Source organism: Pseudomonas sp. CCI1.1, from assembly GCF_034348165.1.
Lineage (GTDB): Bacteria > Pseudomonadota > Gammaproteobacteria > Pseudomonadales > Pseudomonadaceae > Aquipseudomonas > Aquipseudomonas paracarnis.
The window spans coordinates 6,686,365-6,742,661 of the sequence record NZ_CP133780.1 but is presented as its reverse complement, the minus strand read 5'-3'; the positions used below and the strand labels follow the sequence as shown (position 1 = coordinate 6,742,661).

General features: G+C 59.3%; 53 protein-coding genes (1 of these 53 running past the window's edge). 20 read left to right on the top strand and 33 right to left on the bottom strand.

The window, feature by feature from the left end:
* Positions 1 to 134: 134 nt before the first annotated feature.
* Positions 135 to 554, top strand: coding sequence for an organic hydroperoxide resistance protein (locus RHM69_RS30840; RefSeq protein WP_014717668.1), 420 nt, complete (start codon positions 135 to 137; stop codon positions 552 to 554).
* Between the two features lie 65 nt (positions 555 to 619).
* Here the strand turns inward: RHM69_RS30840 and RHM69_RS30835 are convergent, their stop codons facing one another.
* Together RHM69_RS30835 and earP are read right to left on the bottom strand one after the other, a co-directional pair.
* Entirely contained in the window at positions 620 to 1,192 is a 573-nt protein-coding gene (locus RHM69_RS30835) for an elongation factor P (RefSeq protein ID WP_003172723.1), read from the bottom strand.
* A gap of 49 nt (positions 1,193 to 1,241) precedes the next feature.
* A complete protein-coding gene (gene earP, locus RHM69_RS30830) occupies positions 1,242 to 2,375 on the bottom strand; it encodes an elongation factor P maturation arginine rhamnosyltransferase EarP (RefSeq protein WP_019820338.1) in 1,134 nt (377 codons plus the stop codon).
* Between the two features lie 132 nt (positions 2,376 to 2,507).
* Here earP and RHM69_RS30825 point away from each other — a divergent pair, with 132 nt between their 5' ends.
* A complete protein-coding gene (locus RHM69_RS30825; protein WP_019820337.1) occupies positions 2,508 to 2,876 on the top strand; it encodes a hypothetical protein in 369 nt (122 codons plus the stop codon).
* 14 nt (positions 2,877 to 2,890) lie between these two features.
* Positions 2,891 to 3,373 (top strand): GreA/GreB family elongation factor, encoded by a 483-nt coding sequence (locus tag RHM69_RS30820; RefSeq protein WP_019820335.1) that lies wholly within the window; start codon positions 2,891 to 2,893, stop codon positions 3,371 to 3,373.
* 50 nt (positions 3,374 to 3,423) lie between these two features.
* Here RHM69_RS30820 and cysB read toward each other — a convergent pair whose 3' ends face one another.
* From cysB to RHM69_RS30795, 5 genes are all read right to left on the bottom strand, one after another.
* The gene (gene cysB / locus RHM69_RS30815) at positions 3,424 to 4,398 is read right to left on the bottom strand and encodes an HTH-type transcriptional regulator CysB (RefSeq protein ID WP_003189876.1); all 975 of its coding nucleotides are present in this window, start codon (positions 4,396 to 4,398) and stop codon (positions 3,424 to 3,426) included.
* 103 nt (positions 4,399 to 4,501) lie between these two features.
* Positions 4,502 to 5,002 (bottom strand): universal stress protein, encoded by a 501-nt coding sequence (locus RHM69_RS30810; RefSeq protein ID WP_014717664.1) that lies wholly within the window; start codon positions 5,000 to 5,002, stop codon positions 4,502 to 4,504.
* Between the two features lie 48 nt (positions 5,003 to 5,050).
* Positions 5,051 to 5,968 (bottom strand): 5'-nucleotidase, encoded by a 918-nt coding sequence (locus tag RHM69_RS30805; protein WP_102666497.1) that lies wholly within the window; start codon positions 5,966 to 5,968, stop codon positions 5,051 to 5,053.
* 15 nt (positions 5,969 to 5,983) lie between these two features.
* On the bottom strand, positions 5,984 to 6,946 hold the full coding sequence (locus RHM69_RS30800) for a putative 2-dehydropantoate 2-reductase (protein ID WP_014717662.1): 963 nt from the start codon (positions 6,944 to 6,946) through the stop codon (positions 5,984 to 5,986).
* Entirely contained in the window at positions 6,943 to 7,329 is a 387-nt protein-coding gene (locus RHM69_RS30795) for a hypothetical protein (RefSeq protein WP_014717661.1), read from the bottom strand. The genes RHM69_RS30800 and RHM69_RS30795 overlap by 4 nt, the downstream gene beginning before the upstream one ends.
* On the opposite strand from RHM69_RS30795, the gene RHM69_RS30790 reads away from it, so the two are divergent.
* Both RHM69_RS30790 and RHM69_RS30785 read left to right on the top strand, forming a co-directional pair.
* Positions 7,328 to 7,762: a pilus assembly protein PilZ gene (locus tag RHM69_RS30790; protein WP_014717660.1), complete on the top strand. Its 435-nt coding sequence runs from the start codon at positions 7,328 to 7,330 to the stop codon at positions 7,760 to 7,762. The two genes, RHM69_RS30795 and RHM69_RS30790, sit on opposite strands and share 2 nt — an antisense overlap.
* A gap of 130 nt (positions 7,763 to 7,892) precedes the next feature.
* Positions 7,893 to 8,969, top strand: coding sequence for a 3-deoxy-7-phosphoheptulonate synthase (locus tag RHM69_RS30785; RefSeq protein WP_003189871.1), 1,077 nt, complete (start codon positions 7,893 to 7,895; stop codon positions 8,967 to 8,969).
* 69 nt (positions 8,970 to 9,038) lie between these two features.
* Here RHM69_RS30785 and RHM69_RS30780 read toward each other — a convergent pair whose 3' ends face one another.
* Positions 9,039 to 9,320 (bottom strand): GNAT family N-acetyltransferase, encoded by a 282-nt coding sequence (locus RHM69_RS30780; RefSeq protein ID WP_003189869.1) that lies wholly within the window; start codon positions 9,318 to 9,320, stop codon positions 9,039 to 9,041.
* A gap of 612 nt (positions 9,321 to 9,932) precedes the next feature.
* Here RHM69_RS30780 and oprI point away from each other — a divergent pair.
* Positions 9,933 to 10,184, top strand: a complete 252-nt coding sequence (gene oprI / locus RHM69_RS30775) for an outer membrane lipoprotei OprI (protein ID WP_003172710.1) — start codon at positions 9,933 to 9,935, stop codon at positions 10,182 to 10,184.
* A 481-nt stretch (positions 10,185 to 10,665) separates the two neighbouring features.
* Positions 10,666 to 12,087: a group II intron reverse transcriptase/maturase gene (ltrA, locus tag RHM69_RS30770; RefSeq protein WP_011805433.1), complete on the top strand. Its 1,422-nt coding sequence runs from the start codon at positions 10,666 to 10,668 to the stop codon at positions 12,085 to 12,087.
* Positions 12,088 to 12,282: 195 nt separating this feature from the next.
* Here the strand turns inward: ltrA (RHM69_RS30770) and RHM69_RS30765 are convergent, their stop codons facing one another.
* The 3 genes from RHM69_RS30765 to RHM69_RS30755 all read right to left on the bottom strand — a co-directional run bounded on the left by RHM69_RS30765 (position 12,283) and on the right by RHM69_RS30755 (position 14,284).
* Positions 12,283 to 13,248, bottom strand: a complete 966-nt coding sequence (locus RHM69_RS30765) for a L,D-transpeptidase family protein (protein ID WP_019820319.1) — start codon at positions 13,246 to 13,248, stop codon at positions 12,283 to 12,285.
* Between the two features lie 78 nt (positions 13,249 to 13,326).
* Complete coding sequence (locus tag RHM69_RS30760) at positions 13,327 to 13,620, bottom strand: hypothetical protein (RefSeq protein WP_003189866.1); 294 nt, start codon at positions 13,618 to 13,620, stop codon at positions 13,327 to 13,329.
* A 58-nt stretch (positions 13,621 to 13,678) separates the two neighbouring features.
* Entirely contained in the window at positions 13,679 to 14,284 is a 606-nt protein-coding gene (locus RHM69_RS30755) for an arylesterase (RefSeq protein ID WP_014717658.1), read from the bottom strand.
* Positions 14,285 to 14,294: 10 nt separating this feature from the next.
* On the opposite strand from RHM69_RS30755, the gene RHM69_RS30750 reads away from it, so the two are divergent.
* Together RHM69_RS30750 and RHM69_RS30745 are read left to right on the top strand one after the other, a co-directional pair.
* Positions 14,295 to 14,978: an ABC transporter ATP-binding protein gene (locus RHM69_RS30750; RefSeq protein ID WP_003189864.1), complete on the top strand. Its 684-nt coding sequence runs from the start codon at positions 14,295 to 14,297 to the stop codon at positions 14,976 to 14,978.
* Positions 14,978 to 17,488, top strand: a complete 2,511-nt coding sequence (locus tag RHM69_RS30745; protein ID WP_069868351.1) for an ABC transporter permease — start codon at positions 14,978 to 14,980, stop codon at positions 17,486 to 17,488. Before RHM69_RS30750 ends, RHM69_RS30745 begins: the two co-directional genes overlap by 1 nt.
* Before the next feature lie 38 nt (positions 17,489 to 17,526).
* Here the strand turns inward: RHM69_RS30745 and greB are convergent, their stop codons facing one another.
* The 3 genes from greB to RHM69_RS30730 form a co-directional block, all read right to left on the bottom strand.
* Positions 17,527 to 18,006 (bottom strand): transcription elongation factor GreB, encoded by a 480-nt coding sequence (gene greB, locus RHM69_RS30740; RefSeq protein WP_014717656.1) that lies wholly within the window; start codon positions 18,004 to 18,006, stop codon positions 17,527 to 17,529.
* A 124-nt stretch (positions 18,007 to 18,130) separates the two neighbouring features.
* Positions 18,131 to 19,183: a hypothetical protein gene (locus RHM69_RS30735; protein WP_014717655.1), complete on the bottom strand. Its 1,053-nt coding sequence runs from the start codon at positions 19,181 to 19,183 to the stop codon at positions 18,131 to 18,133.
* A gap of 52 nt (positions 19,184 to 19,235) precedes the next feature.
* A complete protein-coding gene (locus RHM69_RS30730) occupies positions 19,236 to 20,198 on the bottom strand; it encodes an IS30-like element ISPpu17 family transposase (RefSeq protein ID WP_004577240.1) in 963 nt (320 codons plus the stop codon).
* Positions 20,199 to 20,492: 294 nt separating this feature from the next.
* On the opposite strand from RHM69_RS30730, the gene RHM69_RS30725 reads away from it, so the two are divergent.
* Genes RHM69_RS30725 through RHM69_RS30715 form a run of 3 tightly spaced genes read left to right on the top strand, consistent with a single transcriptional unit; the run spans position 20,493 to position 23,898 of the window.
* Positions 20,493 to 21,419 carry an ABC transporter ATP-binding protein gene (locus RHM69_RS30725; RefSeq protein WP_102667035.1) on the top strand — a complete coding sequence of 309 codons (927 nt, stop codon included), beginning with the start codon at positions 20,493 to 20,495 and terminating at the stop codon, positions 21,417 to 21,419.
* Positions 21,416 to 22,141 (top strand): ABC transporter permease, encoded by a 726-nt coding sequence (locus RHM69_RS30720; protein ID WP_014717653.1) that lies wholly within the window; start codon positions 21,416 to 21,418, stop codon positions 22,139 to 22,141. Before RHM69_RS30725 ends, RHM69_RS30720 begins: the two co-directional genes overlap by 4 nt.
* Before the next feature lie 17 nt (positions 22,142 to 22,158).
* On the top strand, positions 22,159 to 23,898 hold the full coding sequence (locus RHM69_RS30715; RefSeq protein ID WP_102667034.1) for a Gldg family protein: 1,740 nt from the start codon (positions 22,159 to 22,161) through the stop codon (positions 23,896 to 23,898).
* A gap of 4 nt (positions 23,899 to 23,902) precedes the next feature.
* Here RHM69_RS30715 and RHM69_RS30710 read toward each other — a convergent pair whose 3' ends face one another.
* The 4 genes from RHM69_RS30710 to RHM69_RS30695 form a co-directional block, all read right to left on the bottom strand.
* The gene (locus RHM69_RS30710; protein WP_003189853.1) at positions 23,903 to 24,211 is read right to left on the bottom strand and encodes a hypothetical protein; all 309 of its coding nucleotides are present in this window, start codon (positions 24,209 to 24,211) and stop codon (positions 23,903 to 23,905) included.
* 281 nt (positions 24,212 to 24,492) lie between these two features.
* The gene (gene ltrA, locus RHM69_RS30705; RefSeq protein WP_011805433.1) at positions 24,493 to 25,914 is read right to left on the bottom strand and encodes a group II intron reverse transcriptase/maturase; all 1,422 of its coding nucleotides are present in this window, start codon (positions 25,912 to 25,914) and stop codon (positions 24,493 to 24,495) included.
* 477 nt (positions 25,915 to 26,391) lie between these two features.
* Complete coding sequence (locus RHM69_RS30700) at positions 26,392 to 26,826, bottom strand: DoxX family protein (RefSeq protein ID WP_003189852.1); 435 nt, start codon at positions 26,824 to 26,826, stop codon at positions 26,392 to 26,394.
* 104 nt (positions 26,827 to 26,930) lie between these two features.
* Positions 26,931 to 28,352, bottom strand: coding sequence for a transglycosylase SLT domain-containing protein (locus RHM69_RS30695; protein ID WP_032904985.1), 1,422 nt, complete (start codon positions 28,350 to 28,352; stop codon positions 26,931 to 26,933).
* 236 nt (positions 28,353 to 28,588) lie between these two features.
* On the opposite strand from RHM69_RS30695, the gene RHM69_RS30690 reads away from it, so the two are divergent.
* From RHM69_RS30690 to RHM69_RS30670, 5 genes are all read left to right on the top strand, one after another.
* Positions 28,589 to 29,395 (top strand): TatD family hydrolase, encoded by an 807-nt coding sequence (locus RHM69_RS30690; protein ID WP_103451857.1) that lies wholly within the window; start codon positions 28,589 to 28,591, stop codon positions 29,393 to 29,395.
* Positions 29,396 to 29,491: 96 nt separating this feature from the next.
* Positions 29,492 to 30,961: a methyl-accepting chemotaxis protein gene (locus RHM69_RS30685; RefSeq protein ID WP_102667032.1), complete on the top strand. Its 1,470-nt coding sequence runs from the start codon at positions 29,492 to 29,494 to the stop codon at positions 30,959 to 30,961.
* 198 nt (positions 30,962 to 31,159) lie between these two features.
* Positions 31,160 to 35,875 (top strand): RHS repeat-associated core domain-containing protein, encoded by a 4,716-nt coding sequence (locus tag RHM69_RS30680; protein WP_322255442.1) that lies wholly within the window; start codon positions 31,160 to 31,162, stop codon positions 35,873 to 35,875.
* Positions 35,872 to 36,297, top strand: a complete 426-nt coding sequence (locus tag RHM69_RS30675; RefSeq protein ID WP_102666968.1) for an Imm50 family immunity protein — start codon at positions 35,872 to 35,874, stop codon at positions 36,295 to 36,297. The genes RHM69_RS30680 and RHM69_RS30675 overlap by 4 nt, the downstream gene beginning before the upstream one ends.
* 123 nt (positions 36,298 to 36,420) lie before the next feature.
* A complete protein-coding gene (locus RHM69_RS30670; protein ID WP_003189844.1) occupies positions 36,421 to 36,783 on the top strand; it encodes an Mpo1-like protein in 363 nt (120 codons plus the stop codon).
* A 9-nt stretch (positions 36,784 to 36,792) separates the two neighbouring features.
* On the opposite strand, the gene RHM69_RS30665 is transcribed toward RHM69_RS30670, so the two are convergent.
* From RHM69_RS30665 to RHM69_RS30655, 3 genes are all read right to left on the bottom strand, one after another.
* Complete coding sequence (locus RHM69_RS30665) at positions 36,793 to 37,590, bottom strand: acyl-CoA thioesterase (RefSeq protein WP_102666967.1); 798 nt, start codon at positions 37,588 to 37,590, stop codon at positions 36,793 to 36,795.
* 89 nt (positions 37,591 to 37,679) lie between these two features.
* A complete protein-coding gene (locus RHM69_RS30660) occupies positions 37,680 to 38,441 on the bottom strand; it encodes a CHAD domain-containing protein (protein WP_102666966.1) in 762 nt (253 codons plus the stop codon).
* Between the two features lie 42 nt (positions 38,442 to 38,483).
* The gene (locus tag RHM69_RS30655) at positions 38,484 to 38,762 is read right to left on the bottom strand and encodes a hypothetical protein (RefSeq protein WP_003189839.1); all 279 of its coding nucleotides are present in this window, start codon (positions 38,760 to 38,762) and stop codon (positions 38,484 to 38,486) included.
* Positions 38,763 to 38,978: 216 nt separating this feature from the next.
* Between RHM69_RS30655 and RHM69_RS30650 the strand changes: the two genes are divergently transcribed.
* Positions 38,979 to 40,016, top strand: a complete 1,038-nt coding sequence (locus RHM69_RS30650; RefSeq protein WP_003189836.1) for a patatin-like phospholipase family protein — start codon at positions 38,979 to 38,981, stop codon at positions 40,014 to 40,016.
* Between the two features lie 115 nt (positions 40,017 to 40,131).
* Here the strand turns inward: RHM69_RS30650 and RHM69_RS30645 are convergent, their stop codons facing one another.
* The 6 genes from RHM69_RS30645 to kdpF form a co-directional block, all read right to left on the bottom strand.
* Positions 40,132 to 40,821 (bottom strand): response regulator, encoded by a 690-nt coding sequence (locus RHM69_RS30645; RefSeq protein ID WP_014717644.1) that lies wholly within the window; start codon positions 40,819 to 40,821, stop codon positions 40,132 to 40,134.
* Positions 40,822 to 40,952: 131 nt separating this feature from the next.
* Positions 40,953 to 43,604, bottom strand: coding sequence for a sensor histidine kinase (locus RHM69_RS30640; RefSeq protein WP_102666965.1), 2,652 nt, complete (start codon positions 43,602 to 43,604; stop codon positions 40,953 to 40,955).
* A gap of 127 nt (positions 43,605 to 43,731) precedes the next feature.
* Positions 43,732 to 44,277: a potassium-transporting ATPase subunit KdpC gene (gene kdpC / locus RHM69_RS30635; protein ID WP_014717642.1), complete on the bottom strand. Its 546-nt coding sequence runs from the start codon at positions 44,275 to 44,277 to the stop codon at positions 43,732 to 43,734.
* Positions 44,278 to 44,369: 92 nt separating this feature from the next.
* Positions 44,370 to 46,427 (bottom strand): potassium-transporting ATPase subunit KdpB, encoded by a 2,058-nt coding sequence (kdpB, locus tag RHM69_RS30630; RefSeq protein ID WP_014717641.1) that lies wholly within the window; start codon positions 46,425 to 46,427, stop codon positions 44,370 to 44,372.
* 15 nt (positions 46,428 to 46,442) lie between these two features.
* Positions 46,443 to 48,137 (bottom strand): potassium-transporting ATPase subunit KdpA, encoded by a 1,695-nt coding sequence (gene kdpA, locus RHM69_RS30625; protein ID WP_069868335.1) that lies wholly within the window; start codon positions 48,135 to 48,137, stop codon positions 46,443 to 46,445.
* Between the two features lie 8 nt (positions 48,138 to 48,145).
* The gene (gene kdpF / locus RHM69_RS30620; protein ID WP_003218754.1) at positions 48,146 to 48,235 is read right to left on the bottom strand and encodes a K(+)-transporting ATPase subunit F; all 90 of its coding nucleotides are present in this window, start codon (positions 48,233 to 48,235) and stop codon (positions 48,146 to 48,148) included.
* Positions 48,236 to 48,648: 413 nt separating this feature from the next.
* On the opposite strand from kdpF, the gene eat reads away from it, so the two are divergent.
* Complete coding sequence (gene eat, locus RHM69_RS30615) at positions 48,649 to 50,013, top strand: ethanolamine permease (RefSeq protein WP_014717639.1); 1,365 nt, start codon at positions 48,649 to 48,651, stop codon at positions 50,011 to 50,013.
* Positions 50,014 to 50,124: 111 nt separating this feature from the next.
* Positions 50,125 to 50,292 (top strand): DUF2897 family protein, encoded by a 168-nt coding sequence (locus RHM69_RS30610; RefSeq protein ID WP_003172675.1) that lies wholly within the window; start codon positions 50,125 to 50,127, stop codon positions 50,290 to 50,292.
* 8 nt (positions 50,293 to 50,300) lie between these two features.
* On the opposite strand, the gene RHM69_RS30605 is transcribed toward RHM69_RS30610, so the two are convergent.
* The 6 genes from RHM69_RS30605 to RHM69_RS30580 all read right to left on the bottom strand — a co-directional run.
* On the bottom strand, positions 50,301 to 51,149 hold the full coding sequence (locus tag RHM69_RS30605) for an urea carboxylase-associated family protein (protein ID WP_014717638.1): 849 nt from the start codon (positions 51,147 to 51,149) through the stop codon (positions 50,301 to 50,303).
* Positions 51,150 to 51,163: 14 nt separating this feature from the next.
* Positions 51,164 to 51,808, bottom strand: a complete 645-nt coding sequence (locus RHM69_RS30600) for a GntR family transcriptional regulator (protein WP_102666964.1) — start codon at positions 51,806 to 51,808, stop codon at positions 51,164 to 51,166.
* Positions 51,809 to 51,951: 143 nt separating this feature from the next.
* Positions 51,952 to 52,284 (bottom strand): ComEA family DNA-binding protein, encoded by a 333-nt coding sequence (locus tag RHM69_RS30595; RefSeq protein WP_102666963.1) that lies wholly within the window; start codon positions 52,282 to 52,284, stop codon positions 51,952 to 51,954.
* Positions 52,285 to 52,394: 110 nt separating this feature from the next.
* Positions 52,395 to 54,389, bottom strand: coding sequence for a polysaccharide biosynthesis protein (locus RHM69_RS30590; RefSeq protein WP_057710918.1), 1,995 nt, complete (start codon positions 54,387 to 54,389; stop codon positions 52,395 to 52,397).
* Positions 54,390 to 54,486: 97 nt separating this feature from the next.
* Complete coding sequence (locus tag RHM69_RS30585) at positions 54,487 to 55,509, bottom strand: MraY family glycosyltransferase (RefSeq protein WP_057710887.1); 1,023 nt, start codon at positions 55,507 to 55,509, stop codon at positions 54,487 to 54,489.
* A gap of 37 nt (positions 55,510 to 55,546) precedes the next feature.
* Positions 55,547 to 56,297, bottom strand: the 3' portion of a protein-coding gene (locus RHM69_RS30580) for a UDP-glucose 4-epimerase family protein (protein ID WP_102666962.1). The gene runs 221 nt beyond the window's last position; only the last 751 of its 972 coding nucleotides appear in the window; the start codon falls outside the window, past its right edge; its stop codon occupies positions 55,547 to 55,549.

The window sequence follows — 56,297 nt, the reverse complement described above, 5'->3', positions numbered from 1 at the left end:
TTTTGTTCTGCGACACCCTTAAATTCTTCAACGCTGAAAAATTAACTTGCGCACTAAACATTAGCGCTATACATTCACCTCACCAACTACTTAGCGCACAAATGTTTAGCGCTAACCACACAGAGGAACGCCCCATGCAAACGCTCTATACCGCAGTAGCCACCGCCACTGGCGGCCGTGATGGTCGCGCCGTTTCCAGCGACAATATTCTCGACGTCAAACTGTCGACTCCAAAGGAGTTGGGCGGCGCCGGTGGCCAGGCCACTAACCCAGAGCAATTGTTTGCTGCCGGCTACTCCGCTTGCTTTATCGGCGCACTGAAGTTCGTGGCCAGCCAGACCAAACGCAAAATCCCGGATGACGCCTCGATCACCGCCCACGTGGGCATCGGCCAGATCCCGGGCGGCTTCGGCCTGGATATCGACCTGCATATCAGCCTGCCGGGCCTGGCCCAAGATGAGGCGCAAAGCCTGGTCGACGCTGCGCACCAAGTGTGCCCGTACTCCAATGCCACCCGTGGCAACGTTGAGGTGCGCTTGCATGTAACGGTCTGAAAAACAGACGCCCATGAAAAAGCCCGACTCAAGGTCGGGCTTTTTTCGTATAGCCGGGGCCAGAATTACTTCTTGGCGCGGCCTTTGTACGAACCACCTTCACGGGTGTCGATCTCGATCAGGTCGTCGATTTCGATGAAATCGGCCACTTGCAGTTCGGTACCGTTGCTCAGTTTGGCAGGCTTCATCACCTTGCCGGAAGTGTCGCCGCGAGCGGAGCCTTCGGTGTAAGCAACCTTACGCACGATGGTCGTCGGCAGCTCTACGGAAACCAGGCGCTCTTCGAAGAAGATAGCTTCGCAGACGTCTTCCATGCCTTCTTCAATGAACGGCAGAACGGCTTCGATATCTTCAGCGTTCAGCTCGTACATGGTGTAGTCAGTGGTGTCCATGAACGTGTAGGTGTCGCCGCTGATGAAGGACAGGGTCGCTTCTTTGCGGTCGAGGATCACGTCGTCCAGTTTGTCATCGGCGCTGTAGACGATTTCGGTCTTGTAACCGGTCAGCAGGTTCTTCAGCTTGGTCTTCATGATTGCGCTGTTACGACCAGACTTGGTGAACTCAGCTTTCTGAACCAGCCAAGGGTCGTTTTCGAGACGGATCACTGTACCGGGTTTCAGTTCTTTACCAGTTTTCATTGCGTATATCCGAAATTTGGATGGGATTGACAAAAATCAAGGTGGCGTATCATATCCAACTTTCATAAAACTGTACCAGCGCCGTCGCAAGATCGGCCTGCAAGCCTTGTTCCAGACACCAGTTCTGCGCGTGCTGGCTGACCTCGGGCCAATGTTCCAGCAGCATTTTCCAGGACTGTGCCATATCGCCATCAGCGTTCCAGGCTTGCCAGAGCGTGACGACGGCAGCTTTGGCGGCCGGTGAAAGTGCGGCTGTGTACAGTTCCAGGAAGGCATCGAGCTTGTCCAGGTGGATGTCTTCGTCCTGGCGGTAGATGTGCCACAGCAATGGCCTCCCTGCCCACTGGGCACGCACGAACGAGTCTTCGCCACGTACGGCGTTAAATTCGCAGCACCATAGCAATCGGTCATATTGCTCCTGACGTACGAATGCAATGACCTGTACGGTCAGCGCACCACGTACTTGGATGTCTCCCGCCGACAAGCTGTTCACCCCCAGCCAGCTTTGCACGTCCCCCAGAATGCGCCCTTCCGGCACCAGCAAGTGCGTCCCCCGTCCATCGGCCGCCAATACGTCCAGCCAGCCGGCCAACCCGTCATTCTCATAGGCAAACAGCGACATCAAACGCGCGCCGGCCGTCGGAGCAACGCCCAGGCTTTGCAGGAACCGTTGTTGCGCGGCCGCGTCCTGCTGAAACGCCCGGCGTCGCTCCAACAAGCCGGCTTCGCGCAACAGGCCGCCAGTACCAGGGCGAAACCCGGGGAAGAAAAAGTACTTCTGCACGCCCTTGTACTTCACCGAAGGCAAGCGATGGCAGCCCACCACCCAGTCTTCAGCGCTGAGGTAATCCAGGTTCATCCACAACGGCGCACGTTCACACTCGGCCATGCGGTCCATGTACTCGGGCGGTAGCTGGCACGCGAACGCAGCAATCACCACATCCGCCGGGTGTGCGCCTGGCCATTCGGCCGGCCAGTGGCGCACTTGGACGCCCTCTTGCCATTGCTGGCCCACCTGCACATCAATGTCCGGGCACATGCGTTCGAAGGCGCGCAGGTCATCGACCCACAAGCGCACGTCACAGCCATGCTCCACCACCAACTGCCGGGCCAGGCGCCAGGTCACGCCGATGTCGCCGTAGTTGTCGACGACACTGCAAAAAATATCCCAGCGGGCTTTCATTCCGGGCTCCATCGATCAAAGGTTCGATTGTCCGCATAAATGCGTGGATGCAGAAGGCTTGATCGCGATTATTCTGCACGGAGGCTGTGCGACAATCACCGTCATGCCGTCAATGCCTGCCAGGAGGCCCTTATGTCTGACCGTCCGTTATCGCTGTTCAAGCTCTGCATCGCGATTGCCGCCGGCGTGTGGCTAGGGTTTATCGCCATTGCGCTGACCGCCTGGCTGGCGTCTCGCTACCTGTTCCCCCAGAGCCTGGCGCCGGTGGCACAGGCGGTTGAGCAATTGGGCAAACCGGCCATGGTTGAGCCGCAGCCACCGAACCGTCTGTTCGAACAGTACCAACAGAACCTGCAAAAACAGGAACAACAACAGGCCCTGGACCAGGCCCGAAGCAACGCGCGTAACCTGTCCAACCCCAAATGCCAGTTCTGGCTGCAACAAGACCAGAACGCCCCCAATGAAAAGACGCGGGCCAATGTCCTGCAATTCTGCGATTGATGCCAGATACCGCCATGAATAAACACGCCGTGCTCCAGCTGATCCTGGAAAAGCTCACCGTCGACATCGACGTCGTCCAACGCGCCGCGCAGACCGCCTACGAAACCGCGACCCACGAAGAAAACATTGCCGAAAACAAATACGACACCCTCGGCCTGGAGGCTTCGTACCTGGCCACCGGGCAGGCCCGACGAGTGGAGGAGATCAAGCAATCGCTGATGCTGTGCCAGCAACTGCAGCTACGTGCGTACGATGATCAACGCGGGATAGAGATAGGCACGCTGGTGGGCCTGGAAGACGAGGACGGTCGCCAGCAATGGCTGTTCCTGGCGCCGGATGCGGCGGGTTTGAAAGTGGATGTGGTGGGGCAACCGGTGACGGTCATCACGCCACGCTCGCCCTTGGGCAAAGGCCTGCTGGGCAAGCGTATCGATGAAGAGGTAGAGATTCTGGTGGCCGGCGCTCGGCAGCACTTTACGGTGACCGAGGCCCGATAACCTACACCCCTGTAGGAGCGAGCTTGCTCGCTCCTACAGGGTAATCGCGGTCAGTGGACGGGCAATTCAACGCCGTCAAACAACTCTTCCAGCTCTTGCTTGTTGTGGCACTGGATCGCCTTGGCCATCACTTCACGGGTCAGGTGCGGTGCGAACTTCTCGATGAAGTCGCACATGAAGCCGCGCAGGAAGGTACCGCGACGGAAACCGATCTTGGTCACGCTGGACTCGAACAATTCGCTGGCATCCAGCACCACCAGGTCTTTGTCGAGGTTGGTGTCGACCGCCATCTTGGCGACGATCCCGACGCCCAGGCCTAGGCGCACGTAGGTCTTGATCACGTCGGCATCGGCAGCAGTGAACACCACCTTGGGCGTGAGGCCGCGATGGCTGAACGCTTCGTCGAGCTTGGAACGGCCGGTAAAGCCGAACACGTAGGTCACGATCGGGTATTCAGCCAAGGCTTCCAGGGTGAGCTTCGGCAGCTTGGCCAAAGGGTGCCCCTGGGGCACAACCACGCAGCGGTTCCAACGGTAGCAGGGCATCATTACCAGGTCGCCGAACAATTCCAGGGCCTCGGTGGCGATGGCAAAATCGACGGTGCCGTCAGCGGCCATCTCGGCAATCTGCATCGGCGAACCCTGGTGCATGTGCAGGGCTACGTCCGGGTATTGCTTGATGAAATCACGGATCACCGGCGGCAATGCATAGCGCGCCTGGGTGTGAGTGGTGGCGATCGACAAGGTGCCTTTCTTCTCGTTGGAGAATTCCTGGGCGATCTGCTTGATGCTTTCGACTTTACGCAGGATCTCGCCGGCGGTGGTGATGATGCGCTCGCCAGCTGGAGTGACGCGGGTCAGGTGTTTGCCACTGCGTGCGAAGACTTCGACGCCCAACTCGTCTTCGAGCAGGCGGATCTGCTTGCTGATACCAGGTTGCGAGGTATAGAGGCTTTGAGCGGTAGCGGAAACGTTGAGGTCGTGGTGCGCCACTTCCCAGATGTAGCGCAGTTGTTGAAGCTTCATATGAATCCCTCAAAGCAGATAGACGCCACGGGTATCAGCGACGGTATATAACTATATTAAAGGTTTGACGGATAAATCTAGAACTTTTTATCGTTTTTGCCGATCAACTATCGTCACTGCGCCGACGCTGCAGCGACGGCACCAGGTAAACCGGCACCGGGGACAACTGCAACACCCGTGCGGCGGTACGTCCAAGGGGGACGGCCACACCGGTTGCCTGGCTATGACTCCCGACGATCAGCAAGTCGACAGACAGTTTTCGCAACTGGTCGAGAATCACCTCGCAAGGATCCCCCTGGATCACCTTGACCGAGCGAATCCATTGCAGGTCCTGCTCCCCTTCCCCCCACTCCTCGCGGAAGCTGTCCAGCACGCGTTGTTCAATCGTCGCCATCACCGTGCTCAACCCCTTGCTTTGCCATTCGCTCAGGGCGGTTTCATCAAGGTAGCTCTGCAACACCGATTCGGCGAACAAGCCAATGGGCTCGACCACGTGGATCACATACAGGTCAGCCTTGAACGTTCGCGCCAGCGCCAGCGCATGTTGCATCACGTAGGGCGCATACAGACCGAGGTCCGTGGCAAACAGCATCGAACGAATCATAAAACCTCCTGGGCTGCCAGGATGGCGGGAATTGAATGAGCTTAGCAGCTAGCGCTCGGTCTGGATTCTCAACTCATTGCTGATGCCATGGGGCACGTGCCCGGTGGCCACTACCTCCCTGGCTTTCTCGCAATGGCCGGCCTGGTCATCGAAAAACACATCGGCGGCAAAGGCTTCCAGAAACGCGGATTTTTCCAGGCCACCGAGGAACAGCGATTCGTCCAGGCGGATATCCCACTCGCGCAACGTGCGGATCACGCGCTCATGGGACGGTGCCGAACGTGCGGTGACCAACGCGGTACGAATCGGGCAGGCCTCATCGGTAAACTCGCGTTGCAACAGGTTCAGTGCCGCCAGGAAGCCCTTGAACGGACCGCCGTGCAAAGGCTGGCGCGCCGACTCTCGCTCGCTGGCCTGGAAGGCTGCCAGCCCACCGGCCTGGTAGACACGTTCGGACTCATCGGAGAACAGCACGGCATCGCCATCGAATGCGATGCGCAGCTCTTCGCTGGAAGCGCGGCGCGGGCCGCCGGACAAAATCGTCGCGGCCGCAAACCCGGCATCGAGGGCGCTGCGCACATCTTCAGCATGGGTGGAGAGAAACAGATGACAACCGAAGGCGGCCAAATAGGGATAGGGACTACGCCCGCCTACGAACGCGGCGCGGGAAATATCCAGGCCGTAATGCTGGATCGAGTTGAACACCCGCAGCCCGGTATCGGCACTGTTGCGCGACACCAACACCACCTCGACCCGCGCACGCCCCAGGCTGGCATTCAGGCTCAGCAGCTTCTTGACCAGCGGGAAGGCATCGCCAGGCTCGAGGGTTTCTTCCTCGTGCTCGATCTGGTATTTGCGGTAAGCCTCGACCCCTTCAGCCAGATAAACCTTGTGGCTGTCACTCAGGTCGAACAGCGCTCGTGAGGAAATCGCCAGCACCAGTTTGTCAGCCAATCCCTTCACCATGGTGGTTCCCCCCAATCAGCGGTTGTGCCGATCAATAAAACTCAAGGCCTGATAGAGCGCCTGCATGCGTGGCAGTTCGCAACCGGCCGCTTTGGCAGCAGCCAAGGGACGGGCATAGATGGCCGCCAGCTCCAGCGGCCGCTTGTGCAGGTGGTCGTGGTACATGCTGGGCAGGTAGTCGTCCATGGTTTCTGTCATGGCGAACATCTGCCCAGCGTAACTGGCAGGAATTTCATGCCCGCAGGCATGAGCGCCCTGCACCACCTCGGCCATCAGCGCCTGGATCAACTCGCGGCTGGACTCATCGGCCATCATGGCCGTGGTACCCGTGCCCAGCAACACAGAGAGGCCGTTGAACGGCACGTTCCAGACCAGCTTGTGCCAACGCGCCAGATGCACATTGGCCATGGCCTGGGACTCGATGCCAGCTTGATGAAACAGCCCGGCACCGGCTTCGACAATCGCCTGTTGCTGCACCTCATCGTTGGCCGCCGTGCCACTGTGATAGCCCAGGTTGACCCGGCCCAACGCCTGATGCTCGACCACGCCGGGGGCCGAGCGGTGCACACCGATGTAGCACAGGCCGCCCAACAGATGCAGCGACGGCGGCAGGTGTTCACGCAGGCTGTCTTCGACATCGAGGCCGTTTTGCAGGAGCACCACTTTGGCATCCGGCGCCGCCACCTGGGCGATGGTGGGCGCCAGGTCCACATTACCGGTGGACTTGGTGCCCACCAATAGCCAGTCGCACGGCGGCATGTCGGCGGCGCTGGCATAGGCCTGCACCGGATGCAGGTGCAGTTGCCCATGCACCGTACTGTTGACGTGCAGGCCATGCCTGCTCACCGCGGCATATTCGCTGCGCAACAGGAAATGCACATCGAAGCCGGCACGCGCCAGCATCAGTCCGTAGTAACCGCCGATGGCACCGGTGCCAATAATGCCAATGCGTGGCGACGGGGCTGCAACTGCTGTCATGGCAAATCCTCTGGTGTTCGGTTGAGCGCCTGGTTTAGGCATTCGGCGAGGTCGGATGCTGTAAGACGTGTCTGTAATTGCCCAAAGAATTGACCCTCGCACACCAGGAACAACGCCGGCAAATGAAAGATCCGGTAGCGTTCCACCGCACCGCCGTTGTGCCCGGCATCCACCCAGCACACGCGGTCCACCGGCAAGTGCCAGCTGGGCAACTGCTGGCGTGCCCAGCGGCAACTGGCACAACCGACACTGGTGAACACTACCAGCGAAATACCTGGCAATCCCAGCAATTGCTGGTCAATATCCAGGTCGGTCAATTCCAGTTCCTTCACTATACTGCTGCCATTGCCGTCAACTGGACGGCGCTCGGAGTCCGTGTACATGGGTCGTTTTTTACCTCACCCTGATGATGTCGCTGTCGAGTTGATCCAACGTCCCTCTCCCGCCCTTCCCCGCCAACGCCTGCACACTATCGGCCGCGGCGGCGTCGCCTGCAATTGGCCACGTGCCTGGCGCGCCGGCACGGCGGTAGACCTGCATATCCCTTCCCTAGGGCCCAGCGCCCGTTATCCAGGCTATGTCGCCTGGTGCCGCAAAGTCGAACAGGGCTATCGCATTGGTATTTGCTTTACCGACGAACACGCCTTGTTCGGTGCACGGATGGGCGAGCAAGTGTGCCAGATCGAGCGTTACTGCCGCCTGCACGAAGACGCCGAGCCAACGCCTGCACAACTTGAAACCATGGCCCGTGAGTGGGTGTCGCGTCATGCCGGCGAGTTCTCCCATGAGGCGGTTGTGCAGCCAGCGCTGGATTAAACCGGGCTTTGCCCATTGTCGCGGGCCCGTGTTACGCGCTAAGGTTCCTCCCCCCTGCATTCAAATCATGCTGTGCCCGCCGCACGGGGATAGCTGGCGGCCGGCACCCGTGACCCTGGCGAGTAACACGATGGCTGATTTACCGATCAATGACCTTAACGTTGAATCCAACGAGACCCTGATCACCCCCGATCAGCTCAAGCGCGAAATCCCCCTGAGCGACGCTGCCCTGCAGACCGTCACCAAGGGCCGCGAAGTCATCCGTGACATTCTCGACGGCACCGACCACCGTCTCTTCGTGGTGATCGGGCCCTGCTCTATCCACGACCTCAAGGCCGCCCACGAATATGCCGAGCGCCTCAAAGTGCTGGCCGCTGAAGTGTCCGACACCTTGTACCTGGTCATGCGCGTGTATTTCGAGAAACCGCGTACCACCGTCGGCTGGAAAGGCTTGATCAACGACCCGTACCTGGACGACTCCTTCAAGATCCAGGATGGCTTGCACATCGGTCGCAAACTGCTGCTGGACCTGGCTGAAATGGGCCTGCCCACCGCCACCGAAGCCCTCGACCCGATCTCCCCGCAATACCTGCAGGACCTGATCAGCTGGTCGGCTATCGGCGCACGCACCACCGAATCCCAGACCCACCGCGAAATGGCGTCCGGCCTGTCTTCGGCCGTAGGCTTCAAGAACGGCACTGACGGCGGCCTGACCGTGGCGATCAATGCGCTGCAATCGGTCTCCAGCCCTCATCGCTTCCTGGGTATCAACCAGGAAGGCGGCGTGTCCATCGTGACGACCAAGGGCAACGCCTACGGTCACGTGGTGCTGCGTGGCGGCAATGGCAAGCCCAACTATGATTCGGTCAGCGTCGCGCTGTGCGAACAGGCGCTGAACAAGGCCAAGATCAAGCCAAACATCATGGTCGACTGCAGCCACGCCAACTCCAACAAAGACCCGGCCTTGCAGCCATTGGTGATGGAGAACGTTGCCAACCAGATTCTGGAAGGTAACCAGTCGATCATCGGCTTGATGGTCGAGAGCCATTTGAACTGGGGTTGCCAGGCGATTCCAAAAGACTTGGCCGACTTGCAGTACGGCGTGTCGATCACCGATGCCTGTATCGATTGGTCCGCCACCGAAACTACCCTGCGCAGCATGCACGCCAAGCTCAAGGACGTGTTGCCCCAGCGCAAGCGCACCTGAGTCCGTACCGGTTTCGCGCACCCAAAAACGCCGGGCTAAGCCCGGCGTTTTTTATTGGCAACTGGTCAGTTACAGCTTCGCAGCATGGCGCTGGTGGCGCTCCATATAGCGTTCGACATAGGAGCACGACGGGATCACCGTGTAGCCAGCCTCTTCGGCAAACTTCAAGGCTTCCTCGGTCAACGCAGCCGCAATGCCTCGCCCCCGCAGTGCGTTGGGCACGAAGGTGCGATAGATATCCAGGGTCTGCTTCCCGAGGTCCATGTAGGTCAGGTAGGCACGATGACCGTCCACATTGGTCTCGAACTGATGACCAGCCTGGTCATGGTGGATGGACAACGCCTCGCTCATCACTACTCCTCGCGGGTCTGAATTAACGACCCTACCTTACCGATGTTTTTCCGGCGAAGGAACATCTACGCCACCCCGTGCCGGTTTCGACAGCGAGAAAACCGTGAGCGCTCACAACCAGCACATAGGGAATAGTAGGCACCAATCCTGAAATTGCTCAAGGCGCACTCGTCATTCCCCGCCGCTGGTGGATATAGAAAGGGCCTCGATCAACCGGTGACCGATAGCCTGAACATTGCCGGCAGTTGAACCTTGAGACGAACTGGCGCTCTTAAAGTCACCTCTAGATGCGCAAAAGATGCCCGCCGCAGTAAAGCCAAGCGTAACCAAAGTGCCCCGCTTCGTTATATAAAATTTCATCTATTTACAAGGCTTAACACATGCGGGCCGGCCCTTTCAGCCTGGATCCAATGTGCGTCCAGGTGCAAAAAATTGGACAGTTTTCATACAAACCGCCAAAAGATTAGCCAAAATAGATTCGGCACAAGAAATTTTTTTGCTTCTTGCGCAACGTCAGTTTACTTACTACAAGTAATGGGTAGTATGTACGCCGGCTATTAGCTCACTCTGAGAAAGTAGCCATTAAATTGAAAGTCCTTGAAGGGGAACACGATGAACAACGTTCTGAAATTCTCTGCTCTGGCTCTGGCCGCAGTTCTGGCTACCGGTTGCAGCAGCGTCTCCAAAGAAACCGAAGCTCGTCTGACTGCAACTGAAGACGCAGCAGCTCGCTCCCAGGCCCGTGCAGACGAAGCCTACCGTAAAGCTGATGAAGCTCTGGCTGCTGCTCAAAAAGCACAACAGACTGCTGACGAAGCTAACGAGCGCGCTCTGCGCATGCTTGAAAAAGCAAGCCGCAAGTAATAATCCTTCGGGGTTGTTATCAAGCCGATCCATTTATGGGTCGGCTTTTTTTTGGTGCGCCAGGCATGGCGCGTTGCGCGCAAGCGCAACCAGCTTGGCTGTGGTGGCCACGCTGGTGACTGGGAGGTGAAAGTCCTCTACACACCCGGCAAGGGGAAGTGTTAGCCAGAGGCAAGGGTGTCGCGGGTGACTGCGAATCTGAAGGAAGCCCGAGGCAAAATGCTGGCCTGACGAACAGGAAGCGGATAGAGGCGGCGCAGCGGGGTAAGAAGGCCAAAATCTTCAAAGCCCAATACTTGCACGGAACGCTGTGACGTAGATCCGACAGGCATAAGCAGGAAGGTCGCGCGAATTACCCTGGGAGATCTGCACGTTTGCCAGTGTGCTACCGAGCGTCGAGAGGCGATGGGATGAGCGTGCAGAAGTCAGCCGAAGCCGTAGTAAGTGGCGAATAACCGCGCCACCAAGGGCCGAACAGGTTATGCCGCCAGTAGGCGTCAGAGTCTCGTTGAATACCGAAATGCAGAAATTTCTCCAAGAGAAGACTGTGACTCCGAGTCCCGGACAGAATCCGAGGATGACGGCTGACAGCGCAAAGGTATCGACGGCATCTGTGACGTGGACGAACGCGGAGCCGGACACGCTGATGGCGCGGGTGCTTGCACCGGCCAACCTCAGACGTGCGTATCAGCGCGTGGTCAGCAACAAGGGCGCGCCGGGTGCCGATGGCATGACGGTCGACGACTTGGCGGACTACGTGAATCAGTATTGGCCGATCCTCCAGAGGAGGTTGCTGGCCGGCGAATACCACCCGCAAGGTGTACGCGCCGTCGACATCCCCAAACCCAAAGGCGGCACCCGACAACTGGGCATTCCCTGCGTCGTGGATCGCCTGATCCAACAGGCACTGCTGCAACAGCTCACGCCGATCTTCGACCCGCTGTTTTCGGATTACAGCTACGGCTTCCGTCCGGGCAGAAGCGCCCACCAAGCCATCGAGACAGCCCGCGCCCATGTGGCGGCAGGGCATCGCTGGTGCGTGGAACTCGATCTTGAGAAATTCTTTGACCGGGTCAACCACGATCTCCTGATGGCGTACGTGGCGCGCCAAATCGTAGATAAACGCGTGCTCAGACTGATCCGGCGGTACCTCCAAGCCGGTGAGATGTCGGGTGGGATCGCCAGCCGACGGCAGGAAGGGACGCCGCAAGGCGGCCCGCTCTCGCCGTTGCTGTCGAACATCCTGCTCAACGAACTCGACCGCGAGCTGGAACGGCGGGGTCATCGCTTCGTGCGTTATGCCGACGATGCGAACATCTATGTGCGCAGCCCTCGTGCTGGCGAACGAGTGATGGCCAGTGTTGAGCGCTTCCTGAATCAGCGCCTGAAACTAACGCTGAATCGGGATAAGAGCCGAGTAGCCGGGTCTTGGATGTGTGATTACTTGGGTTACGGGATGAGCTGGCATCAGCAACCGAGACTGAGAGTGGCGACGATGAGCCTGGGTCGCTTGCGCGACCGGCTCAGAGAGCTGCTACGTAAAGCGCGGGGCCACAAGGTGGCGACTGTCATCGAGCGGATAAACCCCGTGCTGCGCGGATGGGCGGGCTACTTCAAGCTGAGCCAGAGCAGACGGCCACTTGAGGAATTGGACGGCTGGGTGCGTCACAAGCTTCGCTGTATCGTCTGGCGTCAATGGAAGCGGCCCTCTACGAGGGCGCGCAACTTGATACGCTTGGGACTTAATGCGGCGCGGGCGTGGAAATCGGCAGTCAATGGCCGAGGCCCATGGTGGAACTCGGGAGCGCCCCATATGAATCAGGCGTTGCCGAAGAAGCTGTGGGACCGCCTCGGGCTGGTCTCGATACTGGATACGATAAACCGACTTAACCGTATAACCTGAACCGCCGTATACGGAACCGTACGTACGGTGGTGTGAGAGGACGGCGGATGTGAATCCGCCTCCTACTCGATCCTATGATTTGGCATGTGGGAGCGGGCTTGCTCGCGAAAGCGGTGGGTCAGTCAACATCAATGTTTGCCGGGCCGACGTCTTCGCGAGCAAGCCCGCTCCCACAGGGATGTTCGCTCAGGCTTATTATTGAAGATCGAGCGGGGTGCTGGACGCCACAGGTGCGCCGCCTGGCACACCAATTTCGGTAGGCAAGCCATCCTCGGCGGCGACCACATCACGCACCTGGTCCCAGTTGACGCGTAGGTTATTGGACAGGTCTTCGCGCTTGAGCAACGCATTGATGACCGCGGTGTGCTTGTCGACCACCGATGGCGTACCGTCATCATTCAACGGCGTGTGGGCCTCAAGGTAGACCTTGCCACCACTGCTGCCGAACTTGTACGCGTCATTGATGATGCGCACTGACGTGCCTACCGGCACCATGCCTGCCATTTCCAACACGTTGTTATTGAACATGCGGAAGCACCCGTGGCTGGTACGCGTGCCGATACCAAACTTCATGTTGGAGCCGTGAATCAGGTAACCCGGCGTGCCCAGGGTGAACTTGAACGGCCCCAGTGGGTTGTCGGGGCCGGCAGGCACCACGTTGGGGAGCGGGTCACCGTTGGCGGCGTGCTCGGCCTTGATCGAGGCCGGTGGCGTCCAGGTCGGGTTCGGCGTCTTGGCGATGATACTGGTATGGGCGATCGGCGAACCCCAGCCTTCCCGGCCAATGCCCAGAGGGAAGGTATAGACAACGTTTTGGCCTTTTGGATAGTAGTAGAGCCGGTATTCCGCCAGATTGATCACAATGCCTTCCCGCGGCCCGGGCGGCAGGATAAAGCGTGTCGGCAGCACAATCTCAGTGCCCGCACCCGGCAACCAGGCATCGACACCCGGGTTGGCCGCGACCATTTCCGAATAGCCCAGGTCGTAGGTGGTGCCAAGGTCAGCAAAAGTGTCTTCGTACTTGGCCTTGATCACTTGGACCTGGCCAACAATGTCCTCACCGGGCGGTGGCAAGGGCAACTGCAAGGCCGCCGCCGAACCCGCCGCACAAAGCGCAGCAAGAGACAGGCAGCAGGTGACGACGGAAAGGCGCGACAACATCCGGAAAATCCTTCGCAAGACGACGGGTAGGGAAAAATTGATTGTATACGGCTTCGCAGCGCCAAGCTTCAAGCTGTTTTACAGCTCGAAGCGCAGCTCCGGCCAGATCGGCGGCGTGCCGCGCTTTTGCGATTCTAGAATCGCCCGGCATAACGGGCAGAGTCGCTGGTCTTGAAAAATCGAGCGGTTGACCGATGACCAGCGTGGCTGTGCGGGCAATAAAGTGCCGCAGAGCGTGCGGTCGATGGAGCCGCCCAGTTCCAATTGACGCGCCACCAAATGCACTCGCACTTCCTGGCAGGCGAACAGGTCCAGCTGCTCGTCCGGCTCGATCAGTTGGTAGTTAAACAGGGACCAGGCAGGGCGCGACATCGAGGGCTCCAAATCAGGGGGGCGCCACCTTAGCCGAAAGCCTGCCGGTAGAAAAGCGTCATAGCAGCGGTTTTAGCGCCGGCCAGACATTTTCCAGCAACTTGTCTTGCGCCGCGACCGCCGGGTGCAGCCCGTCAGCTTGCATCAACTCCGGATGGCCACCCACGCCCTCGAGGAAAAACGGCACAAACGGCACCTTTTCTTTCTGTGCCACATCACCGAATACCTTGGCAAAAGCTTCGACATAGCGCTTGCCGTAATTGGGCGGAATCTGCATACCCAACAGCAGCACCTTGGCGCCGCTGTCCCGGGACTGCTGAATCATCGAAGCAAGATTTTGTTGCAATTGCGCAGGCGGCTGGCCGCGCAAGCCATCGTTGCCACCCAACTCGATCACCACCACGTCCGGTTTGTGCGTTGCAAGCGCCGCGGGCAGCCGCGCGAGGCCTCCTGCACTGGTGTCGCCACTGATGGAAGCATTGACCACTTTGTCGTCAAAACCCTCCTGCTTGAGCCGTTGCTCCAGCAACGCGACCCACCCTTTGCGGGTATCCAGGCCGAAACCGGCACTGATACTATCGCCAACGATCAGGACTGTACCCGCCGCTGCGTTCTGGGCCATGCACATCAAGGCCAGGCCAGCACTCAAAAACCACACTCGCATCGGATTCTCCATGGGCGCAAGCATTCTCACCGCGCGAAACCTTAGCAAAGTGGTTCCCAGCGCGGAAGGTGAACTGACTATCCTGCACGAACTGAGCCTGGAACTGAACAAGGGCGATAGCCTGGCTATCGTCGGCAGCTCCGGTTCCGGTAAATCCACACTACTGGGCCTGCTGGCCGGCCTCGACCTGCCCAGCAGCGGCGAAGTGACCCTGGCCGGGCAAGCCCTGAGCACCCTCGACGAAGATCAGCGCGCGCGCATCCGTGCCGAGCATGTGGGTTTCGTATTCCAATCCTTCCAATTGCTCGACAGCTTGAATGCTCTGGAAAACGTGATGCTGCCGCTGGAGCTGGACGGTCGCCAGGACGCCCGCGAGCGAGCCAAACACCTGCTGGAGCGCGTAGGCCTGGGCCAGCGCCTGACCCACTCGCCCCGCCAACTGTCCGGTGGCGAACAACAACGCGTGGCGATTGCCCGCGCGTTTGCCGCCGAACCGGACGTGCTGTTTGCCGACGAGCCCACCGGCAACCTCGACAGCCATACTGGCGAGCGCATCAGCGACCTGTTGTTCGAGTTGAATAAAGAGAGCGGTACGACCCTGGTACTGGTCACCCACGACGAGCGCCTGGCCCACCGTTGCCGGCGCCTGATCCGCCTTGAAGCCGGCCTGATGGTCGCGCCCCTGGAGCCTTGATGGCACGTTTGCCGCTGTTGCGCCTGTTCAGTCTTGCCATGCGTCAGTTACTGCGCGATGCCCGCGCCGGCGAATTGCGCGTGCTGTTCTTTGCCCTGCTGGTGGCCGTGGCCGCCAGCACCGCTATCGGCTACTTTGGTGCGCGCCTCAACGGCGCCATGCTGCTGCGCGCCACCGAATTCCTCGGCGCCGACCTGGTGCTCGAAGGCAGCTCGCCGGCCCGTGCCGAGCAAATCAAATCTGGGACCGAATTGGGCCTGGATCACGCTCGCATCGTGGAGTTCTCCAGCGTTATCGCCACCGATAACGGCATCCAGCTCTCCAGCATCAAGGCGGTCAACGAGCAGTACCCCTTGCGCGGCGAGCTTAAAAGCAGCACCGAGCCCTTCGGTACGCAAATCCCGGGCGGTGGCCCCAAACCTGGTGAAGCCTGGGTAGAAGCACGGTTGCTGACGGCGCTGGACCTGAAAGTCGGCGACAGCATCGATGTCGGCATGAAGACCCTGCGCCTGGCGCGCATCCTGAACTATGAGCCCGACCGCGCCGGCAACTTTTACAGCCTCACGCCCAGGGTCATGATCAACCTGGTGGACCTGGACGCCACCGGTGTCGTCCAGCCAGGCAGCCGTGTGAGCTACCGCGAACTATGGCGTGCGCCACAAGGCAGCACAGCGCTGCAAACTTATCGCGACCTGGTCAAACCGGGCCTGGCTGCCAACCAGCGCCTGCAGGACTCCCGCGATGGCAACCAGCAAATCGGCGGCGCACTGGGCAAGGCCGAACGTTACCTGAACATGGCCAGCCTGGTGGCTGTGCTGCTGGCTGGCGTGGCCGTGGCGCTGTCAGCCAACCGCTTCGCCAGTCGACGTTTCGATGCCAGCGCGTTGTTGCGCTGCCTGGGCTTGTCGCGCCGTGAAGCCATGCTGCTGTTCAGCCTGCAACTGAGCGTACTGGGCTTGCTGGCGAGCCTGGCCGGCGCCCTGCTCGGCTGGCTGGCGCAATTTGGCCTGTTCTACTTCCTGCACGACCTGCTACCCGCCGACGTACCGCCAGGCGGGCTGCTACCGGCCGTCGCGGGGATTGGCACCGGGCTGGTCGCCCTCGCCGGCTTCGCCCTCCCGCCGCTGGCCGCACTGGGCCGGGTACCGCCGCTGCGGGTATTGCGCCGCGATTTGCTGCCTATTCCTTCAAGCACTTGGATGGTCTACGGCGCGGCACTGTTTGCCTTGGGCCTGATCATGTGGCGCCTGAGCCTGGACCTGGTATTGACCTTCGCGTTACTCGGCGGCGGTGTAGTCGCTGCGCTGCTCCTGGGTGGCTTGCTGCTGTTGTTGCTACAGAGCCTGCGGCGGTTACTGGCTCGCGCCTCCCTGCCGTGGCGCCTGGGCCTGGGCCAATTGTTGCGTCACCCGTTGGCGGCGGCAGGCCAATCCCTGGCCTTTGGCCTGATCCTGTTGTCCATGGGGTTGATCGCGCTGTTGCGAGGCGAATTGCTCGACACCTGGCAAAACCAGTTGCCCAAGGATGCGCCCAACTACTTCGCCCTGAATATCCTGCCGGCCGACAAGGACGCCTTTGGCGCCCGTCTGCTGGACGTCCAGGCACAAGCGGCGCCGCTCTACCCGGTGGTGCCGGGGCGCTTGATCAGCATCAATGGCGAACCCGTGCAGGAGATTGTCAGCAAGGACTCCAGTGGCGACCGGGCCACTCAACGCGATCTGAGCCTGACCTGGGCAGCCGAATTACCAGCGGGTAACGTCCTGACGGCAGGTACGTGGTGGTCGGCGCAACCCACTGACGGGGTTCCTGGCGTGTCGGTGGAAGCCAAGGTGGCCGAGAGCTTGAAGCTCAAGCTCAACGACCATTTATTGTTCACCATCGGTGGGGAAAACCGTGAAGCACGGGTCACCAGCCTGCGCACCATCAACTGGGATAACTTCCAGCCCAACTTCTTCATGATTTTCCAACCGGGCACCTTGAAGGATCTGCCCGCGACCTACCTCACCAGCTTCTATCTGGCTCCCGGCCATGACCAACAGATCGTCGACCTGTCACGGGCCTTCCCGGCGGTCACTATCCTGCAGGTCGAGGCCCTGCTGGAGCAGTTGCGCAGCATCCTCGCCCAAGTGACGTTGGCGGTCGAATACGTGCTGTTGTTTGTACTCGCGGCGGGCATGGCAGTGTTGTTCTCTGGCCTGCAGGCCACCCTGGATGAACGAATCCGCCAAGGTGCATTGCTGCGAGCCTTGGGCGCCGAGCGCAAGTTGCTGGTCAAGGCCCGACGCATCGAATTCGGTCTGTTGGGGGCGGTCAGTGGCTTGCTGGCGGCACTGGGCACCGAACTGGTGACCTGGGTGCTGTACCGCTATGCCTTTGACCTGGCGTGGCATCCCCACCCGTGGTTGTTACTGCTGCCCGTGATCGGTGCCGTGCTGATTGGCGCTGCCGGGGTATTCGGCACACGCCGTGCACTGAATGCCAGCCCGCTGACCGTATTGCGCGAAGGCTGAGACCTGGATGGCACGCCCCCAGCCAAGGGTACGTGCCATCAGGCGGTCTTCACATATTCGATCTTGGTGATCCACCAGCACACCTCTCCGCCGGGGGTCTGTACGATTGCCTCGTCGTCCACCTCCTTGCGCAGCAGGGCCCGTGCCATGGGTGAGTCGATGGAGATGTAATCCATGCGATCGTAGATCTCGTCATAACCGACGATGCGAAAACGCTTGGTCTCGCCCTGTTCGTTTTCGATTTCGACCCATGCACCGAAAAATACCTTTCCTTCCTGCTCGGGCATGTACTCCACCACCCGCATGTCTTCCAGGCGTTTGCGCAGGTAACGCACCCGTCGGTCGATCTCCCGCAACAGCTTCTTGTTGTACTGGTAATCCGCATTTTCACTGCGATCTCCCAGGGAGGCGGCCCAGGTCACTTTGCGTGTGGTATCCGGGCGTTTCTCTCGCCACAGGTAATCCAGCTCTTTTTTCAGCGCTTCATGACCTTCTTTGGTAATCAGCTTGGTACTCAAACGCTTGCATCCCCAGGCAATGTCCAATGGTGCCGTTATGCCAGGGCATCATGCCCAGGCAGCGGCCGGCTGGGACTGATGATAAATGAACCCTGGAAAGTATCCAGGCCGGCGCCCCATTACCTCACCCATGCCCCTCCAGCACTTGGTCCAATTCAAGCAACGTGCCTTGCATACGCTGGCGCATACCCGACAACTGCAACATCATCATCGCCAGCTTTTCGGCCTTCTGGCTGACCTCCAGTCCCTGCTCCTGCAAATAGGTATGGCGCTGCTCAAGTTCACGGCCTTTTTCTTCCAACTGGCTCTGCTGCTGTTGCAATCGCGCCTGCCACTGTTCAAGCATTTGCTCCTTCTCTAGGACCGCGCATTTTTTTTGCGTCAGTTCCTGGGCGACTTTGGCCAGATTGCTCAGCGCGCTGTCCATTTCGAGCAAAGAGGTATGGTCCAACTGGGCAGGCGGGTCCAAGGGTTCGGGCTCAGGCTCAGGCTCGGGTGGCGCCAACCGTAGGTTGTCTGACTCAAAGTGACTGTCATCTTGTTCAACAGGAACAGACGACGCACTGGGCTCAACCTGCTCCTGCGGTATCGCGACCAGCGACCGCGCCGGTTCTTCAAGGGTGCCTTCATCCATAGGTTGCGGCGCAGTCGTGGCTGAGCGCGGATTTCGCGGCGGCGCAACCATTTGCGACGAGAAGCGAATGGACGGCACGATCACTGCGCTGCTTTCGATCGCAGGCAACGCCGGGGCCGACATGCCCAAGGTGATGACCTTCATGACCAAAGCTTTCTTGATGATCACCGAGTGATGATCCTCTGGCCTGGCAGGCGGCAACCGGCAGCCTTTCAAATCAACGAAATGAAAGGGCACCTGGGGTTCGGCAATCGGCGTTGTCTTCGAGCCGGCTGCCGCTGCCATCGTCAGGATCTGTTTGAAGACTTGCATGGCTAATTGCAGGTCCTCTTTGGAGTCAACGCCTCCCAGGAAATACCGGTCAATCTTTTTACGCAGTGCCGCGATATAGACCCTGGAGTGGCCGGGTTCTGCCTCCTCATCCAGGCTATACACCAGAAAGTTGGACGCCGTTTGCGTCACAGCAAACCCGCACAACAAGGCGCCGTTAACGGGCGTCCCTTCATCGTTGCGCTCAAGAACAAGAGTACGTAGAAGCATCATGGCAATCTGGCCTCGTTACAAAGGAGAAAACTTTATATAAACATCCCTGAATTCAACACATAAGTGCAACGCTCACCCCTGTATGCACTTCGTACGGCGTCTTCCAGCCCAAGCGCTTGCGCGGGCGTAGATTGATCCTCGCTACTGTCCGATTGACGGCTTCGACGGTCAGCTTGCTGAAGTCGCTGCCCTTGGGGAAATACTGGCGGAGCAGACCGTTGGTGTTTTCATTGGTGCCACGTTGCCAGGATGAATAGGGGTCTGCAAAAAAGACCTGGCACTGGCTCCGTAGCGCGATGCGTTCATGCCCGGCAAACTCCCTTCCGTTATCCAGCGTCAGCGTGTGAGCGGCATGGCCCTGAAGCATCAGATTGATCGCCCGCGTTACCTGCCGGCGCGTTCTGCGCTTGACCGGATAGGCGCTCAGATAGCCGCTTTTGCGATCAACCAGGGTCACCAGGTTACCGCCCAGTCCATGTACCGTATCGCCCTCCCAGTCCCCCAGGCGCTCGCGGCTTTCGACCTCGGCTGGGCGTTCACTGATTGACACGCGATTACGCAGCTGCCCGCGCCGATCGTGGCTTCCATAGCGTTTCCGGTAGCGCTTTCGGCGATGTCGCAGATAGGTATAAAGCTCACCACCGGCGCGCTGTTCGGCGGCAATGAACCGATAAATCCACTCATGGCTGACCGCCCGGCTTGGCTGCTCCTGCTTCAACCGCTGGGCGATCTGCTCCGGACTCATGCCATGCTTGAGCCACACCGGGAGATGATGGCTGAGCCATGTCGCCGGCTTGCAAAACTTGCGCGCACCCGCTCGACGAGCATCACTTTCATGGGCCGCAGAAACAGCCTTGTAGATATTCTGGGTGCTGTTGCGGCGAACCTCGCGACTGATCGTCGAGGGATGCACGCCGACCCGCTTTGCAATGCTCGCCTGGCTCTCTGCGGCGCTCAAGCCAGCCTCAATCTGGTAACGTTGTCCCTGAGTCAGCTGCCGGTAATGCGTAGTCATCTGCGCTTGAATCCTTCGGTGTGAGAGCCTGGATTCTACCGGTGGCTGGCTCTCTGCCTCTCGTTTCAAGCGTTGCGCTTATTCTATGAATTCAGGATCAGATAAACATCTGGACATTAATAAGTATTCAAAACAAAACAATTGTTTCAGCGGATTATCGGGCCGAACGTAGGATTCTTCTTATTAATCACACTTCGCGTTCCCAAGTCTTCATATTGAACGTACCCTTTTTAAAGCACTTTTCCATACCGCCGGCCTCTCTCACACGCCCTGCAAAACTTATTCGGTAAAACCATGATCGAGATAAGCAACCTCACAAAACACCTGGGCAAAACACGCGTAATCAGCAACTTGTCCTTCTGTGCCCAGCGCCAGGAGTGTGTGGGCTTGCTGGGAGAGAGTGGGGCGGGAAAAACAACACTGTTGAGCCTGATCGCCGGGACGATCAAGCCGACGGCCGGGCACATCAATATTCAAGGCTTCAATACCCATACCCACTCAATTCAAGCCAAAAAGGTCATTGGCTATCAGCTCCAAAACGGCCTCGACCATCACACGATGCCCGTCAAAAACATGCTCAATTTCATTGCCGCCATTCGCGGCTTGAGCGGGATGGAAAAACGCAGCCAGGTGGCGCAGGTAGCCGCACGACTGGAACTGCTGCCCGTGCTCGACTGCCCCATCAACGTCCTTTCCCTTGGTTTGAAGCGCAGAGTGGCAATGGCCCAGGCGCTCCTGCATTCCCCAAGCCTGCTGCTGCTGGACGAACCCACAGAAGGGCTCTGCCCTGATCAACGCCTCAAGTTCCGGGCACTCATCCAGTCCCTGAGCGAGGAAATGACCATCATCATCGCCTCCCGCCATTACCAGGATCTGGCGGACATCTGCACCCGTGCCTTGGTTATCGCCGGTGGTCGCCTGGTGGGCGATGCCTCGCTGTCCGACTTACAGCGCAGCTCCCGGCACTTCCAGGCCGTCACCCTCGCGGCAGACGCCCCGCTGGATTTGCTCGCGTTGGCCGTATTACCCGGCGTCGCAGGCATCGAAGAAGACCGGCATGCGCCCGGCAAGGTTACGGTACTGGCCATGCCCGGGCATTCCATCTTTCCCTCGATCAACGCGCTTATCACCCATCGCGGCTGGAACATCACCTCAATGAATCTGGAGCCGGGTCGCCTGAACGATGTCGTTCACCATCTGAGCCAAGAGGTAACACCTTGAGACTGCTACCTGTCATTTTCAAACGACAACTCGTCAGCTATGCCTGCGCCCCCAGCGCTTACCTGAGCGTGGCGGTTTTTCTCGCACTGTGCGCAGCGCTGGGACTGCATTCCAACCAATGGATGGAGCGAAACAGCAGTGATTTGCAGGCTTTTTTTGAACTGCACCCCTGGCTTTATCTCCTGCTGGTCCCCCTTTTATCGACGCAGTTGTGGTCGGATGAATCCAACGCCAGCTTTTACAACACCCTGAATGCCTTGCCTGTCACCTCGATGGAACGGGTGATCGGAAAATTCATCGCGGCATGGACTGTCTGTGGCATTGCGCTGATGCTTAACTTCCCGCTGGTGATTGCCGTGAATTATCTGGGCACACCTGACAATAGCGTTATCGCCTCACAATTCCTGGCCAGTTGGTTACTGGCGGGAAGTTATCTTTCGGTAGGTTGTTTCATCTGTGTACTTGCGAACCAACGCCTGCTGATTTTCTTTTTCACGCTCGGCTTGTTGCTGACCGCCAGTGGGCTTTCGTCAGTACTGGATGCACTTGAACAACAAGCACCGATATGGATTATCGACAGTTTGATGTCCCTGGATCCCGTTGCCCGCTTCAGCGCGATGGATAACGGCAAGCTCACACTGCAGGACAGCCTGTACTTTATCAGCATGATCGTTGCTTTTCTGTTTGCGACCACCCTCACACTCAATTATAAAAACAGCTGAGAAAAGGAAGACCACTGATGGGATCCGCTTTTCGTGCGGGTATGACACTTCTCGTCATATCACTGCTGTTTCTGGCATTCAATCTAGTCTGGGCACCCAAACTGCCCACTGTTCGCTGGGACTTTTCCGAAGAAAAAATCCACACCTTATCGCCCCCGGCGCAGCAACTGCTACTGTCACTTGAAAGCCCACTGGATCTGTATTACTTCAATACCCTCAATGCGCCGCAAAAAAGCCAGGCATTAGAACGTTATGGTCGGCGCGTGGAAGACGTGCTCAAGGCGTTCGAAAAAGCGGCAAACGGCCTGATCAACTTACATATCATTAACCCCGCTCCCTTTTCTGAAGATGCCTACAAAGCCCGCTTGTTTGGGCTTGATGACACACAAGGATTCCTTGGCCTTATCGGCACCCGTACTGGCCAGGGCGCCCAACGCATCGAAGCGTTCCGGCCTGAGCACGAGTCATTACTTGAATATGAGATCAGCCACCTGATCTATAAGTTGGGGCAGCCTGAGCGTGCCACTATCGGCCTGCTGTCGGGACTGGCGTTAGACAAATCGGCCAGCGAGTTGCTGGGGTTGATCCGCGAGCAATTCAACGTGGTGGAACTGGCTGCGAACATCGCCCAGGTTCCGTCATCCATCGCGACATTGATAGTCGTACAGCCGCACGCTTTACCTGAACGAGCCCTATATGCCATTGAGCAATCGGTATTGAAAGGCACCCAGTTGATGATGTTCCTCGACCCCGTGAGCGAGATGGGCGCTGACGCCGTGCCAGCGAACGCCAGAATGGAGGGGCTGCTGAACGCGTGGGGCATCCAAATGCCCGCGGATAAGCTGTTGGTGGATAATCTCTATGCCTCATCAGCCACGCCCGGCCCGGGAATGCCCCGGGTACTGCACCCGGCCAGGCTACACCTTCCATCACAGGCGATGACTCCAACGGATGTCAGCGCCTGGGGGCTGGACGCCGTGATGGTCTCAAGCAGCGGCGCGCTTTCCCTGGCCCCCAAGAGCCGTTCACTGTTGACCCCGCTTCTGTTGAGCTCACGGCAATCGGCCCTGCTGGACGCGAAACGCTTTGGCTCGGCGACGACATTTGACTCACTGATCGATGAAACGGCGACTTCAGGGCAGCGCCATGTGATCGCTGCGCGCGTTGAGGGGCCCGCTTACTCAGCGTTTCCCGACGGCCTCAAGGGCCAGCCGCCCGGGCTGCAAAAAGCAGAACTGATCCAGATGGTGGTCGTGGCCGACACCGACTTGCTCGCGGACACAGTCAGCCATGCACGCAACGGCAACGCGCAGTTTGTATTGAACACATTGGATAACCTGGCGGCGCCCGAAGCACTCCAGCGCATTCGATCCCGTGTCATGCGCCAACCGTTGCACAGGCTGGAACACATGCGCGACGAAGCCGCACAGGCTTATCGGAAAAATTCGCTTGAGCTCCAGCGACGACTTGAGCAGACAGAGCAAGCATGGCGCGAGTTGAACCCAGCGCACACGCGGCTTATCACCCAGGCGGTGGATACCAATACGCAGTTGCAGGTACTCAACAAGGAGCGCCTGCAGTTGCCCATCGAGTTGCATACACTCAAGGCGCAGGCCTATGCCCCGGTGCAGCGTTTCGAGCGACAGCTCAAAGGGCTGATGGTCGTGCCTCTACCGCTACTGCTGTGCCTGATTGCCGGGTTACTGTTCCTGTACCAGCGCAAGCGTCGACTCCTCGCACTGGCAACCTTTCACTAGTCGCTCAGCGACGGGCAATCAGCCCTTGCCGGGCAATGCGCGTCAGTTGGTGGATCACCTCATGGGCGTTGCTGGCACTCGGTGCCTGAATCACTGCAAGGTCGAAACTGTCGCTGGCAAAACGGGCCAGGGAATCGCCGTCTTCCACAAACTGGATCAGGAACGCCGAAGGCCGACCGGAACGGCGTGGCCAGCCGTCCAGATAACGCAGCAGTGTCGGCTGGTGCTTACCGCCCAGGAGGATTTTCGGATTGCGTTGAGTCAGGTCCGCGGTGATCGGGGCCAGGCGTATAAGGGGGCGTAGTGCATTCATCGTGTCGTGTCTCTGCCTCAAAAGTCTGCGGGCAGGTGAGAGGCAACACCGAACCAGCGCTTTAGCGGTATTTCGAGGAACGCCCTGCGTGAGCAAGCGTACTTCTGTCGGGCTGCATTGAGACCCAGTGGCGCCCCGCAATTAGCTGTTTAAATCGGCGCATGAGCAGCATCCTAGAGAAGCCTGTGGGGCAGTGTCAAGAATCCCGGGATCGAGTAGGAGGCGGATTCACATCCGCCGTCCTCTCACACCACCGTACGTACGGTTCCGTATACGGCGGTTCAGGTTATACGGTTAAGTCGGTTTATCGTATCCAGTATCGAGACCAGCCCGAGGCGGTCCCACAGCTTCTTCGGCAACGCCTGATTCATATGGGGCGCTCCCGAGTTCCACCATGGGCCTCGGCCATTGACTGCCGATTTCCACGCCCGCGCCGCATTAAGTCCCAAGCGTATCAAGTTGCGCGCCCTCGTAGAGGGCCGCTTCCATTGACGCCAGACGATACAGCGAAGCTTGTGACGCACCCAGCCGTCCAATTCCTCAAGTGGCCGTCTGCTCTGGCTCAGCTTGAAGTAGCCCGCCCATCCGCGCAGCACGGGGTTTATCCGCTCGATGACAGTCGCCACCTTGTGGCCCCGCGCTTTACGTAGCAGCTCTCTGAGCCGGTCGCGCAAGCGACCCAGGCTCATCGTCGCCACTCTCAGTCTCGGTTGCTGATGCCAGCTCATCCCGTAACCCAAGTAATCACACATCCAAGACCCGGCTACTCGGCTCTTATCCCGATTCAGCGTTAGTTTCAGGCGCTGATTCAGGAAGCGCTCAACACTGGCCATCACTCGTTCGCCAGCACGAGGGCTGCGCACATAGATGTTCGCATCGTCGGCATAACGCACGAAGCGATGACCCCGCCGTTCCAGCTCGCGGTCGAGTTCGTTGAGCAGGATGTTCGACAGCAACGGCGAGAGCGGGCCGCCTTGCGGCGTCCCTTCCTGCCGTCGGCTGGCGATCCCACCCGACATCTCACCGGCTTGGAGGTACCGCCGGATCAGTCTGAGCACGCGTTTATCTACGATTTGGCGCGCCACGTACGCCATCAGGAGATCGTGGTTGACCCGGTCAAAGAATTTCTCAAGATCGAGTTCCACGCACCAGCGATGCCCTGCCGCCACATGGGCGCGGGCTGTCTCGATGGCTTGGTGGGCGCTTCTGCCCGGACGGAAGCCGTAGCTGTAATCCGAAAACAGCGGGTCGAAGATCGGCGTGAGCTGTTGCAGCAGTGCCTGTTGGATCAGGCGATCCACGACGCAGGGAATGCCCAGTTGTCGGGTGCCGCCTTTGGGTTTGGGGATGTCGACGGCGCGTACACCTTGCGGGTGGTATTCGCCGGCCAGCAACCTCCTCTGGAGGATCGGCCAATACTGATTCACGTAGTCCGCCAAGTCGTCGACCGTCATGCCATCGGCACCCGGCGCGCCCTTGTTGCTGACCACGCGCTGATACGCACGTCTGAGGTTGGCCGGTGCAAGCACCCGCGCCATCAGCGTGTCCGGCTCCGCGTTCGTCCACGTCACAGATGCCGTCGATACCTTTGCGCTGTCAGCCGTCATCCTCGGATTCTGTCCGGGACTCGGAGTCACAGTCTTCTCTTGGAGAAATTTCTGCATTTCGGTATTCAACGAGACTCTGACGCCTACTGGCGGCATAACCTGTTCGGCCCTTGGTGGCGCGGTTATTCGCCACTTACTACGGCTTCGGCTGACTTCTGCACGCTCATCCCATCGCCTCTCGACGCTCGGTAGCACACTGGCAAACGTGCAGATCTCCCAGGGTAATTCGCGCGACCTTCCTGCTTATGCCTGTCGGATCTACGTCACAGCGTTCCGTGCAAGTATTGGGCTTTGAAGATTTTGGCCTTCTTACCCCGCTGCGCCGCCTCTATCCGCTTCCTGTTCGTCAGGCCAGCATTTTGCCTCGGGCTTCCTTCAGATTCGCAGTCACCCGCGACACCCTTGCCTCTGGCTAACACTTCCCCTTGCCGGGTGTGTAGAGGACTTTCACCTCCCAGTCACCAGCGTGGCCACCACAGCCAAGCTGGTTGCGCTTGCGCGCAACGCGCCATGCCTGGCGCACCAACGAAAAGGCCCGCATCAGCGGGCCTTTTTGTGCAGCTTGCTAAACGATCAGTGAGTGATCGCGCGGTCGACAGACAATTTGCCCGCACCTTCCAGCAACACCGCCAACGCGCCGCCGAGCAACGCCAGTGCGAACTCATAACCGTTGTTGGCCATGAACAGCCCGTTGTGGATGTGTACAGAGAAAATCGCCACCAGTGTCAGGAAGGTCAGGCCCAATGCAGCAGGGCGAACCAGCAAACCGATGATCAGGGCCAGGCCGGCGAAGAACTCGGTACCGCCCGACAGCAGCGCCATCAGCGTGCCCGGCGCCAGGCCGATGCTTTCCATCCATTGTGCGGTGCCCGCCAGGCCACCACCGCCAAACCAGCCGAAGAGCTTTTGCGAACCGTGGGCAGCGAAGATGATGCCGACGAAGATACGCAGAATAGTCAGGCCATAACCGGCGCGAGTGGACAGTACACGGGTAATCATTGGGCTCATGGGGGTAAATCCTTTTCCAGGTAGGGGTTGGTTGGCCGCTATATTAATCAGTTTAAGCAATGATAAAAGCCGAAATATTGCCTAATTTACATCTAAAAAATCGATTATTCACGCGATGCAACTTTAGCCGCAGGCGGCTCCAGAGACTCGCGCTCCCGATCGAACGCCAAATAATACTTGTTGACGCTATTAACATAGCTGACGCCGCCCATCCCTACCTGCTCCATGGCAATGCGTTCAACCTGGAAGAACCACTGATTGGGGTTAAGCCCACGGCGCTTGGCCTCGGTGCGCATACCTTGCACCCGCTCCGGCCCCATGTTGTACGCCGCCAGCATAAAGGCCATGCGCTCGCGCTCATTGAGCTTGGGGCTGGAGAAAAACTTGCGCCGGATCATCGCCAGGTAACGCGCCCCCGCCTGCACATTACTGTCGAGCGACTCGATATTGTTGACCCCCACCCGCTGCGCCGCCGACGGCGTGATCTGCATCAGGCCGGTAGGGCCTCCACTATTGCGTGCGCCTGGGTCCAGGGAAGACTCCTTGAACGCCAACGCCGCCAGATTCAGCCAGTCCATACCTTGCTCACGCGCATGTTTTTGCAAAACCGGGCGCAGTTTTTCCAGGCGCTGGCGGTCAGCCCGCGCCAATGGGTTACGGACCTGGTAGAGGCGCCGATAGATGCGCTGGAAGGCCACATCCTGGTCGGAAGGCGTGTGATAGGTCTTGAGAAACCGATCGATGCTGGCACGCAGCATCGACGCGTCCTGACGCACAAACCAGAACTCGTCGCCTGGCTCGCTGATGACGACCTGCTTGTCAAAGCGCAACTTGGGCAGGATTTTCGACCAGCGTTGAGCAATCGGTTTTTCCACGATCGTCAGGTGAAAAATCCCCGCCTGCACCATCTCCAGGACATCTTCCACCGCCAGGCTCGGGTCAACCCATTCCACTTTCACTGGTGGGCGCTTGTGCAGGGCCAGCTTTTGATTGACCTGACTGATAGCGTCCACCGCCGCACTACCGGTGGTCAGCGTCACCGTGCGACCCGACAGTTGCTCCAGTTTGGTATACCGTCGTTCACCCTTGACGCCCACCAGCCACAACGGCACATCGCTGACAATCGGGGCGCTGGCGCTGACCTTGTGCACGCCTTTCACGTCCAGCAACTCACCGGGCGCCACCAGGTCACCTTCACCACGGGCCAGCGCACCGAGTAACTGGTCCTTGGCCTTGGGGATGATCTTGAGGTTGATGGCCTGCCCATCACGGGCATGGCCGTTGAGGTACTGCTCGAAGGCGCGCAACCGATGGTATTCGACACCGATGGCCTGGCCCTGCACTTCACCGGAACTGTTGCGGCTCTGGTTGACCAAGACACGCAGGGTGCGGCTGGAGCGAATTTGCGCCAGGTCGCGGACCTTGCCGGGCTTGGCCACTTGCAGCGGCCCATCCAGACGTGCGACCGCCGTCATGGGCAGCAATAACGCCAGGCACAACATAAGCAACGCCGAGGGTCGGATCATCCGCTCTCCGGAAAGAAAACTGGCCAGCGCCTGTGCGAATTACGCAGTGCTGGGGGTCAGAAACAGAGCGCTTTATGCGCTGGCAAGGCGTGCAACGGCGCCAAGGTGGCAGGCAATCGGCCGACCACAATGTCGCTTGCGACGTTCAAAGACAGCGTTAACGCATTGTAGTTCTTGGTTTTTCTTATCAATCTACAGCTCTGATATGCTTTCCGGCCGCAGGCGGAGATAGCACCATGCAACTCATTGATATTGGCGTCAACCTGACCAACCCCAGTTTCGACGAGAGGCACACGGCCGTTCTCGAACGCGCCTACGCCGCTGGCGTGCAGCAATTGGTACTCACCGGCACCAGCGTCGAGGGCAGCGAACAGGCCCTGCAACTGTGTGTAAAACTCGACGAAAGCGCCCAGCGCCTGTTCAGCACCGCCGGCATTCACCCCCACTCTGCCAGCGACTGGAACAGCGACAGCGCCCAACGTCTGCGTGGCTTGCTGGGCGACAGCCGAGTGCGCGCCGTGGGTGAATGCGGGCTGGATTTCAATCGGGACTTCTCCCCTCGCCCCCAGCAGGAAAAAGTCCTCGAAGAACACCTGGCCCTGGCCGTCGAACTGCAACTTCCGGTGTTTCTCCATGAGCGCGATGCCAACCAGCGTCTGCTGGAGATCCTCAAGGACTACCGCGACCACCTGCCAGCCGCCGTGGTGCACTGCTTCACTGGCGAACAGGCAGCGCTGTTCAGCTACCTGGACCTGGATTTACACATTGGCATCACGGGTTGGATCTGCGACGAACGCCGTGGCACCCACCTGCATCCCCTGGTAAGGGAAATTCCCCGAGGCCGTCTGATGCTGGAAAGCGATGCGCCCTACCTGCTACCACGCACCCTGCGCCCCAAGCCGAAAAATGGTCGCAATGAGCCGGCGTACCTGCCCGAAGTACTGCGCGAAGTGGCCTTGCACCGTAACGAAACGATGGAAGATCTGGCGTTGCACAGCACCGCCTGCGCCCGCCGCTTTTTCGGCTTGCCTGCCATCGATTAATACGGCGCATTGACCCATGTCAAAAGCGCTTTTCTGAATAGCGGCACAATAATGGCACCTTGCCAATACTGTTTCCGCTATCAGAGAAAACCTTCCATGGGTGCCTGGCTTAGCAATATCTCGCTCAAATACAAATTCTGGGCCGTCAACGCGGTCGCCTTCATCACCACCCTGCTGCTGGTGCTGTACGCGGTACAGCTTGAACAACAGGCGCGCAGCCAGGCGTCGCAAGCATCGGCCCAGGCCCAAGGACGCTTGCTCAGCGCCTGGCCAGCCGACAGAACCTTGCCCACGGGTGAGCACTGGCTCGCATTTTCCAAAGGCCAGCCCCCCCAGGATCTACCCACCCTGAGCACTGCCAACGGCTGGACTGAACTCAACCCCATGCCGTTGTTCGGTGAAAACCCGCTGATCGGCGCCGAGGTGATCAGCCGGGCCGACGGCCAGCAGGTCGCAGTCCTGGCCTACGCGCCGAGCCTGAGCCAAGTGTTCAGTGAACGCTTCACCCACTACGCCGTCGCCGTGGCAGTGCTGATGCTGGCCATGCTCGGTGCCTCGCAGTTGTTGATCCGCTTCCTGCTCAGCCAACTCAACACCCTCAAGGATGTGATGCTGCACGTCGAAAAAACCGGCGACCTGTCGGCGCGGGTGCCGTTGGCCTGCAAGGATGAAGTCGGCCAGATGGCCAGCGCCTTCAACGCCATGCAAGCCGGCTACCAGCGCGTGGTCAATACCGTGGCACGCACCGCCCGGCAACTGGACGACGGCGCCGCTCGCCTGGCCAGCAGCATGAACGAGGTGCAACACGGCATGCTGGGCCAGCAAAGCGAAACCGACCAGGCTGCCACCGCCATCAACGAAATGACCGCCACCGTCTACCACATCGCCCAGCACGCGGGCGCCACCCGTGACTTGTCTCAGGCCGCCGATACCCTCGCCGGCAGCGGCCAGGCAGTGGTCAGCCGGGTACAGCGCTCGATCGCCGGGCTGTCCAGCGGCGTACAGCAGACCGCCGAAATGATCCAGAAACTGGCCGAAGACAGCCAGAAAATCAACGGTGTGGTAAGTGTGATCCACAGCATCGCCGAACAGACCAACCTGCTCGCCCTCAACGCCGCCATCGAAGCCGCCCGCGCCGGGGAAATGGGCCGCGGTTTCGCGGTGGTCGCCGACGAAGTGCGCAACCTGGCCAAGCGCGTGCAAAGCTCCACCGACGAAATCACCCGCATGGTCTCGGCGCTGCAAGCCGGCACCCGCGACGCGGTGGACTTCATGCAGGAAAGCTCATTCAAGGCAGATGACTGCGTACAGCAGGCCCAGGAAGCCGGCATCGCGCTGGCTGAAATTACCGGCGCTGTGGCACAGATGCGCGAAAGCAACACCCAGATCGCCGTGGCCGCCGAGCAACAAAGCCATGTCGCCGAAGAAATGAACCGCGCCGTGGTGAGCATTCGCGATGTGACCGAAAACACCGTGCATCAGACCGTGGCGTCGGCCACTACCAGCAATGAACTGGCGACGTTGGCCGGGGAGTTGAGCAAGGCGATTGGGCAGTTGAAGTTGTAAGACTGTTCCAGCTGTAATCCAACTCCTACGACCAAGCCTCGGTTTACCTGAAGTTAAGACGAAACTTCCTCGCCATCCCCGCGAATAACGCCGACTTCTTTTACCTGACAACCGCTGCAAAGTCCCTCGCCTGATCAAACAGTGCGAGGGATTGCAGATGGTGGTGTTCGTTAGAGCCCTGATGAATGGGGCTGTCTCTTGATCTCGGTGCTGGCCAACCTGGTGCTAGTGCCCATGGATCCCGAAGCGCCGAAGGTTGAGCGCGTATTCGCGGATTTCCGCACCTGCCTGAATACCTTTGATACGTGGGCCGACAGCTTTTTAAGTGGTTCGGCACTTAGCGTGGAGCAGGTGTTCAAGGTTGGGGAAGGCGTCGCACTGGTCGCGCCGATCTCTTCCGACAAGCCCAGCCGCACGGTCGCTCAATGCAAAGCCCAGGGCGGGCTGACCTTGGTACATCTGTTCGAAAGCACGCGGTTCGTGCCTATCGGCAACACGCCCGTGAGGCTGCAAGCCGTTGCACAGGACGGCAGCCCGGTAGGCGCGCCACTGCATCGGACCATTGGCCCCAGCGGCATTCTTGAAGTCAGCGACTGTAGCCGCGACCAACAGTACGAAATCACCTTTTACCCCACTGTTTCCAAGGCTCACGTCCAGGCGCTGTATGCGTCCTATGAGTCTGTGATCGCCGGGCTGGAAGCGGATTTGCGCACGGCATGGGCCGAGCACTTCAAGCCTCGATGGGCAGACTTTGCCAAAGCGCCAGCCTACAAGCGTAGCGGCATTCAGGGCATTGCCTTTGCGACCGGGCTGGGCAAGGCGCTTTACAACCTGTGGGACAACATCACCGAGCTGTACGACCTGCTCGCCAACCTCAAGTCCAACAGCGAAACGTTGCTGAAATACCTGTCCCAGGCCGAGCTGGATGCACTGCTCAAGCTGGGCAAAGACACGCTGGCCAAGGGGTTGCTGGTACTCAGTGATGAGCCGCTGTTGTTTATCTACCTGTCGGCGCTGGTGGCCTGGGTACGCATGCTGCCGCCACCCGACATGTACGAACTGCTGGGTGAAATCACCGGCGAAGTGTTGATCAACTTGCTGCTGATCTGGGCCACACGGGGTATTGGAGTACAGCTGCGCCTGGGTGCTCAGGTGCTTAGTGGCGTCAAGTCCGGGCGGGCGCGGGCGTTGTTGGAGTTGCTGGCCAAGCAGGTGGCGGGGCCTCGGCTGGAAACCCATGTCGAGGCCGCCAAGCCGGTGTTGCTGAGCAGTGCCGCGACGCCGGTCAAAGCGGTGCCGGCTGTGCCGTTGAAGGCGGGCGATACGCTGGTTTCGAACCCGGTGCCGATGGTGCGCGGCAAGACCCAGCGCACGACGTTGGTCCGTCAGGAGCCTGTCGATGATGTGCCAACTGTGGCGTCGAATCCGAAGGGCGATGCGGCGGCGCCTGCGGATAAAACGGTCACCCATGGTTGCCCGGTGTCGATGGTCACCGGCGAGGAGTTGCTGACCCTTACCGACGGCGCGCTGGATGGGATCTTGCCGTTTGAGTGGACGCGGCTGTATCGCACTAGCGCGGTGGAGGTCGATTGTGGGTTGGGGTTTGGTTGGAGCCATGCGCTGGCCCATCGGCTGGTGGTGTCGGGCGATTCGGTGGTGTGGACCGATCATGAGAACCGCCATACGCAGTTTCCATTGCCCAGCGACTCTCGGCCCGCAATCACCAATAGCCTGGCGGAAGCGGCGATCTATTTGGGTTCGGCGCCTGACGAGTTGGTGCTGGCCCAAGCGTCACGGTTCTATCACTTTCGCGACGGTGTACTGACTGCGATCAGCGATGCGTATGACAACCGTCTACGCATTTGCCGTGATCGTTCCGGGCGGATTGAGCGGCTGGATAACGGCGCGGGTCGCTCGTTGCTGTTGCGTTATGAGCTGGATCGCATCGTTGCGGTGGACTACCAAGTACATCGTGCCAAAGGGCGAGAGCCCTACGTGTGGGAGACCGAGCAGAACCTTGTTTCCTACGCCTATGACGAAGACGGACGACTGGTTTGCGCGACCAATGCTGTCGGGGAAAGCGAGCGTTATCGATATGACGATCAGCACGTCATTCTTGAGCGCCAACTGGCCGGTGGGGCGAGTTTCTTCTGGGAATGGGAACGCGCGGGCAAGGCGGCGCGCTGCGTCCGGCATTGGGCAAATTTTTCGCAGATGGACACGCGTTACGCCTGGGGGGATGACGGGCGTGTCACGGTGCATAACGCCGATGGTAGCCAGGAGGTGTATGTCCATGATCAGCGGGCGCGGCTGGTACAGAGGATTGATCCGGATGGTGCCACGCATTTCAAATCCTACGACGACCAGGGCCGGCTGACCGTCGAGCAAGACCCGATGGGCGCGGTGACGGCCTATCAATATGACGACGCCGGACGCTTGGTGGCGCTGTTTCCGGGGGAGGATGAGCCGACATCCTACGAGCATGACAATGGGTTCGTACGAGTTGTGCGCCGTGGTGAGGCGGTCTGGAAATATGAGCGTAATGAGCAAGGCGATGTAACGCGTAGGACCGATCCCGATGGTGAGGTTACTGACTACAGCTACAACAAACAGGGACAACTGACCGGTGTTTGGTATCCCGACAGCAGTTGCCATCGGCTGGTGTGGAACGAGCGTGGGCAGTTGCTTGAAGAGCAATTGCCCAACGGCGGGATCAAGCGTTATCGCTATGACGATCTAGGCCGGCAGATTGCGCGTGAGGATGAGCATGGGGCTCAAACTCAATATCAATGGGATGCCGTTGGGCGTCTGCTAAAGCTGATCGAGCCCGGTGGTGGTTGTAGGGAATTCAGCTACAACCCCTACGGCAAAATCATCGCCGAACGCGACGAACTCGGCCACGTCACCGGCTACGAATACGCAGACGGCCTGCACCTGATCAGCCGCCGGCTCAACGCCGACGGCACCCAAGTCAAGTACCGCTACGACAACGCCCGGCTGCTGCTCACCGAGATCGAAAACGAAGCCGGCGAAACCTACCAACTCGACTATCACCCCAACGGCCTGATCCGCCAGGAAACCGGCTTCGACGGCCAGCGCACCGCGTATGCCTACGACCTCAACGGCAACCTGCTGGAGAAGACCGAATACGGCGACGATAACAGTCAGCTAATCACCCGTTATCAGCGCGACCACGCCGGGCGCCTCGTACAAAAAACCCTGCCCGATGCCAGCGTTGTCGACTATACCTACGACCGCCAAGGCAACCTCCTCAGCGCCGAAGACGGCCACTGGGCGCTGGCCTACGAATACGACCGCCAAAACCGCCTCACCGCCGAACACCAAGGCTGGGGCACCCTGCGCTACGGCTACGACGCCTGCGGGCAGCTGAAAAACCTGTGCCTGCCAGACAACAACCGCGTCACCTTCAACCACGACAAAGGCGGCCACCTCGCCACGGTCGAACTCAACGGTGAAGTACTCACCTCACATCTGTTCAAGAGCGGCCGCGAACACCAGCGCCAGCAAGGCCAACTGCTCAGCCACTACCACTACGATGACCAGAGCCGCCTACACGCCCATGCGGTAACCCAACAGCAAAACCATTTTTACCAACGCCAGTACGACTACGACAAATCCGGCAACCTCACCCGCCTGCTCGACACCCGCAAAGGCGAACACCGCTACCACTACGACCCCCTCGCCCGCCTGACTCGCGCCGATCACTCGCAGGACGTACAGGAACGCTTCGGCCACAACCCCGCCGGCAACCTGCTGATGCAAGACCGCCCCGGCCCGGACATCGTCGCGGCCAACCGCCTGATGATCCAGGGCGACCGCCATTACGACTACGACGCCTTCGGCAACCTCATCCGCGAACGACGCGGCAAGGGCCAGCAACTTGTCACTGAGTACCGCTACGACTGCCAGCATCGATTAATCAGCATCACAAAGCCGAACGGCGAAACCGCCAGCTATCGCTATGACCCATTTGGACGCCGCATCAGCAAAACCGTGGACGACAAAACCACCGAGTTTTTCTGGCAAGGCGACAAGCTAATTGCCGAACACCATGCAGAACGCCATCGCAGCTACCTCTACGAACCCGGCAGCTTCCGCCCACTGGCACTGTTGGACGGTTTCGGCCCAAAAGAAACCAAGCCCTACCACTACCAACTCGACCACCTGGGCACCCCGCAGGAACTGACCAGCCCCGACGGCGAAATCGTCTGGTCCGCTCACTACCGCGCCTACGGCCAGATCGCCCGGCTCGACGTAGGCAAAATCGACAATCCACTGCGCTTTCAAGGGCAGTATTTCGATGCGGAAAGCGGCCTGCACTACAACCGCCATCGCTACTACAATCCGGATATTGGTCGCTACCTGACACCGGACCCGGTGAAGTTGGCGGGAGGGATCAATGGGTACCGGTATGTGCCCAATCCTACGGGGTGGGTAGACCCTCTGGGGCTGAACCCTAATTGCCCTGGCCAAGGAAAGAACAACCAAACCTGTGCAGTACACACTGACCCCAATGTCCCAAATCTCTCTCGTAGAGGAGCATTCAGAGAAGCTAAAAGAGATGCCAACATACCAATGTCACAACAACCTGACGTTCTGATAGATTCGGACTCCGGGTTACCGAAGCAATATGGCATAGTCAAGATGTCGGATATGAACGGCCGAAAAATTTTAAACAGCTCAGGAAAACCTATTAACACTAGGGTATACCAATACACGAGAGCAGATAATTCTAAAGTGCTAATTCAGGACCATTCGGCCGGGCATAAATTCGGTTCTGAAAACGGGACAGGAGACCAAGGCGCTCACTTTAATTTGCGCCCTATTGATACACCTCGAACTGGTAAGATACCAGGAGCAAAAGACCATTATTTATTCAAGGACAAGAAATGAAAAACTGGAATAACCTTGATGGCTCTATCTTTTTCAACAAAGTATTCAGCCGACCTATTGAAGTCGGAAAAGCTTACATACACTCGCTCCGCATAGAAAATGATCTGAATGATTTCGGCATCGGTTTTGACATACCAGACTTTCCTGACCGGCTCCCCGAAAAATGGAAAGACAAAGGATATAACATATGCAGAATTGGATTGACCTGCTCCAACATTACCGAACTAAAAATAATAAACCTTCCTCTCAGAGAAGTTTTTAACATAGAAATACTAAAAGAAAACGAGCATTTCTTTTTCACAGCGAAATCGAAAAATGCATCTGTTGAATTCAAGGCTAAATGGCTATCCCTATCCGGCCCCTCGGTCTATATGAACTGCCCTGGACCAGAAGATCACAACTGGTCAGACGACTCCATATAAAAACCCATGAGCTTATTTACGAAACCGCAACTATGAGAGCCATAGCAAAGGCCAATTCGCCCTGCCCTCCAGCCCAATCTACACTCCATCCATGTTGTTTCAACGGACAGAGGATTCACCACCATGGGCAAACGTCACCCCAACCTCCCCGCCTGGCAATGGCGTCAGTACCCACAGAACCATCAGCACCCAACCAACCTGGCGTTGCACCTGATTGCCGTGCCGCTGTTTATCGTCGGTTTCCTACTGATCGTGTCGGGCGTGTTCAGCCTGAGCCTGGCCAGCTTCGCGGTCGGTGTGATTGGCATTGTCGCGGGCCTGGCGTTGCAGCGTCACGGCCATAGCCTGGAGGCCCAGGCCAGTGAGCCGTTCAGTGATCGTAAAGATGCGGTGCAGCGCCTGGTGGTCGAGCAGTTCGTGACCTTCCCGCGCTTTGTGCTCAGCGGTGGCTGGTGGCGCGCCTGGCGGCAGCGGCACCACCACTGACCGGCGGGTTCAGGCGAACACCACCACGGTCTGGCGGCTGAGGGCGATCAACTCGCCGGTCGGGCTCCACAACGCAGCGGCCGCGTGGCCATAGCCGTCGCGGGCGTGTTCGATGTTGACGTGGTACTGGCACCAGTCGAGGGTGGTCAGGTCTTGCAGCGGCTGGATGAACTCGATGGTCCAGGTCAGGGTGCTACCCGGCGCGGGCTTTTTGAGGTGTGGCAGTAGCGCCGGCGGCCAGGCGTCGACCAGGGCGAGGATGTGCGCCTCGGTCAGTGGCTCTTCTTTTACATCCCCTCTCAACCGTACCCAACCGCCCATCTCGCGAGATTTATTGCCGGTAAACGGCAGGCCACCCACACTCCAGCGCATTGCCAGGTGGCGCATGAATTCGGGGGTAACACCCTTGATATAGGGCAGTTCCTGGCATTCATCCCAATGTTTGAATACCGGTGGCGGCTCACTCGCCACATCAATCTCGGAGGGGCGAGAGGCGCCAAAACTGGCCTGGACCAGGGTCGCCACTTCACCGTTCTGCACCACTCGCCCCAGCAACTGGCTGACCGCCTTGCCTTCGCGTAGCACTTCGACCTGATAACTGGCGGATACATCCGGCGCTACCGGGCCGACAAAGGTGATGGCCAGCGAGCGCAGCGGTCGGTCAGCCGGCACCTGGGCGCGCAGCGCCTCGTATTGCAAGGCGGCGACCAAGCCGCCAAAGGTGGCCCGGCCCTGGGCCCATTCGGCAGGGATGGTGACATCCAGCGGATTGCTACGGGCAGCGTCGAGCAAATCACTAAAGCGCATGGCGACCTCACATCAAGAAAATCCTGGAGGAATCTTAACCATCGAATTGCACAGGCACAGCGCCTATTCCGGCCAAAAACCGGACCGGTTTAAAAACACTCGGCGCTGAGTGTGTCCAACACGCGGTCGGCCTTGCCTTGCGCCTTGAGCATGGTGCGCTGCCACACTGCTACGCAGGGTTGCAGGTCAGGCTCGTGCCCGGCCTGGGCCAGCCACTGCCAACAGTCATGCCAGTCACCCAGCGCGCTCTGGGCTTTCTTCAAGTGCGACAGGGCCTTGGTGGGTAATTTGTCCAGCTCGGGATACGCCTCGGCGGCATAGCGCACACGCTTGATCACCAACCGTAGCCGGTGGCGGTCATGATCGGGGTCCTTCAAGGCGCCATCGAGTGCCTGCCATTGCTTGGCCAGGCGTTTCTGGATACGCGGGCGCAAGCCCTTGAGCAGTTTCTGATGCTGGGACGCGCGGATAAACCGTGGGAACGCATCCAGAATCAGCAGCAAGTGCGCCAGCTCCGGGCTTTGCGCCACTTGGCGGTAAGCCTCGGGCTGCAGACGCAGGCGCCGATCAGCCGCGTCGTGATGACCGTGCTGATGCAAATACGCCGCCAGCACCTCTCGGTCGCGTAGCGGCGTAGTCAGTTGGCCAACCGTGCTGGCGGCCAATTCAAGCTGTTCGACACCGGGCAGCCCGCGCAAAGGGCGCAACAGGCTGCGCAGGCGTCGCACAGTGGTGCGCAAATCATGCAAGGCTTCATCGTCAGTGACGGCGGCGAGGCGAGCCTGGCAGCTCAGTAACCCTACTTCCAGGCCAATGACCTGAGCGACTAACTGATTGACCAACGCTGACATCCTGCCCTCACTTTCCGATGAAAAATCCTGCCCGCTGCGGGGTCATCGCCCGGCGCGAGACTCACGAATGTAGAACCGCGCTTTCTCGGCCTTGTTGGAGCAGCCCTCGAACGCTTCAAACTGCTGCTGAGTCTTGGCGCCAGTCAACAGCGACAACGCCTTGGAGTAGCTGACAGTGCCGGCAAAACCTTCGGCCTTGGCCAGGTCCAGTTCTTTCCAAGCGGCGTCCAATTGCGAGCCACAGCTGTCGCGATACGCGGTTTTCCCGGCACAACCAGCCAAGGCCAGCACGATCACAGGCACACAGATCCAGGCTTTCATTGATGACACCTCAAATATACAAATTCAGTCGTAGCCTGTAGACGTTGCCTACAGGGAAAAGTGCCTTGTCCTTAGCCTGAAATCGGTAGTACCTATTGCCAGAGCATACCCGAGCCTGATCGCTAGCCTGGAAAAATCTTGCGCGCTGTCAGCAAGGATTGAAGCAGGCCCCTTGATGGGTGCATTGTGGGCCCCTGTTTTGCAAAGGATCTGGCCATGAAGAAACGTGTTGCCTTAGTGCTGGGCTCCGGTGGTGCCAGGGGCTACGCCCATATCGGGGTGATCGAGGAAATCGAACGACGCGGCTATGACATCGCCTGTATCGCCGGCTGCTCCATGGGCGCCGTGGTGGGTGGGATCTACGCTGCCGGCAAGCTCGACGAGTACCGCAACTGGATCGAAAGCCTGGACTACCTCGACGTCTTGCGCCTGGTGGACGTGAGCTTTCGCCTGGGAGCGATTCGCGGTGAGAAGGTGTTCGGGCAAATCCGCAAGATCGTCGGCGATATCAATATCGAGGAGCTGCGCATCCCCTACACCGCCGTCGCCACCGACCTCACCAACCAACAGGAGATCTGGTTCCAGGAAGGCTGCCTGCACCAGGCCATGCGCGCCTCGGCGGCCATCCCCAGCCTGTTCACCCCAGTGATGCAAGGCAACCGTATGCTGGTGGACGGCGGCCTGCTCAACCCGCTGCCCATCGTGCCGGTGGTGTCGAGCCACTGTGACTTGATCATTGCGGTCAACCTCAACGCCACCAACCAGAAGCACTATCAATTGCCGGTGATCCAGCGCCCGCCAGCGTTCAAGAGCCGCTTCAACAGCCTGGCCAAGTCACTGGGTTCGCACCTGCCGTTTCGCCGCAAACAGGCCGAGCAGTTGATGAAACTGGAACAAGAAGCCTTGCAGGCCCAGGCCGCCGAAATCAACCCGTGGCTGGAGTCTGCCGAACCCGAAGCCCAGCAACCTGCCGCGGCGCCGGAGAAAGCCGGCGCACCGAAGTCGGCGACCGGCTCGTTCATCATCGACAACGTCGGGCCTGCATCGCTGCTGGACCTGATCAACCAGAGTTTCGAGGTGATGCAAACCTCCTTGGCGCAATACAAGATCGCTGGGTATCCGCCCGATGTGCTGATCAACGTGCCGAAGCGGGTGTGCCGGTTTTTCGAGTTCTATAAAGCGCCGGAGTTGATTGCTTTGGGGCGGGAGATTGCCAGTGATACGTTGGATCGGTATGAAAGCGAACAGAGTTGAGCGTGTGGGTGTTGCAGATGGCCTCATCGCGGGCAAGCCCGGCTCCCACAGGGGCATGTATTTCAACTGTGGGAGCTGGCTTGCCTGCGATGGCGCCAGCGCAGGCACCACAGATTCAGGCACCTAGCAACCGATACCCCACCCCCGCCTCAGTCACGATAAACCGTGGCCGGGTCGGGTCATCCGCCAGCTTCTGGCGCAGGTGCCCCACCACGATCCGCAGGTAGTGGCTGTCCTCGGTATGGGTTGGCCCCCAGATGTCCTTGAGCAATTGCTGTTGGGTAATCACCCGCCCAGGGTGGCGTGCCAACTGCGCCAGCACTGCGTATTCCTTGCGGGTCAGCGCCACCTCGGCACCGTCCAGCAAAACGCGGCGGTAGGCTAGGTCTACGGTCAGCGGGCCAAAACTCAAGGCGGCTTCCTGGGCCTCTCCGGCCGGTGCCTGGCGCAACAGCGCACGCACACGGGCAAGAAACTCCTGGATGCCGAACGGTTTGGTCACGTAGTCATTGGCGCCACCGTCGAGGGCCTCGACCTTCTGACCTTCACTGGCCCGCACCGACAGCACCAGCACCGGCACCGTGGACCACTCGCGAAACTCGCGCAGCACCTGCTGACCGTCCATGTCGGGCAGGCCCAGGTCGAGCACCAGCAAATCCGGTTTGCTCAAGGCCGCCTGGGCCAGGCCTTCGTTGCCGGTGCCGGCTTCGATGACCTTATAGCCTTGGGAAGCCAGGCTGATGCGCAGAAATTTGCGGATCTGCGGTTCGTCATCAATGACAAGAATCGTCGCGGTCTGGCTCATGGTGTCTCATCAAAACCCATTAAAAAATCACCCCCCTGTAGGAGCGAGCTTGCTCGCGAAAAACCTCTAGGCACCGCGTGCATTCAGGACGTCATCATTATCGTTAACGACCTTCGCGAGCAAGCTCGCTCCTACAGGTTGTGTTCCAGGACTGGTGGTGTCGGCAACGGCAAAAACAAAGTGATGCAGGTGCCCCGCCCGTCAATGCCATCGGCCACGCTGATATGCCCACCGTGCGCGCCGACCATGCCCTGGCAGATCGCCAAGCCGAGGCCGGTGCCCTGTCCGCCTCGATCACCACGGGCAGCGGTGTAGAACATGTCGAAAATCTTCGCCCGCTCCTCCTCGGGAATCCCCGGTCCTTCATCCGCCACGGCAAAAAACAACTGCTCATCCTGCACCCCAGCGCGCAACTGCAAGCGGCCCTGGGGGGGCGAAAACCGTGCGGCGTTTTCCAACACGTTGACCAAGGCCTGCTCAATCAACGCCGCATGCACATACAACAAAGGCAGCTCCGGCGGCACATCGGTGCTCACCTGCAACGGCGCCAGCACGGCGCGCAGTCGCCCAAGGGCACTGCCGACAATATCGCCGGGCGACACCCAATCGCGTGCCAGTTTCAGCGCACCATGACCCAGGCGTGTCATGTCCAGCAGGTTCTGGATATAGCGGTCCAGGCGCTCGGCTTCATCACGGGTGCCTTCGAGCAATTCGCGGCGATCCTCCAGCGGGATGGCTTCACCCAGGGCCAGCAGGCTGTCGATGCTGCCGCGCATGGACGTCAATGGCGTGCGCAAATCGTGAGACACCGACGCGAGCAAAGCGCTGCGCAGTTGTTCGGTTTCGCCGTGCAGGCGCGCCGATTCCAGCTCCTGCCCCAGTTGTGCCCGCGCCAGCGCCTGGGCCAGCGGTTGGCTCAACGCGGTGAGTAAACGTCGACGTTGCCCGCTCAATTCCAGGCCAGGCTTGGCACTGACACCCAGCAACCCCAAGGGCCCCTCTTCACCCGACAACGGCCACCACCACCAACGCCCAAACGGCAAGGTGCCGGTGCCCATGCCGGCCGGCTGATCATGCTGCCAGGCCCAGTCGGCGGCGGCGCGTTCTGCTTCGGTGAGGGTCAACGGGCCACCGGTCTCGACCTTCCAGCCGCCCTGCCCGTCGCGATTGACCAGGCACAGGTCGAGGTCGTTCCAACCTTGCAGATGGTGGGCGGCGGCACTGATGACAGCTTGGCGGTCGGTGGCAGCGGTGAGCTTGCGCGACAGGTCGAGCAGCTCGCTGGTTTCTTCCTGGGTATCGCGCAACGCCTGCAACTGGCGGCGCTGGCGTGCGGCGAGGTTGCCGGTCAACGCTGCCATCAACAGGAAGAACAACAGGGTCAGCACGTCTTCTTCGCGCTGGATGGCGAAGGAAAAATTCGGCGGAATAAACAGAAAATCGTAAGTCAAAAACGACAGTGCCGCACACACCAGGGACGGCCCCAGGCTGCTGCGCACCGCCACCAGCAGCACGGCGGCGAGAAATACCAAAGAGATGTTCGGCAGCGCCAACGCACTGGACACGGCCCAGGCCACTGCGGCAGCGGCGAGGGTCGCCACCACCGCCAAGGCGTAATCGAACCACACCAACCCGCGTACCTCCGGCAGACGTGGCGGTGCAGGCATGTCATCGCTGTCGAGGACGTTGATTTCCAAACCGCGGGCATTGCGCAACAGGCGTGCCGCCAAGCCACCACCGAACAAGCGCCGCCGCCAGCGCATCCGTGACTGCCCCACCAGCACTAAACTGGCACGGCGTTCGACGGCGTGCTGGATCAGGGTCTTGGCCACTTCCCCAGCGCGCAGCAACACCACTTCCCCGCCCAGCCGCTCTGCCAGTTGCTGAGCGTTTTGCAGGCGCAGGCGCGATTGCTCATCCCGAGCACGGCCGTTGTCGATGTGCACCAGGCTCCAGGGCAAATGCCGACGCTGGGCCACGCGGCTGGCATGGCGCACCAGTCGTTCGGCTTGCGCATCGCCATCCACACCGACCAACAGGCGCCCACGCACTGCCGGCGCGGCCTGGCCGAGTTGGCGGTAGCCCTGGGCCAAGTCATCGTCGACGTGGGCGGCGGCGGTTTGCATGGCCAGTTCGCGCAGGGCCATGAGGTTGGTCTGGGTGAAAAACGCATCGATGGCCGCACGCGCCTGTTCGGGCACATACACCTTGCCGTCACGCAGGCGCTCGAGCAGCTCGCGAGACGGCAGGTCGATCAGCAACAGTTCGTCGGCCTCTTGCAGCACCCAGTCCGGCAGGGTTTCGCGCACTTGCACGCCGGTGATACCACGCACTTGGTCGTTGAGACTTTCCAGATGCTGGACGTTGACCGTGGTGAACACGTTGATGCCGGCGGCGAGCAGTTCCTGGATGTCTTGCCAGCGTTTTTCATGACGGCTGCCGGGGGCGTTGCTGTGGGCCAGTTCATCCACCAGCACCAGCTTTGGCTTGGCGGCGAGTAGGCCGTCGAGGTCCATTTCTTCGAGCATCACGCCACGGTATTCGCTGCGCAACAGCGGTTGTTGCGGCAGGCCGCTGAGCAAGGCTTCGGTCTCGGCGCGGCCGTGGGTTTCGACCACCCCAGCGAGCAGGCGCACGCCCTGGCGCAGTTGGGTATGGGCCGCCTGGAGCATGGCGTAGGTCTTACCCACACCGGGCGCGGCGCCGAGGAAGACTTTAAGCCGGCCACGGCCGTCCCGGGGCAGATCGGCTAACAGGGCATCGGCGCGGCCGGCGTCGCTCATGCTCGGGGGTTCCTTCAGGTATTGATGGAGAGTCTTCAAGGCCGCCATCGCGGGCAAGCCCGGCTCCCACAGTGGAATGCATTCCAAATGTGGGAGCCGGGCTTGCCCGCGATGGCGGTCGCAAGGCTTACAACGTTTCCAAAGCCATGTTCAGGGCCAGGACATTTACGACGGGCGGGCCAACCAACGGGCTTTCGATGTGCTCATCCAGCAACCGCTGCAAGGTCGACACCGGCACATTTCGCGCCGCCGCCACTCGCGCCAGTTGATAGGCAATCGCCTGCGGTGGCAAGTGTGGATCAAGGCCGCTGCCGGAAGTGGTCAGCGAGGCCAGTGGCACCGGGCCCTGGCCAGGCACTGACTGCTTGCTGGCGTCCTCGAATATGCGAGTCGCCAAGGCCGGATTGCTGGGGCCCAGGTTACTGGCACTGCTGGATACGGTGGCAAAAGCACCGGCTGACGGGCGTGGGTGAAACCAGCGGTCACCAGTGAAGTCCTGGGCGATCAGGCTGGAGCCACGCACCTTGCCGCTGGCGTCGCGCACCAGGCTGCCATTGGCTTGATCGGGGAAGGCCACTTGGGCCACGCCAGTGACTACCAGCGGGTAGGCCACGCCGGTGATCAGGGTCATGAGTACCAGCAAGCTCAGGGCCGGGCGGATGATGTTGGACATTTCAGACTCCTCAATTCAGTGGTGCGGTGGGACGCGGAGCGTCCGGGGCGGCGGCGTTCCCACGCGGAGCGTGGGAACGATCAGCGGCCAGGTCAAACCAGGTGCAGCGCGGTCAGTAGCATGTCGATGGCCTTGATGCCCACGAACGGTACCAACAGCCCGCCCAGCCCGTAGATCAGCAGATTGCGCCGCAACAACGCCGCCGCACTCGCCGCCTGCACGCGCACACCGCGCAGGGCCAATGGGATCAGCACCACGATAATCAGCGCGTTGAACACGATGGCCGAGAGGATCGCGCTCTGTGGGCTCTGCAAGTGCATGATGTTGAGCACGCCCAGTTGCGGGTAGATCGAGGCGAACAGCGCCGGCAGGATCGCGAAGTACTTGGCCACGTCGTTGGCGATGGAAAAGGTCGTCAGCGCGCCACGGGTCACCAGCAGTTCCTTGCCGATCTGCACCACGTCCAGCAGCTTGGTCGGGTCGCTGTCGAGGTCGACCATGTTGGCGGCTTCGCGCGCGGCCTGGGTGCCGTCGTTCATCGCCATGCCGACGTCAGCCTGGGCCAGCGCCGGGGCATCGTTGGCGCCATCGCCACACATGGCAACCAGGCGTCCATCGTTCTGCTCATGGCGAATACGCGCGAGTTTCTTCTCTGGCGTGGCTTCGGCCAGCACATCGTCCACCCCCGCTTCAGCGGCAATCGCGGCGGCGGTCAGCGGGTTGTCGCCTGTGACCATCACGGTACGAATCCCCAGCTTGCGCAACTCGGCAAACCGTTCGCGGATACCGGGCTTGACCACGTCCTTGAGATGGATCGCCCCCAGCAACTTGCCATCGGCGCACACCAGCAAGGGCGTGCCGCCGCTCTGGGCGATCTTGTCGATTTCCCGCGACAGCGCAGGCAGCAGGTCGCTGCGTTGCTGGCCGATAAACGTCAGCAGCGAGTCCACCGCGCCTTTACGGAACACACGGCCCTGATAGTCGACACCGGACAAACGGGTCTCGGCGCTGAAGGGCACGGCGGTCAACGCCTCCAGGCTCGGCTCGGCCTGGGGGTGCAAGGCGCGCAGGTATTCAACAATGGACTTGCCTTCCGCCGTGTCATCCGCCAGGGACGCCAGCAGCGCGCCTTCGGCCAATTCCCGGCCACTGACGCCAGGCGCTGCGACCACGGCCGAGCAACGGCGGTTACCAAAGGTGATGGTGCCGGTCTTGTCCAGTAGCAACACATGCACATCCCCCGCCGCTTCTACCGCGCGGCCAGACTTGGCGATCACGTTGAGACGCACCAGGCGGTCCATGCCGGCAATCCCGATGGCCGACAACAAGCCGCCAATGGTGGTGGGAATCAGCGTCACCAGCAGTGCGACCAGGAACACCAGCGGCAAGCTGCCATTGGCAAAGTGGGCGAACGGCTGCAGGGTCACCACCACCAGCAGAAAGATCAGGGTCAGGCCGATCAGCAGAATATCCAGCGCAACTTCGTTGGGGGTTTTCTGGCGTTTGGCGCCTTCCACCAGCGCGATCATACGGTCCAGGGTGGACTCGCCCGGGTTGGCGGTGATGCGGATGAGCAGCCAGTCCGACACCAGCCGCGTGTTGCCGGTGACGGCCGAACGGTCGCCGCCAGACTCGCGGATCACCGGGGCGGATTCGCCGGTAATCGCCGCTTCGTTGACCGCCGCAATCCCTTCGACGACCTCGCCGTCACCGGGGATCATTTCCCCGGCGGCAACACGTACCACATCGCCCTTGCGCAGGCTGGTGGCCGGCACCACCTTGAAGCTGCCATCGGCTTCCTGGCGTCGGGCGCTCAAGCCTTCGCTGCCAGCCTTGAGGCTGTCGGCGCGGGCCTTGCCGCGGCCTTCGGCCAGGGCTTCGGCGAAGTTGGCGAACAGCACGGTGAACCACAGCCACACCGCGATTTGCACCGCAACAAAGGTGGGCACGGTGGTATCGGGCACGAAGCACAACACGGTGGTGAGGATGGCGGTCAGTTCGACCACCAGCATCACTGGCGAGCGTTGCAGTTGGCGTGGGTCGAGCTTGACGAACGCCTGGACCAGCGCCGGGCGCCAGAGAGCCGAGATGGCGGTTTTGGCAGGCTCCTGGGGTTTGACCGGGGCCGCGTTTTTTGCAGGCATATTCATTTTCATATCCCTTAACTAGAAGCCCATGCTCAAGTGTTCAGCGATGGGACCCAACGCCAGCGTCGGCAGGAAAGTCAGGCCGCCCACCAACAAAATGGTCACGGTCAACAGGGTCACGAACAGCGCACCATGGGTGGGGAAGCTGTTCTGGCCAATCGGTGCGGCTTTCTTCATCGCCAGGCTGCCGGCCAGGGCCAGTACCGGGAGGATGTAGCCGAATCGGCCGATCAACATGCCCAGGCCCAGCATCAGGTTATGGAACGGGGTGTTAGCGCCGAGGCCAGCAAACGCCGAACCGTTGTTGGCACTGGCCGAGGTGTAGGCGTACAGCAATTGACTGAAGCCGTGGGGGCCTGGGTTACTGATGGCGCCTGCCGGGCCCGGGAGGCTGGCAGCGATAGAACTCAGCACCAGCACACCAACCGGCATCACCAGCAGGGTCACCACCAACAATTGCACTTCCCTGGCCTGGAGTTTCTTGCCCAGGTATTCCGGGGTGCGGCCGATCATCAAGCCGGCAAGGAACACCGCGATCAACACGTTAAGCAACATGCCGTACATACCGGCACCGACACCGCCGAAGATCACTTCGCCGACCATCATGTTGACCAGCGCCACCATCCCACTCAGAGGGCTGAGGCTGTCCTGCATACCGTTGACCGAACCGTTGGAGGCCGCAGTAGTGGTCACCGACCACAGCACGGTACCGGTTGTGCCGAAACGTGTTTCCTTGCCTTCCAGCGGGGCGGTTTGCTCTACGGCCGGGTTGTTCAGGGTTGGGTTGGGCTGGTATTCGGACCACAGCGACGTCGCGCCGCCGATCAAGAACAGCGCCAGCATGCACGCGAGGATCGCCCTGCTCTGACGCAGATCCTTGACGTAGTGGCCGAAGGTAAACACCAGTGCCACCGGAATCAGAATGATCGAGGCCACTTCAAACAGGTTGGCCCAGGCGGTCGGGTCTTCGAACGGATGCGCCGAGTTCACGCCGAAGAAGCCACCGCCGTTGGTGCCCAATTGCTTGATCGCAATCTGGCTGGCGGCCGGGCCCAAGGGAATCACTTGGTCCACGCCCTGCAGCGTGACGGCATCAACATAGTGGGCGAAGGTTTGCGGCACGCCCTGCCATACCAGAAACAGTGCGAGCACCAGGCACAACGGGAGCAGGCCGTAGAGGGTGGCGCGGGTCATGTCGACCCAGAAGTTACCCAGGGTCTGGGCAGATTTGCGCCCGATCCCACGGCACAGGGCGACCAGGACGGCGAGACCGGTCGCTGCACTGACGAAGTTCTGCACGGTCAGGCCGGCCATCTGGCTCAGGTAGCTGAGAGACGCCTCACCGCTGTAGTTCTGCCAGTTGGTATTGGTCATGAAACTGACGGCGGTGTTGAACGCCAGAGTCCATTCCTGGCCGGGCAATTTCTGTGGGTTCAGTGGCAGGGAGCCCTGGAATAACAGGATCGAGAACAACAGCAAGAAGCCCGCAAGGTTGAATGCGAGCAAGGCCAGCATGTATTTCTGCCAGCTTTGTTCCTGCTGCGCATCCACGCCCGAGAGGCGATAACAGGCCTTTTCGACAGGCCCCAATACGGGCGTGAGCCAGGTGCGCTGGCCTTCCATCACCTTGTAGTAGAACCGTCCCAGAAACGGTGCCGGCACCAGTACCACGGCAAAGAAGGCGATGATCAGCCAATAGTCATAACTGTGCATAGCCGCTCCTAGTTCCGATCCGCGCGTAACAGCGCAACCAGCAGATAAATGAACAGCGCCACGGCCAATAGCAGTGACACCCCGTCCAGAACACTCATGGAAGTCTCCCCGTCTTGCGGCGATTGCCGCGTGTGGGGGCATTGTCCGCAGGAGGGGTGTAAAGGAACGAGAGCGAGGTGGTGGGTGGGGCGTAAAGATGGCGTAAAGAGTGGGTTTACGCGGGGTTTACAGCGGGATTTGCAGTGGCTGGGAGGGCCTCTTCGCGGGCAAGCCCGGCTCCCACATTCGACTGCGTTCTTTCAGTTAACACTCGGTCAAGTGTGGGAGCGGGCTTGCCCGCGAAAGCGCCCGCCAAGTCACCACCGCACTTATGTGGTGCAACTCATGCCACATTCAAACGCCAAACCGTCCCCCCGGCGACATAGGCACTGCTTTACGACATAGTTCTGAGGCTTGGCATAACCACTGCAACACCTTGAATCATTCCAAACGGTTCAGGGAGCACCCCACAATGAACACACAACTCAAACCCACCTTGGGCACCCTGCACCTATGGGGCATCGCCGTCGGGCTGGTGATCTCCGGCGAATATTTCGGCTGGAGCTATGGCTGGGGCGTCGCCGGGACCTTAGGGTTTCTGGTGACATCATTAATGGTCGCCGCGATGTACACCTGCTTTATCTTCAGCTTCACCGAACTGACCACTGCGATTCCCCACGCCGGAGGCCCCTTTGCCTACAGCCGTCGCGCCTTCGGTGAGAAAGGCGGCTTGATTGCCGGCCTGGCCACTTTGATCGAATTCGTCTTCGCCCCGCCCGCGATTGCCCTGGCCATTGGCGCGTACCTGAACGTGCAATTCCCGGCACTCGACCCCAAGCACGCCGCCGTCGGTGCATATATCGTGTTCATGGGCCTGAATATCCTCGGGGTGAAACTTGCCGCCACCTTTGAGTTGGTGGTCTGCGTGCTGGCCGTCGCCGAACTGCTGGTATTCATGGGCGTAGTCGCCCCGGCGTTCAGCTTCAGCAATTTTGCCCTCAATGGCTGGGCCGGTTCCGACACCTTCAGTGCCCCGGCGATTGCCGGTATGTTTGCCGCCATCCCCTTCGCGATCTGGTTCTTCCTCGCCATCGAAGGCGCGGCCATGGCCGCCGAAGAAGCCAAGGACCCCAAGCGCACCATTCCGAAGGCCTACATCAGCGGCATCCTCACCCTGGTGATCCTGGCCATGGGCGTGATGTTCTTCGCTGGCGGGGTGGGTGACTGGCGCACCCTCTCGAACATCAACGACCCACTGCCCCAGGCGATGAAAACCGTGGTGGGTGACAGCTCCGGCTGGTTGCACATGCTGGTATGGATTGGCCTGTTCGGCCTGGTGGCAAGCTTCCACGGCATCATCCTCGGCTACTCGCGCCAGTTCTTCGCCCTGGCCCGTGCCGGTTACCTACCGTCTTTCCTGGCCAAACTCTCACGTTTCCAGACACCGCACCGGGCCATCCTCGCCGGCGGCGTGGTGGGCATCGCCGCCATCTACAGCGACGGCCTGATCAACCTGGGCGGCATGACCCTGACCGCCGCGATGATCACCATGGCGGTGTTCGGTGCCATCGTCATGTACATCATGAGCATGCTCAGCCTGTTCAAACTGCGTAAGACCGAGCCACTACTGGAACGCACCTTCCGCGCGCCGGGCTACCCCATCGTGCCGGGTATTGCGCTGGCGCTAGCGGTGGTATGCCTGGTGGCGATGGCCTGGTTCAATGCCTTGATCGGGCTGATCTTCCTGGGCTTTATGGCGGTGGGCTTTATCTACTTCCAGATGACCGCACAAGACCGCATCGATGCGCCGGCGGATGCAATGTTGACCGGACAGTAGCGCCTATGAGGCAGAACGGGCCTACACTGAACTACTCAGAAAGCCCGTCACTCAAAGCAGTGATTACCGTGGGAAAATTCTCCCACGAACCTCTGCCTCAAGGAGCGTCTTATGCCGTGGTATGCATGGTTGATTATGGTAGTAGCGATCGGGTCGATCGTCGGTGGCCTGATGATGCTGCGTGACAGCGCCAACAAGGTGGAACTCACCGACGAACAACGTAAACGCGTAGCCGAGCGCAATGCGCAGGCAGATGCCAAGGATGCGCAGGATCGCTAAATCTTGCGTTACTCCCAATCCGCCTTGGCAATATGCAAGCCGTGCTGCCCCTTGTAGGCAGCACGTTCCGGTTGGCTCCAGCCATTGAGCAACTCATCCTCCAACCGGTAGATCTCCACCCCCAACGGACGGCACACCGTCAGCGGATCCTGCGCATCCGGCCCCCACATCGGTAGCGACAAATCCCCGCCAGGGCACGTCGACAACGCACAGAGCAGATCAATCTCGGCAAAAAACTCCAGGTAATCGCCCTTCTTCGCCGGACAGGCTTTCATAAAGTACATGTCATCCTGATTGAGCCCGGTGCACTGGAAAATATTCAACACGTCATGCACATCGAACTCCGTCAGCCCATGGGGCAATACCGCACGGGTCAGGTTCGAGTGGCAATGGTGATGAAAGTCCTCCCCGGTCAACATACGGTTCACATAGGGGTCGCATCGCGTGCCCAACAAATCGTGCAAACGCCCACCGTGCTCATCAATGCCGTAGCTGGCCAGGCTGTCATCGGTGATCGTGACCAAGGGCCGTAGAAAAGGCAGGTTCGACCACAACCGATCATGAGTGCTGACATGGGCGCCTTGAAGCTGCCGGGTGCGCGCGGCCCACAAACGTTCGCGTGGGTCGTTGGCGTTCCAGACATTGAAATCCCCCACCTGCGGCCCCACCGGCGTGGTCACACGAAACACATGCCCCGCCGGCACCTTCCACGCCCTCCCCGTGCGGATCGGCACCTCGAACTGTTCGATCAACGTGCGCTGGGTTTTCTGATCACGAATGCGCTCATAGAACGCCGTATCCACCTGCAACGCCGAACCTTTGCTGACCTGGTACGCGGCGGGATAGTCTTTGTACATGGGGCACTCCTCCATCAAGGTTGATCAAACAAAGCAAGAGAAAGGTGTTCCGAGTCATCCAGGTACAGACTCATCGCCTCGCTGGCGGCCTGGGTTTGGTTGCGGGTTAGCAGTGTGTATATCTCATGGTCACGCTCCAGCCAGGGTGATTGGAAACGTTGCTCGTCAGGCGCGGCGCAGAACGCCAGGCGCAACTGGGCAATCACCTGGGCGAAGAACTCGTCGAACAACGGGCTGCCCATCAACGCGACGATCTGTTGGTGAAACATCAGACTGTGGGTGGCCACGGCTCGCCAATCTTCGCGCTCCCGGGCCAGGGTGGTGGCGTCGATGGCGTTTTGCATACGGCCTGATTGAGCGTCCGTCAGCGGGCCGCTTTGGGCTATGGCCTGCAATTCCAGGGTGCGGCGGACGACGAAAAGGTCGCGCACTTCTGCTCGCTCCAAGCGCCGAACCATGACGCCCTTGTTGCGGACATAGCGAGTCAGGCCCTCCTGGCCGAGACGATGCAGCGCCTCGCGAATCGTATTGCGGGATGCGTTGTAGGCATTGACCAGTTCCACCTCGATCAGCGGCATGCCAGGTAACAGCTGGCCGCCGATGATGTCGGCGCGCAGTTCCAGAGCGATCTGGTCGGCTAAAGATAAAGTGAGTGGCATTGTTACCTCGAGATTGTTGAACAATCACTGAGGAAGAGGTAACCACGTTTCGTGCCAATGCTGCGTCAGTGAGGAAATCGCAAGATCGGTTAGTTAAAGGAAAGGCCGGTGTATGACCGGCCCTCCGCGCTGTTTTCAGATCCTCAATTAATAACCAGCCTGTCGCGATTCTTTTCCAGCAATGCCTTGCCGATGCCTTTCACTTCCAGTAACTCATCCACCGCCGTGAACGGGCCGTTGCTCTCGCGATAGGCGATGATTGCCTTCGCCTTGGAAGCACCAATGCCGAACAGATCGCGGCGCAGGGTTTCGGCGTCGGCAGCGTTGAGGTTGACCTTGGTGGATTGCTCGGGCTTGGTCATTTGGGTGGAGAGCGGGGTTGGGGGTTCTGGCTTGATGGACGGCGCGGCGGTGGTAGCGACGGAGAGGCTGGTGAGGAAGGCGAAGATGAGGGATGAGATGTAGAGGTTTTGCATTGGTGACGCTCCATGACATCGGTGAGGGAAAAGCAGCTTTTCCGAAGCTGCTTTTCTACGTTAGGCGATGGTTGGAGAGTGTCAAAAATGGATGAGTAACAGGGTATTATTCACGGTTCCAGGCGGCGTTGTTGGTAGATCCAGTCAACGATTTCGCCGTCGGGGGCATACCCACTTACCGTCTCGCGTAAAAGCTGACGAACACGATCGTAATCGTCCTGTTCTACAGCCGCGAGTAACTCGGTCAGCTTATCCTTGAGCACATCCCAAGCCAGACAGTCTTCGTTGGCACTCATGATCATGGGGTGCTGGGTGGCAACGACGTTATCACCTATCAGCAACTCCTCGTAAAGTTTTTCCCCTGGGCGCAGGCCAGAGAACTCGATAGCAATATCACCGTGGGGATTCTTGTCAGAGCGAACACTTAAGCCAGAGAGATGAATCATCTTTTCGGCTAGCTCGACAATTTTCACCGGCTCCCCCATATCCAACACGAACACATCCCCCCCAAGGCCCATAGAACCCGCCTGGATCACCAATTGTGCCGCTTCGGGGATAGTCATGAAGTAACGAGTGATCTTGGGATGAGTTACCGTCAGAGGCCCCCCAGATTTGATTTGCTTATGAAAAAGCGGAATCACCGATCCAGATGAACCCAGTACATTTCCGAAGCGAACCATAGTGAAGCGGGTCTTGTTGACACGGGAAACATTCGACTTATCGCCGAACAATATAGGAGCCAATTCACGGCTGAGGGCTTGGAGAGTCAACTCTGCAAGACGTTTAGTGCTCCCCATAACATTAGTTGGGCGCACAGCCTTGTCAGTAGAGATCAGGACGAAGTTAGCAACACCCGCCTGCAGCGCTGCTTGCGCCGTATTTAGAGTACCGATGACGTTATTCAACACGCCCTCTGCAATGTTGTGCTCGACCATCGGTACGTGCTTATAAGCTGCTGCGTGATAGACAGTGTCCACACCCCATGTATTCATGACATCCAGTAACTTATTCTGGTTGCGTACTGATCCAAGGATAGGCAGCAACCTGACCGGCAACGACTCACGGATGATGCGTTGTTCAAGCTCAGACAAAATGCTGTAGAGGTTAAATTCACTGTGTTCGAATAACAGTAACGTAGTAGGACGTAGTGCAAGAATCTGACGACATAGCTCAGAGCCTATAGAGCCACCAGCACCAGTCACCAAAACGCTTTGCCCTTTAATGCAGTGCTCCAACAGTTCCCCTTGTGCGGGCACTGAATCACGTCCCAGCAAATCAGCGATATCAACTTCCTGGATGTCATCCACTTTCACACGACCGCTGGCGAGATCCATGAAGCCCGGAACACTGCGTACATGCAGCGGATAGCCTTCAAGAAAACCAAGGATTTCACGTCGCCTACCGCGATTAGAGGACGGTATTGCAAGCAGAATTTCCTGGGCGCCAGTGGCATCAATCATTCGCTGAATATGACGAGGTTTGTACACCTGCAGTCCTGAAATCACTCGATCTGAAATGCTGTCATCATCATCTATGAACGCTACGGGACGCATGACACGCCCCATACGCAGGGCCGCTACTAACTGATTACCGGCAGCGCCGGCGCCATAGATTGCAACACGCGGCAAGCCGTCTTCACGGTTGGTAAACGGTACATGCTGGGCTGCAGCAAACCAATCCCCCAAAAAGTACTGACGCATAGCCAACCGCAGGCCACCAACCATGATCAAGCTCAGCCACCAATAGTTGAAGATGATTGAGCGCGGCACCACGTTTTGATGATTGCTATACCAATAGACCACCACCCCCAGAATCACGGATGAAAGGCTTACCGCCTTGATGATTGCGATCAGCGCGTCATTACCAAAATAGCGCATGACCGCCCGGTACATGCCGAAGCGGATGAAAAGCGGTATGGCGACGATTGGTGCGCTCAGGAACAACCAGCGATGCAGTGCTATAGGGTTGATCATGTCATCCACCCCTAAGCGAACGAGGAACGCCATCCACAGTGCAAACCACACAAGAAGAACGTCCGCAACAACCTGCAGGATGCGCTTGCGGCGACGGGGTAGGCCCAGCAAATATGATCGTATTGTATTCATGAACCCTTTAAACACCTTTGTTGCTCCTGGCGCTACTGCTTTGTCATATTTAAACACTTCAGAGCATTAATGACCGCGTAAATCTACTCACGAAAAATCAGGTAGCCCTCTCCAGCTCACCTGCCTTGTATTTGACTGCCAGGATTACCAGTGGGACGTACGCTATGAAAACCCCAAGCAACCCGTTCAGTCCCAACAATACAACGCAAAGTGCAAGAGGGAGCAGCCAGAAGACATTGATCACTAACACCGAGAGAGTGACGGGCAAATGGCTCCCTACTTGGCGTGAGGCGAACTGATAGGCATGACTGCGATGGGCTTCATACACTTTATCTCCTCGCATCAAGCGACGAATGAGCGTAAATGTCGCATCGACAATAAAAACCCCAAGCAAGATAAGCCACACCCACAGCAAATCAGGGTTGTGCCAGGCAGCTTGTAGGGAGAGCACACCAAGGATTACACCGAGAAAACCGCTACCTGCATCCCCCATGAATATTCGGGCGGGCGGGAAATTCCAGTAGAGAAAACCCAGTACCGCCATGCTCAATAGCAGCGGAGCCCAGATAAGCGCTTGATCCCCATTCAGCCAATAGATCAGGCAGGCTCCGAGGCAGACGCATATCGCTTCAACGCTGGCCAGGCCATCAATTCCATCCATGAAGTTGTATAGATTCAACACCCACACCAGATAAAAAGCAGCGACGATATGCCCGAGCCAACCAAGGTCGATGACCATTCCCGGCAGCACTATCGCTGGCAAGCCTCCCAACCAAAACAGGGCCCAGATCGCGGCACTGAAATGCCCTAGCAACCGCCAACGGGCAGCGATATGACCGTGGTCATCAAGAAATCCGAGCACTGCAACTGCGGCCCCCGCACCCAATAATGCCCATGTAAAGGAATGCGTTATTTCGTTGCCTACGAGCAGGAAAGGCAACGCAATTAGAAAGCTCAACACAATAGCCACTCCTCCGCCTCGAGGAGTCGGGACTGAGTGCGAACTACGTGCGTTAGGCACGTCAATCAGACTACGGGCGAGTGCGTAGCGCCGTAAACACCACGTCAGGAAAAGAGCAAACGCCGCGACTGCAGGCGCAAGCCACAGTAAATGATTCATCAACAACTCCAATTACGGTCCCGAGAAGGGTCACTATTTACTTCAAGCTGCCCTGAAAACTTTCAGCTGTCTTGCGCAGGGCAGCGGTCACAGTGGAAGGTGGTGTCCACTCTAATAGCCGGCGAGTCTTAGCAATATCGACCTGCAGCGAACCACACAGCCGCTGGCCAATAGCCTTACGTCCTATCAACGCAGCACTTAACTGCAAAAGAGCAGCGGGCACAGGTATCAATCGGGCTGGTTTACCCAGTGCAATCCCCATGCGCGTCAACAAATCGGTAGTCGACATGTCATCACCATCACTGGCTAAAAATATTTGATTAGCTGCTGCGGGGTGATCTAAGCAAACCACAATCAGATCAATCAAATTGTCGAGCGAGACTAGGCTTCGCTGATTGCGTATAGCTCCCAAAGGTAAAACAATGCCTTTGTTAAGCCAGTTCATCATGCTGCGAAAGTTGGCTTTCACTCCCGGGCCGTAAACGAGAACGGGGCGAATGATAACGACGTCCATCCCGGTTTTTTTGGCCAGTATCTTTAGCTGCTCTTCGGCTTCCTTTTTTGAAACGCCATACGGGTCGCAAGGGGCTGGCACATCGTCTGCCGTATAGGGAGCGCCAGGCTGAGTTGCTTCTCCGTTCACCTTGATTGAACTGATAAAAATGAAACGTTCTACTCCGGCGTGCGCTGCTCGCTGTGCCAGCTTCAGCGTTCCGTCTACGTTGACCTTACGATACTCAGTCAGCGGATCACTCGAAGCATCAGACATTACATGAACACGGGCTGCG

Excerpts from the sequence above, each read along its gene's own strand:
- RHM69_RS30590 (WP_057710918.1), bottom strand. The coding sequence starts at position 54,389 with ATGAATACAATACGATCATATTTGCTGGGCCTACCCCGTCGCCGCAAG.
- RHM69_RS30670 (WP_003189844.1), top strand. The coding sequence starts at position 36,421 with ATGGGCAAACGTCACCCCAACCTCCCCGCCTGGCAATGGCGTCAGTAC.
- RHM69_RS30805 (WP_102666497.1), bottom strand. The coding sequence starts at position 5,968 with ATGGTGAAGGGATTGGCTGACAAACTGGTGCTGGCGATTTCCTCACGA.
- RHM69_RS30605 (WP_014717638.1), bottom strand. The coding sequence starts at position 51,149 with ATGTACAAAGACTATCCCGCCGCGTACCAGGTCAGCAAAGGTTCGGCG.
- RHM69_RS30790 (WP_014717660.1), top strand. The coding sequence starts at position 7,328 with ATGGGTCGTTTTTTACCTCACCCTGATGATGTCGCTGTCGAGTTGATC.
- earP (WP_019820338.1), bottom strand. The coding sequence starts at position 2,375 with ATGAAAGCCCGCTGGGATATTTTTTGCAGTGTCGTCGACAACTACGGC.
- RHM69_RS30765 (WP_019820319.1), bottom strand. The coding sequence starts at position 13,248 with ATGTTGTCGCGCCTTTCCGTCGTCACCTGCTGCCTGTCTCTTGCTGCG.
- RHM69_RS30745 (WP_069868351.1), top strand. The coding sequence starts at position 14,978 with ATGGCACGTTTGCCGCTGTTGCGCCTGTTCAGTCTTGCCATGCGTCAG.
- RHM69_RS30760 (WP_003189866.1), bottom strand. The coding sequence starts at position 13,620 with ATGTCGCGCCCTGCCTGGTCCCTGTTTAACTACCAACTGATCGAGCCG.
- RHM69_RS30810 (WP_014717664.1), bottom strand. The coding sequence starts at position 5,002 with ATGATTCGTTCGATGCTGTTTGCCACGGACCTCGGTCTGTATGCGCCC.
- RHM69_RS30750 (WP_003189864.1), top strand. The coding sequence starts at position 14,295 with ATGGGCGCAAGCATTCTCACCGCGCGAAACCTTAGCAAAGTGGTTCCC.
- RHM69_RS30800 (WP_014717662.1), bottom strand. The coding sequence starts at position 6,946 with ATGACAGCAGTTGCAGCCCCGTCGCCACGCATTGGCATTATTGGCACC.
- RHM69_RS30735 (WP_014717655.1), bottom strand. The coding sequence starts at position 19,183 with ATGATGCTTCTACGTACTCTTGTTCTTGAGCGCAACGATGAAGGGACG.
- RHM69_RS30665 (WP_102666967.1), bottom strand. The coding sequence starts at position 37,590 with ATGCGCTTTAGTGATTTGCTCGACGCTGCCCGTAGCAATCCGCTGGAT.
- ltrA (WP_011805433.1), top strand. The coding sequence starts at position 10,666 with ATGCCGCCAGTAGGCGTCAGAGTCTCGTTGAATACCGAAATGCAGAAA.
- RHM69_RS30695 (WP_032904985.1), bottom strand. The coding sequence starts at position 28,352 with ATGATCCGACCCTCGGCGTTGCTTATGTTGTGCCTGGCGTTATTGCTG.
- RHM69_RS30840 (WP_014717668.1), top strand. The coding sequence starts at position 135 with ATGCAAACGCTCTATACCGCAGTAGCCACCGCCACTGGCGGCCGTGAT.
- eat (WP_014717639.1), top strand. The coding sequence starts at position 48,649 with ATGAACACACAACTCAAACCCACCTTGGGCACCCTGCACCTATGGGGC.
- RHM69_RS30660 (WP_102666966.1), bottom strand. The coding sequence starts at position 38,441 with ATGTCAGCGTTGGTCAATCAGTTAGTCGCTCAGGTCATTGGCCTGGAA.
- RHM69_RS30820 (WP_019820335.1), top strand. The coding sequence starts at position 2,891 with ATGAATAAACACGCCGTGCTCCAGCTGATCCTGGAAAAGCTCACCGTC.
- RHM69_RS30755 (WP_014717658.1), bottom strand. The coding sequence starts at position 14,284 with ATGCGAGTGTGGTTTTTGAGTGCTGGCCTGGCCTTGATGTGCATGGCC.
- kdpA (WP_069868335.1), bottom strand. The coding sequence starts at position 48,137 with ATGCACAGTTATGACTATTGGCTGATCATCGCCTTCTTTGCCGTGGTA.
- RHM69_RS30825 (WP_019820337.1), top strand. The coding sequence starts at position 2,508 with ATGTCTGACCGTCCGTTATCGCTGTTCAAGCTCTGCATCGCGATTGCC.
- cysB (WP_003189876.1), bottom strand. The coding sequence starts at position 4,398 with ATGAAGCTTCAACAACTGCGCTACATCTGGGAAGTGGCGCACCACGAC.
- RHM69_RS30835 (WP_003172723.1), bottom strand. The coding sequence starts at position 1,192 with ATGAAAACTGGTAAAGAACTGAAACCCGGTACAGTGATCCGTCTCGAA.
- RHM69_RS30640 (WP_102666965.1), bottom strand. The coding sequence starts at position 43,604 with ATGAGCGACGCCGGCCGCGCCGATGCCCTGTTAGCCGATCTGCCCCGG.
- RHM69_RS30600 (WP_102666964.1), bottom strand. The coding sequence starts at position 51,808 with ATGCCACTCACTTTATCTTTAGCCGACCAGATCGCTCTGGAACTGCGC.
- kdpF (WP_003218754.1), bottom strand. The coding sequence starts at position 48,235 with ATGAGTGTTCTGGACGGGGTGTCACTGCTATTGGCCGTGGCGCTGTTC.
- ltrA (WP_011805433.1), bottom strand. The coding sequence starts at position 25,914 with ATGCCGCCAGTAGGCGTCAGAGTCTCGTTGAATACCGAAATGCAGAAA.
- RHM69_RS30690 (WP_103451857.1), top strand. The coding sequence starts at position 28,589 with ATGCAACTCATTGATATTGGCGTCAACCTGACCAACCCCAGTTTCGAC.
- RHM69_RS30785 (WP_003189871.1), top strand. The coding sequence starts at position 7,893 with ATGGCTGATTTACCGATCAATGACCTTAACGTTGAATCCAACGAGACC.
- RHM69_RS30715 (WP_102667034.1), top strand. The coding sequence starts at position 22,159 with ATGGGATCCGCTTTTCGTGCGGGTATGACACTTCTCGTCATATCACTG.
- RHM69_RS30795 (WP_014717661.1), bottom strand. The coding sequence starts at position 7,329 with ATGTACACGGACTCCGAGCGCCGTCCAGTTGACGGCAATGGCAGCAGT.
- RHM69_RS30595 (WP_102666963.1), bottom strand. The coding sequence starts at position 52,284 with ATGCAAAACCTCTACATCTCATCCCTCATCTTCGCCTTCCTCACCAGC.
- RHM69_RS30725 (WP_102667035.1), top strand. The coding sequence starts at position 20,493 with ATGATCGAGATAAGCAACCTCACAAAACACCTGGGCAAAACACGCGTA.
- RHM69_RS30780 (WP_003189869.1), bottom strand. The coding sequence starts at position 9,320 with ATGAGCGAGGCGTTGTCCATCCACCATGACCAGGCTGGTCATCAGTTC.
- RHM69_RS30700 (WP_003189852.1), bottom strand. The coding sequence starts at position 26,826 with ATGAGCCCAATGATTACCCGTGTACTGTCCACTCGCGCCGGTTATGGC.
- kdpC (WP_014717642.1), bottom strand. The coding sequence starts at position 44,277 with ATGTCCAACATCATCCGCCCGGCCCTGAGCTTGCTGGTACTCATGACC.
- kdpB (WP_014717641.1), bottom strand. The coding sequence starts at position 46,427 with ATGAATATGCCTGCAAAAAACGCGGCCCCGGTCAAACCCCAGGAGCCT.
- RHM69_RS30655 (WP_003189839.1), bottom strand. The coding sequence starts at position 38,762 with ATGAAAGCCTGGATCTGTGTGCCTGTGATCGTGCTGGCCTTGGCTGGT.
- RHM69_RS30730 (WP_004577240.1), bottom strand. The coding sequence starts at position 20,198 with ATGACTACGCATTACCGGCAGCTGACTCAGGGACAACGTTACCAGATT.
- RHM69_RS30650 (WP_003189836.1), top strand. The coding sequence starts at position 38,979 with ATGAAGAAACGTGTTGCCTTAGTGCTGGGCTCCGGTGGTGCCAGGGGC.
- RHM69_RS30610 (WP_003172675.1), top strand. The coding sequence starts at position 50,125 with ATGCCGTGGTATGCATGGTTGATTATGGTAGTAGCGATCGGGTCGATC.
- oprI (WP_003172710.1), top strand. The coding sequence starts at position 9,933 with ATGAACAACGTTCTGAAATTCTCTGCTCTGGCTCTGGCCGCAGTTCTG.
- RHM69_RS30645 (WP_014717644.1), bottom strand. The coding sequence starts at position 40,821 with ATGAGCCAGACCGCGACGATTCTTGTCATTGATGACGAACCGCAGATC.
- RHM69_RS30710 (WP_003189853.1), bottom strand. The coding sequence starts at position 24,211 with ATGAATGCACTACGCCCCCTTATACGCCTGGCCCCGATCACCGCGGAC.
- RHM69_RS30585 (WP_057710887.1), bottom strand. The coding sequence starts at position 55,509 with ATGAATCATTTACTGTGGCTTGCGCCTGCAGTCGCGGCGTTTGCTCTT.
- RHM69_RS30675 (WP_102666968.1), top strand. The coding sequence starts at position 35,872 with ATGAAAAACTGGAATAACCTTGATGGCTCTATCTTTTTCAACAAAGTA.
- RHM69_RS30685 (WP_102667032.1), top strand. The coding sequence starts at position 29,492 with ATGGGTGCCTGGCTTAGCAATATCTCGCTCAAATACAAATTCTGGGCC.